Annotated in this window: 53 protein-coding genes and 1 tRNA gene (2 of these 54 only partly in view); 7 read left to right on the forward strand and 47 right to left on the reverse strand. The window is 60.4% G+C overall.

Annotation, left to right across the window (positions count from 1 at the left end; genetic code table 11):
• The 8 genes from lepA to BN1936_RS09760 form a co-directional block, all read right to left on the reverse strand.
• On the reverse strand, positions 1-1355 hold the 5' portion of the coding sequence (gene lepA / locus BN1936_RS09725) for a translation elongation factor 4 (protein WP_049687273.1). 448 nt of this gene lie to the left of the window's left edge; the window shows 1355 of its 1803 coding nt (coding positions 1-1355); its start codon is at positions 1353-1355; its stop codon lies off the left edge, out of view.
• Positions 1356-1597: 242 nt separating this feature from the next.
• Positions 1598-2827 (reverse strand): beta-ketoacyl-ACP synthase II, encoded by a 1230-nt coding sequence (gene fabF / locus BN1936_RS09730; protein WP_049687274.1) that lies wholly within the window; start codon positions 2825-2827, stop codon positions 1598-1600.
• Between the two features lie 144 nt (positions 2828-2971).
• A complete protein-coding gene (gene acpP, locus BN1936_RS09735; RefSeq protein ID WP_022444184.1) occupies positions 2972-3214 on the reverse strand; it encodes an acyl carrier protein in 243 nt (80 codons plus the stop codon).
• 152 nt (positions 3215-3366) lie between these two features.
• Positions 3367-4131, reverse strand: a complete 765-nt coding sequence (fabG, locus tag BN1936_RS09740; protein ID WP_049687275.1) for a 3-oxoacyl-ACP reductase FabG — start codon at positions 4129-4131, stop codon at positions 3367-3369.
• 30 nt (positions 4132-4161) lie between these two features.
• Positions 4162-5100, reverse strand: a complete 939-nt coding sequence (fabD, locus tag BN1936_RS09745) for an ACP S-malonyltransferase (protein ID WP_049687276.1) — start codon at positions 5098-5100, stop codon at positions 4162-4164.
• An 80-nt stretch (positions 5101-5180) separates the two neighbouring features.
• On the reverse strand, positions 5181-6164 hold the full coding sequence (locus BN1936_RS09750; protein WP_049687277.1) for a beta-ketoacyl-ACP synthase III: 984 nt from the start codon (positions 6162-6164) through the stop codon (positions 5181-5183).
• Between the two features lie 322 nt (positions 6165-6486).
• Complete coding sequence (gene rpmF / locus BN1936_RS09755) at positions 6487-6672, reverse strand: 50S ribosomal protein L32 (protein ID WP_022444179.1); 186 nt, start codon at positions 6670-6672, stop codon at positions 6487-6489.
• A 72-nt stretch (positions 6673-6744) separates the two neighbouring features.
• On the reverse strand, positions 6745-7254 hold the full coding sequence (locus BN1936_RS09760) for a YceD family protein (RefSeq protein ID WP_022444178.1): 510 nt from the start codon (positions 7252-7254) through the stop codon (positions 6745-6747).
• A gap of 43 nt (positions 7255-7297) precedes the next feature.
• Here BN1936_RS09760 and BN1936_RS09765 point away from each other — a divergent pair, with 43 nt between their 5' ends.
• Positions 7298-7900 (forward strand): Maf family protein, encoded by a 603-nt coding sequence (locus BN1936_RS09765; protein ID WP_049687278.1) that lies wholly within the window; start codon positions 7298-7300, stop codon positions 7898-7900.
• 94 nt (positions 7901-7994) lie between these two features.
• On the opposite strand, the gene BN1936_RS09770 is transcribed toward BN1936_RS09765, so the two are convergent.
• Positions 7995-8666, reverse strand: a complete 672-nt coding sequence (locus BN1936_RS09770; protein WP_049687279.1) for an HAD-IA family hydrolase — start codon at positions 8664-8666, stop codon at positions 7995-7997.
• On the reverse strand, positions 8647-9666 hold the full coding sequence (locus tag BN1936_RS09775) for an RluA family pseudouridine synthase (RefSeq protein WP_053101855.1): 1020 nt from the start codon (positions 9664-9666) through the stop codon (positions 8647-8649). Before BN1936_RS09775 ends, BN1936_RS09770 begins: the two co-directional genes overlap by 20 nt.
• Before the next feature lie 797 nt (positions 9667-10463).
• On the opposite strand from BN1936_RS09775, the gene BN1936_RS11395 reads away from it, so the two are divergent.
• From BN1936_RS11395 to putP, 4 genes are all read left to right on the forward strand, one after another.
• On the forward strand, positions 10464-12431 hold the full coding sequence (locus tag BN1936_RS11395) for an Rne/Rng family ribonuclease (protein ID WP_082164566.1): 1968 nt from the start codon (positions 10464-10466) through the stop codon (positions 12429-12431).
• A complete protein-coding gene (locus tag BN1936_RS11400) occupies positions 12418-13557 on the forward strand; it encodes a hypothetical protein (RefSeq protein WP_049687281.1) in 1140 nt (379 codons plus the stop codon). Before BN1936_RS11395 ends, BN1936_RS11400 begins: the two co-directional genes overlap by 14 nt.
• A gap of 109 nt (positions 13558-13666) precedes the next feature.
• Entirely contained in the window at positions 13667-14794 is a 1128-nt protein-coding gene (moaA, locus tag BN1936_RS09795) for a GTP 3',8-cyclase MoaA (RefSeq protein ID WP_053101857.1), read from the forward strand.
• Between the two features lie 102 nt (positions 14795-14896).
• Entirely contained in the window at positions 14897-16381 is a 1485-nt protein-coding gene (gene putP / locus BN1936_RS09800) for a sodium/proline symporter PutP (RefSeq protein WP_022444151.1), read from the forward strand.
• Positions 16382-16498: 117 nt separating this feature from the next.
• Here the strand turns inward: putP and clpB are convergent, their stop codons facing one another.
• The 7 genes from clpB to BN1936_RS09835 all read right to left on the reverse strand — a co-directional run bounded on the left by clpB (position 16499) and on the right by BN1936_RS09835 (position 24642).
• Entirely contained in the window at positions 16499-19111 is a 2613-nt protein-coding gene (gene clpB, locus BN1936_RS09805; RefSeq protein ID WP_049687282.1) for an ATP-dependent chaperone ClpB, read from the reverse strand.
• A 212-nt stretch (positions 19112-19323) separates the two neighbouring features.
• The gene (gene moaE / locus BN1936_RS09810) at positions 19324-19782 is read right to left on the reverse strand and encodes a molybdopterin synthase catalytic subunit MoaE (RefSeq protein WP_022444148.1); all 459 of its coding nucleotides are present in this window, start codon (positions 19780-19782) and stop codon (positions 19324-19326) included.
• A 4-nt stretch (positions 19783-19786) separates the two neighbouring features.
• Entirely contained in the window at positions 19787-20044 is a 258-nt protein-coding gene (gene moaD / locus BN1936_RS09815) for a molybdopterin converting factor subunit 1 (RefSeq protein ID WP_022444147.1), read from the reverse strand.
• A gap of 91 nt (positions 20045-20135) precedes the next feature.
• A complete protein-coding gene (locus tag BN1936_RS09820) occupies positions 20136-21341 on the reverse strand; it encodes a molybdopterin molybdotransferase MoeA (protein ID WP_049687283.1) in 1206 nt (401 codons plus the stop codon).
• Between the two features lie 7 nt (positions 21342-21348).
• On the reverse strand, positions 21349-21876 hold the full coding sequence (mobB, locus tag BN1936_RS09825) for a molybdopterin-guanine dinucleotide biosynthesis protein B (protein ID WP_022444145.1): 528 nt from the start codon (positions 21874-21876) through the stop codon (positions 21349-21351).
• Between the two features lie 6 nt (positions 21877-21882).
• Positions 21883-23310 (reverse strand): threonine synthase, encoded by a 1428-nt coding sequence (gene thrC / locus BN1936_RS09830; RefSeq protein ID WP_049687491.1) that lies wholly within the window; start codon positions 23308-23310, stop codon positions 21883-21885.
• Positions 23311-23334: 24 nt separating this feature from the next.
• Entirely contained in the window at positions 23335-24642 is a 1308-nt protein-coding gene (locus tag BN1936_RS09835) for a homoserine dehydrogenase (RefSeq protein ID WP_049687284.1), read from the reverse strand.
• A 263-nt stretch (positions 24643-24905) separates the two neighbouring features.
• Here BN1936_RS09835 and BN1936_RS09840 point away from each other — a divergent pair, with 263 nt between their 5' ends.
• Positions 24906-26663 carry a PhoH family protein gene (locus BN1936_RS09840; RefSeq protein ID WP_049687285.1) on the forward strand — a complete coding sequence of 586 codons (1758 nt, stop codon included), beginning with the start codon at positions 24906-24908 and terminating at the stop codon, positions 26661-26663.
• Positions 26664-26832: 169 nt separating this feature from the next.
• On the opposite strand, the gene BN1936_RS11795 is transcribed toward BN1936_RS09840, so the two are convergent.
• The 8 genes from BN1936_RS11795 to BN1936_RS09880 form a co-directional block, all read right to left on the reverse strand.
• Complete coding sequence (locus tag BN1936_RS11795) at positions 26833-27597, reverse strand: DUF456 domain-containing protein (RefSeq protein ID WP_082164567.1); 765 nt, start codon at positions 27595-27597, stop codon at positions 26833-26835.
• 12 nt (positions 27598-27609) lie between these two features.
• Positions 27610-29034, reverse strand: coding sequence for a replicative DNA helicase (gene dnaB, locus BN1936_RS09850; protein ID WP_049687286.1), 1425 nt, complete (start codon positions 29032-29034; stop codon positions 27610-27612).
• Positions 29035-29242: 208 nt separating this feature from the next.
• Positions 29243-29692, reverse strand: coding sequence for a 50S ribosomal protein L9 (rplI, locus tag BN1936_RS09855; protein WP_022443134.1), 450 nt, complete (start codon positions 29690-29692; stop codon positions 29243-29245).
• Between the two features lie 18 nt (positions 29693-29710).
• Positions 29711-29983 carry a 30S ribosomal protein S18 gene (rpsR, locus tag BN1936_RS09860; RefSeq protein WP_049687287.1) on the reverse strand — a complete coding sequence of 91 codons (273 nt, stop codon included), beginning with the start codon at positions 29981-29983 and terminating at the stop codon, positions 29711-29713.
• Positions 29984-29992: 9 nt separating this feature from the next.
• Positions 29993-30277, reverse strand: a complete 285-nt coding sequence (locus BN1936_RS09865; RefSeq protein WP_022443133.1) for a hypothetical protein — start codon at positions 30275-30277, stop codon at positions 29993-29995.
• A gap of 35 nt (positions 30278-30312) precedes the next feature.
• Positions 30313-30753, reverse strand: a complete 441-nt coding sequence (rpsF, locus tag BN1936_RS09870; RefSeq protein WP_022443132.1) for a 30S ribosomal protein S6 — start codon at positions 30751-30753, stop codon at positions 30313-30315.
• A gap of 84 nt (positions 30754-30837) precedes the next feature.
• Positions 30838-31626: a 23S rRNA (guanosine(2251)-2'-O)-methyltransferase RlmB gene (gene rlmB / locus BN1936_RS09875; RefSeq protein WP_022443131.1), complete on the reverse strand. Its 789-nt coding sequence runs from the start codon at positions 31624-31626 to the stop codon at positions 30838-30840.
• 44 nt (positions 31627-31670) lie between these two features.
• Positions 31671-34037 (reverse strand): ribonuclease R family protein, encoded by a 2367-nt coding sequence (locus BN1936_RS09880; RefSeq protein ID WP_053101859.1) that lies wholly within the window; start codon positions 34035-34037, stop codon positions 31671-31673.
• A 45-nt stretch (positions 34038-34082) separates the two neighbouring features.
• Here BN1936_RS09880 and BN1936_RS09885 point away from each other — a divergent pair.
• A tRNA-Leu gene (locus BN1936_RS09885) sits at positions 34083-34169 on the forward strand.
• A gap of 255 nt (positions 34170-34424) precedes the next feature.
• On the opposite strand, the gene BN1936_RS09890 is transcribed toward BN1936_RS09885, so the two are convergent.
• The 22 genes from BN1936_RS09890 to surE form a co-directional block, all read right to left on the reverse strand.
• Positions 34425-35594 carry a porin gene (locus BN1936_RS09890; RefSeq protein WP_049687288.1) on the reverse strand — a complete coding sequence of 390 codons (1170 nt, stop codon included), beginning with the start codon at positions 35592-35594 and terminating at the stop codon, positions 34425-34427.
• A 524-nt stretch (positions 35595-36118) separates the two neighbouring features.
• Positions 36119-37246, reverse strand: a complete 1128-nt coding sequence (locus BN1936_RS09895) for a porin (protein ID WP_049687289.1) — start codon at positions 37244-37246, stop codon at positions 36119-36121.
• A 395-nt stretch (positions 37247-37641) separates the two neighbouring features.
• Complete coding sequence (locus BN1936_RS09900) at positions 37642-38157, reverse strand: phosphoribosyltransferase (protein ID WP_049687290.1); 516 nt, start codon at positions 38155-38157, stop codon at positions 37642-37644.
• Between the two features lie 129 nt (positions 38158-38286).
• Entirely contained in the window at positions 38287-39582 is a 1296-nt protein-coding gene (locus tag BN1936_RS09905) for an adenylosuccinate synthase (RefSeq protein ID WP_049687291.1), read from the reverse strand.
• A 9-nt stretch (positions 39583-39591) separates the two neighbouring features.
• Positions 39592-40764, reverse strand: a complete 1173-nt coding sequence (locus tag BN1936_RS09910; RefSeq protein ID WP_049687292.1) for an ATP phosphoribosyltransferase regulatory subunit — start codon at positions 40762-40764, stop codon at positions 39592-39594.
• Between the two features lie 15 nt (positions 40765-40779).
• Complete coding sequence (locus tag BN1936_RS09915) at positions 40780-40989, reverse strand: DUF2065 domain-containing protein (RefSeq protein ID WP_022444156.1); 210 nt, start codon at positions 40987-40989, stop codon at positions 40780-40782.
• Positions 40986-41840 carry an SPFH domain-containing protein gene (locus tag BN1936_RS09920; RefSeq protein WP_157274791.1) on the reverse strand — a complete coding sequence of 285 codons (855 nt, stop codon included), beginning with the start codon at positions 41838-41840 and terminating at the stop codon, positions 40986-40988. The genes BN1936_RS09915 and BN1936_RS09920 overlap by 4 nt, the downstream gene beginning before the upstream one ends.
• Positions 41841-41852: 12 nt before the next feature.
• Positions 41853-43454 (reverse strand): SPFH domain-containing protein, encoded by a 1602-nt coding sequence (locus BN1936_RS09925; protein WP_049687294.1) that lies wholly within the window; start codon positions 43452-43454, stop codon positions 41853-41855.
• A 160-nt stretch (positions 43455-43614) separates the two neighbouring features.
• The gene (hflX, locus tag BN1936_RS09930) at positions 43615-44820 is read right to left on the reverse strand and encodes a GTPase HflX (protein WP_049687295.1); all 1206 of its coding nucleotides are present in this window, start codon (positions 44818-44820) and stop codon (positions 43615-43617) included.
• Position 44821: 1 nt separating this feature from the next.
• The gene (hfq, locus tag BN1936_RS09935) at positions 44822-45061 is read right to left on the reverse strand and encodes an RNA chaperone Hfq (RefSeq protein WP_022444160.1); all 240 of its coding nucleotides are present in this window, start codon (positions 45059-45061) and stop codon (positions 44822-44824) included.
• Positions 45062-45173: 112 nt separating this feature from the next.
• A complete protein-coding gene (locus tag BN1936_RS09940; RefSeq protein WP_049687296.1) occupies positions 45174-45884 on the reverse strand; it encodes a hypothetical protein in 711 nt (236 codons plus the stop codon).
• A 15-nt stretch (positions 45885-45899) separates the two neighbouring features.
• The gene (gene der, locus BN1936_RS09945; protein WP_049687297.1) at positions 45900-47264 is read right to left on the reverse strand and encodes a ribosome biogenesis GTPase Der; all 1365 of its coding nucleotides are present in this window, start codon (positions 47262-47264) and stop codon (positions 45900-45902) included.
• Between the two features lie 40 nt (positions 47265-47304).
• Positions 47305-48441 carry an outer membrane protein assembly factor BamB gene (bamB, locus tag BN1936_RS09950; protein WP_022444163.1) on the reverse strand — a complete coding sequence of 379 codons (1137 nt, stop codon included), beginning with the start codon at positions 48439-48441 and terminating at the stop codon, positions 47305-47307.
• 30 nt (positions 48442-48471) lie between these two features.
• Positions 48472-49188: a YfgM family protein gene (locus BN1936_RS09955; RefSeq protein ID WP_022444164.1), complete on the reverse strand. Its 717-nt coding sequence runs from the start codon at positions 49186-49188 to the stop codon at positions 48472-48474.
• Position 49189: 1 nt separating this feature from the next.
• Positions 49190-50503, reverse strand: a complete 1314-nt coding sequence (hisS, locus tag BN1936_RS09960) for a histidine--tRNA ligase (RefSeq protein WP_049687298.1) — start codon at positions 50501-50503, stop codon at positions 49190-49192.
• A 36-nt stretch (positions 50504-50539) separates the two neighbouring features.
• Positions 50540-51796, reverse strand: coding sequence for a flavodoxin-dependent (E)-4-hydroxy-3-methylbut-2-enyl-diphosphate synthase (ispG, locus tag BN1936_RS09965; protein WP_022444167.1), 1257 nt, complete (start codon positions 51794-51796; stop codon positions 50540-50542).
• Positions 51797-51807: 11 nt separating this feature from the next.
• Positions 51808-52761: a helix-turn-helix domain-containing protein gene (locus BN1936_RS09970; protein WP_082164569.1), complete on the reverse strand. Its 954-nt coding sequence runs from the start codon at positions 52759-52761 to the stop codon at positions 51808-51810.
• Entirely contained in the window at positions 52758-53897 is a 1140-nt protein-coding gene (gene rlmN, locus BN1936_RS09975) for a 23S rRNA (adenine(2503)-C(2))-methyltransferase RlmN (RefSeq protein ID WP_049687300.1), read from the reverse strand. The genes BN1936_RS09970 and rlmN overlap by 4 nt, the downstream gene beginning before the upstream one ends.
• Positions 53898-54023: 126 nt before the next feature.
• The gene (gene ndk / locus BN1936_RS09980; protein WP_022444170.1) at positions 54024-54449 is read right to left on the reverse strand and encodes a nucleoside-diphosphate kinase; all 426 of its coding nucleotides are present in this window, start codon (positions 54447-54449) and stop codon (positions 54024-54026) included.
• A 159-nt stretch (positions 54450-54608) separates the two neighbouring features.
• A complete protein-coding gene (gene rlmD / locus BN1936_RS09985; RefSeq protein WP_049687301.1) occupies positions 54609-56051 on the reverse strand; it encodes a 23S rRNA (uracil(1939)-C(5))-methyltransferase RlmD in 1443 nt (480 codons plus the stop codon).
• A gap of 116 nt (positions 56052-56167) precedes the next feature.
• Entirely contained in the window at positions 56168-57094 is a 927-nt protein-coding gene (locus BN1936_RS09990; protein WP_049687302.1) for a M23 family metallopeptidase, read from the reverse strand.
• A 21-nt stretch (positions 57095-57115) separates the two neighbouring features.
• Positions 57116-57671: the 3' portion of a 5'/3'-nucleotidase SurE gene (gene surE / locus BN1936_RS09995; RefSeq protein WP_022442715.1), read on the reverse strand. The gene runs 215 nt beyond the window's last position; only the last 556 of its 771 coding nucleotides appear in the window; its start codon lies off the right edge, out of view; the stop codon is at positions 57116-57118.

Raw genomic sequence — 57671 nt, forward strand, 5'->3', positions numbered from 1 at the left:
AGCACGATTTCGGCGAGCGGCAGCTCGTACGTCAGTACCACCTGACGGCCGTGATAGGCGAGGTTCTTCTGGATACCGCGCTTCTCCTGGCAGAGCTTGATCACCGTGCCGACGAATTCAGGCGGCACAAAGATCGTCACCGTGTCGATCGGCTCACGGATTTCCTCAATGCGGTCAACCGGCGGAAGCTTCGACGGGTTCTCAATCTGAACGACGGAGCCATCCGTGAGCTTCACCTCATACACCACGGACGGCGCCGTCGTGATGAGGTCCTGGTTGTACTCACGCTCCAGACGCTCCTGCACGATCTCCATGTGAAGGAGACCGAGGAACCCGGCTCGGAAACCGAAGCCAAGCGCCTGGGAGACTTCAGGCTCAAAGTGCAGTGACGCGTCATTCAGCTGGAGCTTCTCCAGCGCGTCGCGGAGTGAATCGTATTCCGAGGCCTCGACCGGGTAGAGACCAGCGAACACCTGAGGCTTCACCTGCTTGAAACCGGGAAGCGGATCGGTCGCCGGGTTCTGGGCGAGCGTCACCGTGTCACCGACACGGGCGTCACGGATTTCCTTGATACCCGCGATGATGAAGCCCACTTCGCCCGCCTGCAGCATCTCGCGCGGGGTGGATCGCGGTGAAAAGACACCAAGCTGCTCAACCAAATGCGTCGCGCCGGTCGCCATCAGCTGGATCTTATCCTTCACGTGAAGCGTTCCTTCCTTCACGCGGACCAGCATCACAACGCCCACATAGCTGTCGTACCAGGAGTCGATCACGAGGGCTTTCAGCTTCCCCGCGCGGTCACCCGTGGGAGGCGGAATCCGCTTCACGACGGCTTCCAGAATGTCATCCACGCCCATGCCGGTCTTCGCGGAGCAGAGAATCGCGTCATCGGCCTCAATACCGATCACGTCCTCGATTTCCTCACGCGCGGCATCCGGCTGCGCGGACGGCAGGTCCATCTTATTGAGCACCGGCACCACGGTGACCCCGAGGTCAATCGCGGTGTAGCAGTTCGCGACGGTCTGCGCCTCAACGCCCTGCGTCGCGTCAACGACAAGCAGCGCGCCTTCGCAGGCGGAAAGCGAACGCGAAACTTCGTAGGAAAAGTCGACGTGCCCGGGAGTATCGATCAGGTTCAGTTCATAGACCTGTCCATCCTGCGCCTTGTAGCGCAGCGACGCCGTCTGGGCTTTGATCGTGATGCCGCGCTCACGCTCGAGATCCATCGAGTCGAGCACCTGGCTCTCCATCTCACGGTTCGAGAGGCCGCCGCAGCGTTCGATCAGACGGTCGGCCAGCGTCGATTTGCCGTGGTCGATGTGGGCAATAATGGAAAAATTACGGATATTCTGCATGTGTGTATCGTAAACCGCCCTCAAGGGTCGGGAAGCCGCTTCCGGCTTCATCCGGCCGCGCGGCAGCGGACCCGAATCCGGGTCTCAGAGGCCGCCCTGCCGCTCGTGTAGGGTGAATGCGTGATTCTAACATGAGGGGCGCAAGGCCCTGAAAAATAAAGGCGCCGCGAGAGGCGCCTTTATTGCGTCGGAAAGAGCCCCTCCTGGAAAACACCGCGGGCGCCCTTACGTCGTTACGCGAATCAGTCCACGAGACCGTAGATGATCGTGGAATTCGTGCCGCCGAAGCCGAACGAATTCTTCATCGCGTTCTTCACCGGCATCTTGCGCGCGGTGTTCGCGCAGCAGTCGACCGGGCAGGCCGGATCCTGGTTCTCGACGTTGATCGTCGGGGGAACAATCTGATCGCGGAGCGCGAGGATCGTGAAGACGGACTCGATGCCGCCGGCGCCGCCAAGCAGATGACCCGTCATCGACTTCGTGGAGCTCATGACGAGGTTCTTCACGTCGTCACCGAACACCTGCATCACGGCCTTGCTTTCGTTCGCGTCGCCGATCGAGGTCGACGTGCCGTGGGCGTTCAGGTACTGAATGTCAGAGGGCTTGAGACCAGCGTGGTCGAGCGCCATCTGCATGCAGCGGGTCGGGCCGTCAACAGACGGGGTCGTGATGTTGTAGGCGTCGCCGGAAAGGCCGTAACCCTTCACTTCGCAGTAGATGTGGGCGCCGCGGGCCTTCGCGTGCTCGTACTCTTCGAGGACGAGGATGCCGCTGCCTTCACCCATCACAAAGCCGTTGCGGTCCTTGTCGAACGGACGGGAAGCCTTCTCAGGCTCATCGTTCCGGCGGGAAAGGGCGTGCATGTTATCGAAACCGGAAATACAGACCGGGCAGATCGGGGCTTCAGCGCCGCCCGCCACCATCGCGTCCGCGTCACCGCGGGCAATGATGCAGGCCGCCTCGCCGATCGCGTGAAGGCCGGTGGAGCAGGCCGTGGCATAAGCGACGTTCGGACCCTTCAGGCCCTTCAGGATCGAGAATTCGCCGGACGCCATATTGATGATGCAGCCCGGGATCAGGAACGGAGAGACGCGGCGCGGTCCCTTTTCCTTCAGGATGTTCGCGTTTTCGCAGATCGTCACGAGGCCGCCGATGCCGGAGCCGATCGCGACACCGATGCGGTGAGCGTTTTCTTCCGTCACGACGAGACCGCTGTCCTCGAGCGCCTGGGAGCCGGCCACAGCGCCGTACAGCACAAACTTATCGAAGCGGCGGGCTTCCTTCGCGGAAACATAGGCGCTCGCATCAAAATCACGGATTTCACCCGCGATCTGGCAGGAGTATTCAGAAGCGTCAAAGCTCTGAATCTTCCGGACACCGGACTTACCGGCAAGCGCATTCTTCCAGGCTTCTTCAACGCTGTTACCAAGGGGGCACACAATGCCAAGCCCCGTCACGACCACACGACGCATAACGACAAACTCCAAAAATTCAACGCAAAAAAAAGGGAAACCAGGCTCGTTCCCGGCTTCCCATTCCTCAGGCCAGCCGCTTCTCCGGATAGTCTTTCAGCCGGGGTTCCCGACAGAAAGCGAAAAGCGAAAAGCCAGCGGACATCAGGCCTTCTGATGTTTCTTGATGTAATCGATCGCCTGCTGGACGGTGCGCAGCTTTTCCTGTTCGCTGTCCGGGATCTCAATGCCGAAGGCATCTTCAAGGGCCATCACGAGTTCAACGGTGTCAAGGCTGTCAGCGCCCAGATCTTCGATGAAGGCGGACTCATTCTTGATGTCGGCTTCATTGATGCTCAGCTGTTCAGCAACAACCTTCTTGACACGGGCTTCGATATTTTCTTCCATTTAAATCTCCGGGATCAAATAAAAAACTTCTGCGACGTGGAACGGTTCGGAACATTTCTTATCGATACCCGGTTCCATGCAGGATCAATAATTTTGATTATCGCAGAATTATATAAGACCTCTGGAAAAAATTTCCAGAGGGGATGAGGCGGCTATCCCATGTACATGCCACCGTTCACCGGCAGCACAGCGCCCGTAACGTAAGCGGCGGCGGGACTTGCGAGGAAGCAGGCGGCATTCGCGACATCATCCGTTTGACCCAGTCGGCCAAGCGGAATCTGGGCGATCATGGCGGCGAGATGCTCCTCAGGGAGGTTCTTCGTCATATCGGTATCGATGAACCCCGGGGTGATGCAGTTCGCCGTCACACCGCGGCTGCCAAGCTCGCGGGCGATGGAGCGCGTGAAGCCGATCAGACCGGCCTTCGCGGCGGAATAGTTCGTCTGGCCGCCGTTGCCGCTCGAAGCCACAACAGAGGACAGATTGATGATGCGGCCGTAGCGCGCCTTCAGCATCGGGCGGCAAGCCGCGCGGCAGAGGTGGAAAACCGAGGTGAGGTCAGTCGCGATCACGTCATCCCAGTCGGCGTCCTTCATGCGCATGAGGAGACCGTCGCGGGTGATGCCGGCGTTATTCACGAGGATGTCGAGCTTACCGAATTCCTTCACGATCGAAGAGACGAGCTCTTCGGCTTCGGAGTAGTTCGTGACATTCAGCACAACGCCACGGCCCTTTCCGGCAGCAGCAAGGCGCTCCGTGATCCCGGCAGCGCCCGACTCACTCGTCGCAGTGCCGATCACAAAAGCGCCCATGCGCGCGAACGACTGCGCGATCGCGTCACCGATACCGCGGCTCGCGCCCGTCACGAGGGCAATGCGGCCTTCGAGCGCGTTTGAAGCAAAAACCTGATTTTCCATCTTTCCTTCCTTTATCACTTTTACCGATGATCAGCCCGCGGCACTGAGGTTCTGAAGCGCGGCTTCAAGCGTCTCAGCGCTGTGCACGGGGTAGCACGGAATCGAGGGCACGCAGCGGCGGGCGAGACCCGTGAGGACCTTGCCGGGACCGCACTCAATCATGTGCGTGACACCGAGTTTCTCCATCTCATGCATTGTCTTCACCCACTGCACGGGGCTGCAGGCCTGGCGGGCGAGCGCGTCGCGGATCGAGTCAGCGGATCCGTGCTGCGCGGCGTCCACATTCGCGATCACGGGGACACGGGGCTCCGAGATCGCCACTTCGGCAAGACGCGCCGCGAGCCGGTCACGGGCCGGCGCGAGAAGCGAGCTGTGGAACGGAGCGGAAACGGCGAGCGGCAGCGCGCGTTTCGCGCCAGCCGCGCGGGCAAGCTCACAGGCCCGCTCCACCGCGGCTTTCACGCCCGCGATCACGACCTGACCGGGACTATTGAAATTCACGGGTTCGACGACACCGGCCTCTGACGCCTCACGGCACACGGCTTCGACCGCGTCATCCGCGAGACCGATGATCGCAGCCATGCCGCCGAGACCCACCGGCACCGCTTCCTGCATTGCCTGGGCGCGGAACCGCACGAGCGGCACCGCGTCCTCAAGCCTGAAAGCACCGGCCGCGGTGAGGGCCGAGTATTCGCCAAGGCTGTGCCCCGCCATCACGGCGGGTTCCGGGATACCGGCCTCGAGCGCCGCTTCATAGAAAGCGACCGAGCAGGCAAGCATCACGGGCTGGGTGTTCACGGTCAGTCCAAGCTTCTCCGCGGGACCTTCAGAAATCAGCTTCTCGAGGTCCTCACCAAGGGCCTCGCTCGAACGAGCCATCACCCGGGCGACGGCGTCGTTGCCGGCAAAGCCTGAAAGCATGCCGACGCTCTGCGAACCCTGTCCCGGGAACAAAATTGCCAAACGCATGGAAAAAATCCTGTTAAGCCCGGTTATCGGGCAGTGACGAAATAATAACAGCGTAGCGCCGCGGATTGAACCGGGCGCCCTTACAGGATGAGAAGCACGGAGCCGCAGGTCATCCCGGCTCCGACCCCCTGGAGGAGCACCGTGTCACCCCGGCGGGTCATCCCGTTTTTTACAGCATAATCGAGGGCTAAGGGAACGGAGGCGGCGCACGTGTTCCCGTGCTGGAAGACGGTCTTCACGACAGAGGCCGGATTAACGCCAATACGTGAAGCCACGGCATCCATAATGCGGACGTTTGCCTGGTGCGGCACGTAGAGATCGATGTCTGTGGCCGCGACTCCGGCTTCCCGAAGCACCGCTTCCGCCTGAGCTGAGAGCGACTCCACCGCCTCACGGAACACCGCGCGCCCATCCATCTTGAGGAACGGCGACCCGAGCGCCTTGCCGCCATCAAGCCTTCCCGGCACCGCGAGATAGTCCCCCTTTCCGCCGTCCGCCGTGAGGCGCGTCATGAGGATTCCCGGCTTATCGGACGCCTCAAGCACCGCGGCACCCGCCCCGTCCCCGAAGAGAACGCAGGTCGTGCGGTCATGCCAGTCAAGAAGGCGGGAAAAGGATTCGGCTCCGACCACCAGAGCCCGGTGCGCAGCGCCCGAGCGGATCATGGAGTCCGCGACCGACACCGCATACGCGAATCCGGAGCAGACTGCCTGAATATCAAACGCCGCGCAGGGCGGAATCGAAAGCGCGCTCTGAAGACGGCAGGCAACGGCCGGGAAGACCTCATCCGGCGTCGTGGTCGCGACGATCACGAGGTCGATCGTCGCGGGGTCAATCGCGCCGCTCTCAAGCGCCGCACGCGAGGCGTTCACAGCGAGAGAGAGCGTCCCCTCCTCTCCGCTCACAAGGTACCGGGTCTCGATCCCGGTGCGGGACCGGATCCATTCATCAGAAGTCTCCACTCCGAGCGACGCGAGCTCGAGCGCAAGCTCCGAATTCGTGACGCGGCGCACGGGCAGCGCGCTTCCAGTGGATATCAGGCGTGAAAATTGGGAAAGCGGCATGCTGATGCATCCTCCTCAAGTTTGGCGTATGACGGGGACTTCTGGCGAGGGGATCCCCTGTGCGGTTATACAAAAAGAAAAAAGGAAAAGACCGGAAAGTAATTTCCGATTTTCTCCTTTTCGTGATGCCTCTGAGGGAAGCGCTTTTCTGCCGGACGTACACCCGGACCCTGTGGCAGCCCTTCCCGCTTGGAGAAGGCTGATGCTTTGCAGACTAAGCCACGGGCTTATTGCTCCGCATTGGCCGTGGGGCCCATGCAGTTAACGCTGCGTCAGGCCGCAAGTCCATACCGGCGGAACCGGCTTCCCCGAAGAATATGAATTACTCTTCGTCCTTCTTGGTCTCGATCACTTTCTTGCCGCGGTAGAAACCGTTCGGGCTGATGTGGTGACGGCGAGTCACTTCACCAGTCGTCGGTTCGACGGCGAGTGCCGGATTGGAAAGGAAATCATGAGCGCGACGATTGCCACGGCGGGCAGTCGATTTTTTATTTTGCTGGACAGCCATTTTTAGACCCCACGTTGAAAACAGCGAATTATAACCGTTTATCCCCCGGTTTGTAAAATCCTGAGGAAAAACCTAGTGTTTCTTTAATGATGACAGGACTGCGAAGGGATTGGGCCGGGCATCTTCCAGCTCTTCCTCCTCGTCCGTCGGGAGCTCGGGAGCCTTGCAGACATCATGCGCCGGATAAAGCGGCAGCTTGAGCAGCAATTCTTCCTGGACCCAGTTCGCCACATCAAAGTGGCTAGATCCTACAACAACTTCATCCTCGCCGTCTTCCGAAATGGGCATTGAATCGGCTTCAGCCTCGGTTTTCGTAAAAAGAAACGACGTTTTCAGATGAACATCAACAGTGAGCGGATCACCGCACCGGCAGCAGGAGCCGATCAGTTTCCCATCGATGCGGAGAATGGCACCGGCGAGATGCTTGCGGCCCTCAGTTCCGGTCGCGCTCCACTCAACCTGCCCCTCGGTGAACTGGCCGTCATGGCCCGCGAGGAGCGGCAGCTCGGCCGCTGTGAATTTTCCGGACGCAGTCCCGCGCTCTTTCGAGAGGCGGAAGACATCGATCTGGACAGCAGACATGCGGAGAACTCCCTTAACTGGTTTCAGTACAATAAGGCCCACTATGATAAAGAAGAATCCTGAACTTGTTCTGGCCTCAAGCTCGCGCTATCGCCGCGAACTGCTTGAGCGGCTCGGCATTTCGTTTATCGCGGAAGCATCTGATATTGATGAAACGTCGCGCGAAGGCGAGACGCCGGTGGAAGCCTGCCAGCGGCTCGCGGTGGAAAAGGCGAAGTGGGTTGCCGCGAAGCACCCCGGGGCCTGCGTGATCGGTTCAGACCAGGTCGCGGACCTCGATGGCGTCCGTCTCGGGAAACCCCATACGCGTGAGCGCTCAATCGAGCAGCTTCTTGCGATGCAGGGTCACACGATTGTCTTCTCCACGGCGCTCGCCGTGATCGCTCCGGACGGCACTGTGCGGGAAAAACTCTCGCAGACCCGCGTGAAGATGCGCCCGCTCACCCGCGAGACGATCGAAGCCTACGTGGACCGTGAGGAGCCTTACGACTGCGCGGGATCCGCGAAGATCGAGAAACTCGGCATCGCCCTCATGGAAACGGTGGAGTCGGATGACCCGACCTCCCTCATCGGTCTTCCCCTCATGGCGCTCACGACGCTTCTCACGCAGTCAGGCGTCACGGTGCTTCCGGGGCTTAAAGCCTGATCGCTGCCGTTCTCCTCTTTTATATACAGAAGCCGCACCGGGAATCCTTTCCGGGTGCGGCTTTTTTTCTGGGCTCCGGATCAGAAACCCGGTGTTATTTCATAAGATCCTCAACGCCGATCGCGCGCGCGAGTTCAGGCACTGTGTCCACCACGGCGATCGGGTGAAGCTTTTCCAGCGCCTCGCGCCGCCCCGCGCCCCAGGTGACACCGACCGCGGCGGCGCCTGCGTTATTCGCCATTTCGAGATCATGCACCGCGTCCCCGATCATCACGATTTTCGAGATCGGGACGCAGCATTCATCCGACAGCTGCCGCAGCATATCGGGAGAAGGCTTTGACTGCGCCTCATCCATTGTGCGGCTCGCGCAGAAGTAGCTTTCAGAGCTGGTTTTAGAAAGCACCCTCGCGAGCCCCGCGCGGCTCTTCCCCGTCGCGATCGCGCTCCAGAGGCCGGCCATCTTCATTGCGGCAAGCATCTCCCGCATCCCAGGGTGCAGTCCCGTGATCCGGTCTTCCTCTTTTATATAAGCCTTCCAGTACTCGGCTTTGTAAGCCGGGTAGATCGCGTCCGTGCAGTCCGGCACCGCGCGGCTCATCATGTCTTTGTGACCGAGCCCGATCACGCTTTCCGCGGTTTCGTAACTCGGAACTCCGAGCCCCAGAACCCGGGCAGCCTCCTGGATCGCGCACGCGATGGCGTGCGTCGTATCCATGCAGGTTCCGTCCCAGTCGAAAACAAACAGTTCAAACGGTCTTTCTTTCATTCAGCACCCGAATCAGTTCTTCGCAGGCTTCAGGCAGCGGCGACTCAATCTTCATTTTCTCATGAGTCACCGGGTGCTCAAAGGCGAGGCTGTAGGAGTGAAGGAACATCCGCCGGAAAGGAATCCCGAGGAGCCCTTTCGAGACTTCGCGGTTGAAGTCAAAGTCACCGTACTTGTCGTCCCCGACCAGCGGGTGACCGCTTTCCGCCGCGTGCACGCGGATCTGATGCGTGCGGCCGGTGAGGAGTTCCACGTCGAGGAAACTCACGTCGCCGTAGCGGCGGATGAGCGTAAAGATTGAGTGCGAGGGGACGCCCTTCTCCGGATCCACCCGGACGCGGCGCTCACCCTCCTTCGTCACGTACTTGAAAAGCGGGAGCTTCACATGCTGCCGGTCATTCACCCAGTCGCCCTTCACGAGTGTCCGGTAGTGCTTCTCGATCCCGCCTTCCCGCATCGACTTCTGAAGCCGCACGAGCGCCTTGCGGGACTTGCAGACGATGATCGCGCCCGAGGTGTCGCGGTCCAGCCGGTGCGCGAGCTCAAGGAACGGCTGATTCGGGCGGCTCGCGCGGAGCCGCTCGATGAGCCCAAACGCGATCCCGCTGCCGCCGTGGCAGGCAAGACCCGCCGGCTTATCGACGATCAGGAGATGCTCGTCCTCGAAGAGAATCGGGAGCGTGTCGTCTGAAATCGGCGCCGCACGCGGCACGAGATCCCGCTTCTGCGGCACACGGATAGGCGGTACGCGGACGATGTCATCCAGCGCAAGCCTCGTCTCCGCCTTCACGCGCTTCTTATTCACCCTCACTTCGCCGCTCCGGAGAAGCCGGTAAATATGGCTCTTCGGCACGCCTTTTGCCACGCGGAGGAAGAAATTATCCACGCGCTGCCCGTCCGAATCTTCCCCGATCCGGATCCACGTCACGCGGTCCGGCGAAAGCTCCGTCACCCGGGAGGATGAAATGATGAATTTTTCTGCAGAATTTATCTCTGACATTGTCCCTATCCACTATACTTACGGACATCGATTCAGGCGCGGACCCCCGGAAGCCATCCGCTTCCAAGCAACCCTTGAGAGTTTTCCCTGCATCCTGCTAGGGATGCGAGGTTGATCGACCTGCCGTTGCGGTCCCCTGTCGATTTGTCGGGGATGGAGGCATTGTAGCCGTCCCGGGCGGGATTCTCATCCTTCGCTTCAAGTCTCGGCCTTGCGTCTGATGCAGCCTGAGCGCGGAAACGCGAGTGAAGAAAGAGTACGCCCCGACATCAGCAATTTTCTAAAAATGGGATTGCCCGCAGCTCGCGCGGAGCGGACCCGGCCGGAGTGCCGGATGACTGCCGTGCTTGAGGAGAACGGGAATCCCGAACACAGTCCGCGGCGAGCACCTCGGACTGTGTCTGCGAAGAATGCATGGGTGCCGCATGCCGCCGCGTCTGACACTGTCAGAGCGCTGGCTGTGCTGCGTGTGCCTGGGTTGTACGGCGGTTATTTTTTCAGTTTTTTGATGATTAACCTGTGACTAGAGAAGAAAGACAACTGGATTGCCAAATACGGGCTGCCGAGGCGGGGATGCTGCAAGCGTTTCCTGCCGCCGTCCTATCGCGCATGCGGCTTCAGATGCCTTCAGCGGGCGGCGGAGCCGTCCGCGTTCTGCGCCTAGACCAGCCATAACCCGGCCTTCCTCCGGGCCGGTCACCTTATTCAGTTAGGGGGGCACGGGTCCGGAACGGGGTCCACCGCATTCATTCCGCACGCTTACTGCGCCCGCGACAGAGGCGCTTAGGAGTGCTCCAGTGAAGCGCATGCTATTTAACGCGACGCAGGCGGAAGAAACCCGCGTTGCGATCGTAGACGGACAGAAGCTCGTCGATATTGATATCGAGACCGCAGGTCACGAGCAGCATAAGTCCAACATCTATAAGGGCATCATCACCCGCATCGAGCCGTCGCTTGAAGCGTGCTTCGTCGACTACGGCGAAGAGCGCCACGGCTTCCTCCCCTTCAAGGAAGTTTCCCGCAGCTACTTCAATAAGGACGTGGACGTTCATACGTGCACGATCCGCGAGGCGCTGCGCGAAGGCCAGGAAATTCTCGTCCAGGTGGAGAAGGAAGAACGCGGCAACAAGGGCGCCGCCCTCACGACCTTTATTTCGCTCGCCGGACGCTACCTCGTCCTGATGCCGAATAACCCCCGCGGAGGCGGAGTTTCCCGCCGTATCGAAGGGGAAGAGCGCCAGGAACTGCGTCACCTGATCGAAGAGCTGAAGCTCCCGCAGGGAATGTCGGTTATCGCCCGCACGGCCGGTATCGGCCGCACGATCGAGGAGCTGCAGTGGGATCTCGACTACCTCCTGAAGCTCTGGAACGCGATCTGCGACGCGGCGACGCCTGAATACGAACTCGTCCGCGACGAAAACGGCCACCGCACGGTGTCCTATGTGACGGACCCCGTGGTGAACGGTCAGAAGCTCCGCCGCGTGAACCCGGCCCCCTTCCTCATCGTTGAGGAAAGCGCCCTCGTGATCCGTGCGATCCGCGACTACTTCCAGCCCGAGGTCGGTGAGATTCTCGTCGACACGGATGAAATCTATGACCAGGCCCGTCAGTTCATGCTGAACGTGATGCCGGACATGGTGGGCCGCGTGAAGCGTTACCGCGAGGAGACCCCGCTCTTCTCCCGATTCCAGATCGAGCACCAGATTGAGACCGCGTACTCCCGCACCGTGACGCTGCCGTCCGGCGGCGCGATCGTGATCGACCACACCGAGGCGCTCGTCGCGATCGACGTGAACTCGGCCCGCGCGACCCGCGGCGCTGATATTGAGGAAACCGCCTTCCGCACGAACTGCGAAGCGGCGGACGAAATCGCCCGCCAGATGCGTCTGCGCGACCTGGGCGGTCTCGTCGTGATCGACTTCATCGATATGGAAGACGCCCGCAACCAGCGCGCGATCGAGCTCCGCATGAAGGACGCCCTGAAGGACGACCGCGCCCGTGTGCAGATGGCGAAGATCAGCCGCTTCGGCCTGATGGAGCTCTCCCGCCAGAGACTCCGCCCGGCGCTTTCCGAAGGCCACCACATCACCTGCCCGCGCTGCAACGGCCTTGGCGTCATCCGTGACACCGAGAGCTCCGCGCTCCAGGTTCTCCGCATCATCCAGGAAGAAGCCACGAAGGACGGTACCGGCGCGATTCACGCTCAGGTTCCGGTCGATGTCGCGACGTACCTCCTGAACGAGAAGCGCACCGAAATCGCGAAGATCGAACAGCGTAACCGCATCCCGGTCATCCTGATCCCGAACACCGTGCTCGAGACCCCGCACTACCACATCGAACGCATCCGCGCGAATGACGAACGGATGGAGGACGATGTCGCGAGCTACAAGCGCGCTGAGGATATCCAGCCGGTGTCGACTGACCCGTACGCTCTGAAGTCTGACGAAAACAAGCCCGCCCGCCCGAAGCAGGTCCCCGTGATCAAGAACATCACGCGTGACACGCCGGCGCCGGCTCATGTTGACCGTAAGAAGGAAGAGGAGAAGAAGGAAGCGCCGGCCGCTAAGGCTGAGGCTGCCGCTCCGAAGGCCGCTCCCGCGCAGACTCAGGCTCCGAAGAAGGGATTCTTCGCGCGCCTGATGGATATCCTCCTTGGCTCGAACGAACCGAAGGCTGAGACCGCCGCGCTGAAGGCGGAAGCCGCCGCAGCTGCCGCTCCCGCGGCCGCCGCGAAGCCCGAAGCGAAGAAGGATGGAAGCCGGTGACCACGAGTCCGCACCGGCCGCCGAGCGCCGCGCGAAGGCCGCTGCCGCTGAAACGACGGAGAACCGCCGCAGACGGAGCCGCCGCCGTCATTCGGAAGAGTCCGAAGGACAGGTGAACGCTCAGGCTCAGCAGCAGGCATCTGAAGAAAAGAAACAGCAGCAGACCGCTGCCCCGGCTCAGACCGCCCAGACCCCGGCTCCTGCCGCTCAGGACGCCCAGTCTCAGCAGCCCGCTCAGGAGCAGCAGAACGAAGGCCGTCGCCGCCGCCGTCATCACTCCCACCGCACGCGCGAGGAGGATCAGCAGACGCAGCAGGCCGCCGTTCAGAACGCGGCTCCGGCTGAGGATGTGACGGAACGCGAGGTGCGCGAGTTTGAGACCCGCGCGGCGAAGCTTGCCGTTGCCCCGGCGACATCCGGCGAAAGCGTTTCCGACGTGAAGCCGATCGTCGCCGCTGTCGCTCAGGCGGTCGACGCCACTCCCGCTCACGAGGCTCCGAAGGACGAGAAGGAAGGCGGAACCCGTTCCCGCCGCAGCCGTAACCGCCGCCGCGGCGGAAAGTCGGGCGCTGAGCGCGCCGCGGACACCGTGAAGACGGAAACGACGGCCGCAGCTGAAGCCGCGGCCCCCGCCATTGCCGCCATCGCTCCTGCCGTAGCTGAAGCCGTTACCGCGGCTCCGGCCCCGGAAGTGAAGGCAGAACCCGCCGCTCCGGTCGCTGAGGCTCCCGCCGCTCCCACCGCGGAACCTGAAAAAAAGTCTCCGGCCGAAGCCGAAACTGCGGTACAGTCTGAACCCGTAGAAAGCGCTCCGGAAGCTGTGCCGGCCGCATCCGAAATGGTGGAAACCGTGACGGCTGCCCCGGCTGAAGCCGAAACCGCCGCTCCCGCTCCTGCTCCCGAGAAGCCTGAGGCTTCCGTCACCGGAGCCCGGATCGCGGACGGCGCCACCGGTATCGAGGCTGAACTCGCGTCTCACGGTCTGCAGGTCGTTCACACCCGTCCCGAACTCGTGGGCGAAGTGAGCTACACGCAGCCGAAGGCGCCGGGACGTCCCCGTCCGGTGCTTCCTCCGGTTGAAGCGGTCGAAATGATCCAGGTCGAGACGAAGAAAGACGCGTCTTAATCCGATCAGCCCCGGGATCGGGGCACCGCAATAAAAAGGGCGCTGGGGTTTTTAGAAATTCCAGCGCCTTTCCTTTTTCTTTCGCTTTCCTTTTTCTCAGGTGAGATACATGGCGTCTGAAAACCTAACCGATAACTCCCGCGTGATTCCGATCGTGAGTGAGTCGCTCGAAGCCCTGCCGATTCCGCTGAATGGCGGTATCCGGGAGAAAGACGGCTGCTGGGTCGACATGCTCGGGCGGCCTCTGACCGATATCCGTATTTCGGTCACCGATCACTGCAACTTCCGCTGCCGCTACTGTAAGCCGAAGGAGATCTGGGATAAGTTTGACGCCTATCTGCCGCATGAGGAACTGCTGAACTTTGAGGAGCTCTACCGGATCTCCCGGATCGCGGTGGAGCATGGTGTCCGGAAAATCCGCCTCACGGGCGGCGAGCCGCTCCTCAGAAAGCATATTGAGGATCTGATCGCGAAACTCGCGACTCTCAGAACCCCGGACGGGAAAAAGGTCGATATCGCGATGACGACCAACGGCTCGATCCTCGCGAAGAAAGCGAAGGGACTGAAAGAGGCGGGGCTTGACCGCCTCACGGTGTCGCTTGACGCGCTCGACGAAAAAATCTTCCAGGAGTTTAACGACGTCGGGTTCCCGGCCGCGAAGGTCCTCGAAGGGATTCACGCGGCGCGCGAGGCCGGTTTCAAGCACGTGAAGGTGAACACCGTTGTAAAGCGCGGCATCAACGAGAATCAGATCGTTCCGCTTCTTGAGCACTTCGCCGGCACCGGGGTCATCGTCCGCTTTATTGAATATATGGATGCCGGCACGTCTAACGGCTGGCGGATGAACGAAGTCGTTCCGACAAGCGAAGTGATCCGGATCGTGAGTGAGCGGTTCAAGGTCACTCCCCTCACGCCGAATTACCTGAGCGAAACCGCGCAGCGCTGGCGTTACGGTGAGGGCGACGATGAGTTTGGCTGCATTTCGTCTGTCACGCGCCCCTTCTGCCGCAACTGCTCGCGCGCCCGTCTCTCGATTGAAGGCGCGGTGTACCTCTGCCTCTTCGCGGACCGGGGTTTTGATATCCGAACGATGCTCCGCGGCGGCGCGAGCGACGAGGAAATCGCCGAGGCGCTCGGCCGCATCTGGACGAACCGCAGCAACCATTATTCGGAACTCCGAATGAACGGAATGCCTCTTCCGGTCAAAAAGGTCGAAATGAGTTATATCGGCGGCTGACGCTCTGTCGTTAGAATAAAGGTTTTGCCACTTGCAGCTCTCTCTCGGAAAATACCGGAAAAAATACTCTGCCCCCTTCCGTCTGAGACAGAAAGAAAAAAAATGCACTTCAATCCCACAGCGATAACCTTCATCGGCTATCTCGTGCTGATGGTGATGATCGGCTTCTATGCCTGGCATCACACGAGAAGCTTTGGTGACTACATTCTCGGCGGCCGAAAGCTCGGCGGCCTCGTAACCGCGCTCTCAGTCGGCGCGTCCGACATGAGCGGCTGGCTCCTGATGGGCGTCCCGGGCGCGGCCTACGTCGCCGGTATCAGCGAGTCCTGGATCGCGATCGGTCTCACGATCGGCGCGTGGCTGAACTGGAAACTCGTTGCCGCGCGTCTTCGCCTCTACACCGAGGTGTCGCATAACGCGCTCACGCTCCCGGATTACTTCCGGCAGCGTTTCGAAGACAAGTCACACTGGCTCGCCGTGAGCGCCGCGGCCGTGATTCTCGTTTTCTTCACGATCTACTGCGCCTCCGGCATGGTGGCCGGCGCCCGGCTTTTCGAGAACACGTTCCATCTCCCCTACTCCACCGCGCTCTGGCTCGGCGCTATCGCGACGATCGCCTACGTCTTTATCGGTGGGTTCCTCGCGGTGTCCTGGACCGATACGATTCAGGCGTCCCTCATGTGCATCGCGCTTGTGGTGACGCCGATCGCCGTCATGATCGATCTCGGAGGCGCGTCCGCCGCCACGAACCAGGTCGCCGCGATCAACCCGGATATGCTGAGCATGATGAACGGTCAGACCACGATCGGCATCATTTCGCTTCTCGCCTGGGGTCTTGGCTACTGCGGTCAGCCGCACATTCTCGTCCGCTTTATGGCGACGCGTTCGATCCGCGTGATCCCGAATGCCCGCCGCATTTCGATCACCTGGATGATCTTCTGCCTCGCCGGGTCGGTGGCTGCCGGGTTCTTCGGCGCCGCGTTCTTCGCGGGTCACCCGGATCTCGCCGGTGCCGTGACGGAGAACCACGAACGGGTCTTTATTGAACTCGCGAAGGCGCTCTTCAATCCGTGGATCGCCGGTATCCTGATGTCCGCCATTCTCGCGGCCGTGATGTCGACGCTTTCCTGCCAGCTCCTCGTCTGCTCCTCAACGCTCACGGAGGACTTCTACCGCCGTCTGATTCACCCGAAGGCAAGCAACCGCGAACTGATGATTTTCAGCCGCGGCATGGTGCTTCTCGTTTCCATCATCGCGATCATCATCGCCCGTGACCCGAACAGCCTCGTGCTGTCGCTCGTCTCCTACGCCTGGGCCGGGTTCGGTGCCTCGTTCGGCCCCGTGATCCTGATCTCCCTCTGGTGGAAGCGCATGACCCGTAACGGCGCTCTCGCCGGCATGCTGGTAGGCGCGATCACGGTGCTCGTCTGGCACTACTTCGCGTGGTTCGATCTCTATGAGATCCTCCCGGGCTTCGCCCTTGGGTCTCTCGCGATCATCGTGGTGAGCCTCCTCGATAAGGCTCCGGAAAAGGAAGTGACGGACGCGTTCAATACCGTGGAACGCCGCCTCGTCGAAGAGTCCTAAAAGTTTCTTCGCATCAAAGGCAAAAAAATCCGGTCATGCAGCGAAAACTGCATGACCGGTATTTTTTAGCCTGAAGAACGGTGCCGGCTGTTTCAACCGACACCCTCCATTTCCCCGTCAGGTGTTCGGGGCTTCCTCTGCCTTTGTGACCGAGAAGGCGAGTTCCTTCCCGTTCAGGCCCACGTTCACCGTGTCGCCTTCCGCAGCCTTTCCTTCGAGGAGGAACTGAGCGAGCGGCGTTTCGAGCGCGTCCTGCACTTCGCGGCGGAGGGGCCGTGCGCCGAACACCGGATCGAACCCGGCCTTCGCGATTTCCGCGAGCGCCGCGTCGGTCACCTTCAGCGTGATACCCTGCTCAGCCACGCGGTCAGCGAGCTTCTGCACCTGGATACCGGCAATCTTCTGAATCGCCTTTTCTCCGAGCGAATTGAAGACCACGATCTCGTCGATACGGTTGATGAATTCCGGACGGAAGTGCTGCTTCACTTCTTCCATCACGGCGTCCTTCACTTCGTCATGCGGGCGGCCGGCCATCTGCATGATTTCCTGCGAACCGAGGTTCGAGGTCATCACGATCACGGTGTTCTTGAAGTCCACCGTGCGGCCCTGGCCATCCGTCATGCGGCCATCGTCGAGCACCTGGAGCAGGACGTTGAAGACGTCCGGATGAGCCTTTTCGACTTCGTCAAAGAGGATCACGCTGTAGGGGCGGCGCCGGACAGCTTCCGTGAGGTAGCCGCCCTGGTCGTAGCCGACATATCCCGGAGGTGCGCCGATCAGACGGGCGACGCTGTGCTTCTCCATGTATTCCGACATATCGATGCGGATCATGGCCTTTTCACTATCGAAGAGGAACGCGGCGAGCGCCTTCGTGAGCTCGGTCTTGCCGACACCGGTGGGTCCGAGGAAGAGGAACGAGCCGTACGGACGGTTCGGGTCCGATAGTCCGGCGCGGCTTCTCTGAATCGTTTCCGCGACCTTTCTCACGGCCTCATCCTGACCGATCACGCGCTTTGAGAGTTCCTCACGCATGTGAAGGAGCTTCTCACGCTCGCCCCGCATCATTTTCGACACCGGAATACCGGTCGCACGGGACACCACTTCAGCGATTTCCTCAGCGCCGACGCTTGTGCGGAGCAGATGCGGCTTATCGGGCGACTCATCCTTCTTCACCTGGCTCGCTTCCTTATTCAGCTTCTTCTCAAGCTCCGGGAGTACCGAGTACTGGAGCTCCGCGAGGCGCTCGTACTGAGCGTTCCGACGGCACTCATCCATCTCGCGGTGGACCTGATCGATCTTGTCGCGGGTTTCCTTTTCGCCGATCGCGTCCGCCTTCTCGCGCTTCCAGATTTCTTCAAGATCGGAATACTTGCGGGAGAGCGTCTCAATCTCTTCCTCAATCGTCGCGAGGCGCTTCTTCGAGGCGTCATCCGTCTCTTTCTTCATCGCTTCGCGTTCGATCTTCAGCTGAATCAGGCGGCGGTCGATCTTATCGAGCGCCTCGGGCTTCGAGTCGATCTCCATCTTCACGCGGGCAGCCGCCTCATCGATAAGGTCAATCGCCTTATCCGGGAGATAGCGGTCCGTGATGTAACGGTTCGAGAGCTCAGCCGCGGCCACAATCGCCGGGTCCGTGATCTGGACGCCGTGATGGGCTTCGTACTTCTCCTGCAGGCCGCGGAGAATGGCGATCGTGTCCTCAACCGACGGCTCCCCGATCATCACCTTCTGGAAACGGCGTTCCAGCGCCGCGTCCTTCTCGATGTACTGGCGGTATTCGTTGAGAGTCGTCGCGCCGATCACATGGAGTTCGCCGCGTGCGAGCGCAGGCTTCAGCATGTTGCCGGCATCCATCGAGCCTTCAGTCTTTCCGGCTCCGACCACCGTGTGCAGCTCATCGATGAAGAGAATGATGCGGCCGTTCTGCGCGGTCACTTCCTTCAGAAGCCCCTTCAGGCGTTCCTCGAATTCACCGCGGTACTTGGCGCCGGCAATCAGCCCCGCCATGTCGAGCGACAGAATCACTTTGTTCTTCAGCGTGTCCGGCACTTCGCCGTTCACGATACGCTGCGCGAGACCTTCAACGACGGCGGTCTTGCCTACGCCCGGTTCGCCGATCAGGACCGGATTGTTCTTCGTGCGGCGCTGCAGGATCTGCATCGTGCGGCGGATTTCATCGTCGCGGCCGATCACAGGATCGAGCTTCCCCTCACGGGCCTTCGCGGTGAGGTCAATCGTGTACTTCTTCAGCGCGCCGCGGGACTGCTCAGCGTCCGCGTTATCGGCCGCCTGGCCGCCGCGCACTTCCGTGATCGCGGCATCCAGCGCGCGCCGGGTAAGACCGTTCTCGCGGGCAATACGGCCGGCATCGCTCTTCTCGTCCGCGAGGGCAAGAAGGAACATCTCGGTCGCGATGAATTCATCGCCCCGCTTCATCGCCTCTTTCTCGGTGAGGTTAAGGGCGTTAGCTAGATCACGGCTCACCTGGATGTCGCCCGCGGTGCCGGAAACCTTCGGAAGGTTTTCGATCGCCTGGTCGGCCGCCCGGGTGAGACCGGGGACGTTGACGCCCGCGCGCTCGAGCAGGCTCACCGCGGAGCCATCCTTATCGTGAAGGATCGCGGCGAGCAGATGCACGGGCTCGAGAAACTGGTTGTCGTGCGCGAGAGCTAGGCTCTGGGCATCGCCCAGAGCTTCCTGGAACTTCGTGGTGAGTTTGTCTTGACGCATAGGTTTATATCTTTCCTTTAGGAATCGCCGGAATTAGGCTTCCGTCGTTCGTAGTTCCTATATGGGGACACAGAAACCGTTTTTCAAGGGGGATTCGTTATCAAAAGTAAATTTTTAATCCCTGCGTAATAGGCTGAACCGGAAAAAGAAAAACCGCAAGGGAGCGAATCCCTTGCGGTTTCGGAACTTCTTTTTGTATCGCGGAAAAAATCCTACTGCCAGCGAGCCTTCGCCTTTTCGTCGCTCTCACGCGCGTCCACCCAGCGGCTGCCGGACGGGGTCTCTTCCTTCTTCCAGAAGGGGGCCTCGGTCTTCAGCCAGTCCATGATGTATTCGCACGCCTCGAACGCTTCGCCTCGGTGCGCGGAGGTGACAAGGCAGAGCACAATCTGATCGCCCACCTCAAGCCGCCCCACGCGGTGGATCACGACGATGTCATCAAGCTCCCAGCGGGCGCGGGCCTTGTCCGCGATCGCCGTGATCGCGGATTCCGTCATTCCGGGGTAGTGCTCGAGCGTCAGCGCAAAGATATCGTCGCCCTGATTCCGGTTACGGACAACGCCCGTAAACGCCACCATGGCGCCGGCTGAGCCGGAGCCCTTCCGCAGCTCCTCCATTTCGCGCGACACGTCGAAATCCTCGTGCCGCACGATCACCTTCGTGATCCCCATAGGACTAGCCTCCGGTGACAGGCGGGAAGAAGGCGACTTCGTCGCCGTCCTTGATCGCCGCGGTTTCATCCGCCATCACCTGGTTCACGGAGAAGCGGATGCGCTTCACGCTTTCAAAGCCGCTCTTCCAGGGATCGCCCTGCCCCACGAGGTAATCGCGGAGCGCGCCGACCGTTTCAACTCCGGCGGGCACTTCAACCGTTTCAGAGGGACGGCCGACCGCGTCGCGGAGATAAGCGAAGTAAAGCACCTTGACTTTCATTTGAGGATCCTCTTTTTTGTTGTATTAAAGGAGGGAAGAGTTCCGGAACGCTCTGAGGAACTGCTGGGCCGGGAGCCTGAAACGCTCCGCCTCAGGCGAGGAACTCTGCCAGTGGATAGTAGTCCACGAAATCACCCTGCCGGATGTCCTTCCCGACAGGGACGTCCACGATGCCGTCCGCCTTGGCGCAGGAGGAGAGCACCTGGGAATTCTGGTTCGGGAGGATGCAGAGACCTCCCTTGTCGTTACGGTAGACGCGGATAAATTCCTCACGGTCACCGGCCTTCCAGTCGAAGTCCGCGCGGACCGCGATCGGACGGTGGAGATCAGCGCGGCCGCCCTGACGGACGCGAAGGAACGGACGCACCATCATGAGGGTTTCGACAAACACGGCAACCGGATTTCCCGGGAGACCGAGGAACGGAACGCCGGACACTTCACCGAACGCGAAAGGCTTTCCGGGCTTCACCGCGAGACGCCACATATCAATGTGGCCAAGACGCTCCACCGCGGGCTTGATGTAATCCTCTTCGCCGACACTCATGCCGCCGGTCGTCACAATGACATCCGTGGAGCGCGCAGCCTTCTGGAACGCTTCGACCGTATCCTCGATCGAATCGCGGACCGAACCCACGTCGTTCACTTCGCAGCCAAGCGCGTGAAGAAGAGCCCGCAGCTGATAGCGGTTCGAGTTATAGATCGCGCCTTCGCGGAGCGGTTCCCCGGGGCGCGCGAGTTCGCTTCCGGAGCAGAAAATCGAGACGCGGAGGCGGCCGTAGACGCGGAGGTACGCGCGGCCGGTTGACGCCGCGACGCCGAGGTTCGCGGGGGTGAGCTTATCGCCCGCGTGCAGAATCGTTTCACCCGCCGGAAAGTCGCTTCCCGCGAGGTGGACGTTCGTTCCCGTCTTCACCGGGGCCTTGAAGACCACCGTGCCGTCTTCGTTCTTTTCAACGAGCTCCTGCTGCACGACGGAATCCGCTCCGGGCGGCACCTGAGCGCCCGTGAAAATACGGGCCGCGGTGCCGGCTTCAAGCTGCGTACCGACGGAACCCGCGGGGATCCGCTGCGACACGGGGAGCGTCACCGGATGCTCCGGGGAGGCAGCTGCGAGGTCCGAAGCGCGGACCGCATAGCCATCCATCTGGGAGTTATCCGCCGGCGGCACGTTCACCGGTGAAATGATGTCTTCCGCAAGCACCCGGCCCTCGGCGTAAAGCGTCGGAATGGTTTCAGTCCTTCCGATCGGGGTGACTTTGGAGAGCAGGTTCTGCAGCGCTTCACGGTAGGAAATCATTTCCCGGTTACTCCTTAACGTTATCTTTCTCTTTCATCCAGCTGTCCCGCAGGCTCACGATGAAGTCCGCCACCTGCCGGGGTTCGTTGAGGTTCAGCCACGACATTCCGGGCGGAATTCCTTCCGGAGTGTCAGAGGCCACCGCAACAATATCACCTCTCTTCGTCCAGAGCGGGGCTTCTTTATGAGGCCCCCTCGAGACTTCGATACGGGGAAAGTCGCCGTCATCCTTGAATCCTTCGAGCAGCACGAAATCCACCGGCTTCATCGCGCGGAGAATCTCGCTCAAGGGCTTTCGTCCCTCAGGCGTCTCCTCCATCAGCGCCCAGCGGTCAGGCGTCCTGAGGATCACCTGCTCGGCGCCCGACACCCGGTACCGGTACGTATCCTTCCCGGGGGTATCGAGATCCACCTGATGATGCGCGTCTTTCACGCAGGAGACACTGTAGCCGAGTGCCCGGAGACACTCAACCACCTTTTCGTTGAGGGTGGTCTTCCCGCTTCCGGAGTATCCCGTGATGCCGAAGAGAAACAATTTTGATTACTCCTTTGTATGACGGTCGATGAACTGCTTCACGTCCTCCGTTTCAGGATCCATCACTTCACAGCGCTGCGGAAGGCTGAGAAGATCGGCGCAGGAGGCGGAGATCGCAGGCACCGTGCCCGTCGCTTCGATAATCGTCTTCGAGAACTTCGCGGCCTGAGCCGTCTCGAGACACAGGCACTTTACCCCCGGAAGACGCTTCTCGCGAGCCACCTTGAGACCGTCCGCGGTATGCGGGTCGATCATGACGCCGAGCCGCTCCCAGGTGTCGCGGATCGTGGCAAGACGGTCCGCGTGGGTGCTCTTGCCCGCGGTGAAGCCTGAGGCAAGCACACGCTCCCAGAGTTCCCCGGTGAGGCGGAATTCGCCTTCCGTCGCCATCACGTGCCAGAGGCGCTTCAGCACCTCGGGGTCACGGCCAACGATATCGAAGATGAAGCGTTCAAAGTTCGACGCGCGGCTGATATCCATCGAGGGCGAGGAGGTGACATACGTATGCGCCGCGTCTCTCGGGTGATAAACACCGGTTTCAAAGAACTCAGTAAGGACATCATTTTCGTTTGTCGCGACGATGAGGCTCGCGATCGGGAGCCCCATCTGCTTCGCGATCCATCCGGCGAGAACGTCGCCGAAGTTGCCGGACGGAACGGCAAACGAAATCGCCTCGCCCTTCTCGGCAGCCGCAAGCCACCCCTTGAAGTAATAGACCACCTGAGCGGCAACACGCGCCCAGTTGATGGAATTCACAGTGCCGATCGAATGCGCGGACTTGAACGCATGGTCGTTAGAGACCGCCTTCACGATGTCCTGCGCCTGATCGAACGTTCCGCGGACCGCGATATTGAAGATATTGGGGTCTTCAAGCGAATACATCTGGGCGCGCTGGAAGTCACTCATGCGGCCATAGGGGGAGAGCATAAAGACGCGAATCCCCTTCCGGCCCCGCATCGCGTATTCGGCAGCGGACCCGGTGTCGCCGGACGTAGCGCCGAGAATATTGAGAGTCTTCCCTTCACGCGCGAGGAGATGCTCGAAAAGCGCCCCGAGGTACTGCATCGCCATGTCTTTGAAGGCGAGCGTCGGGCCGTTCGAAAGCTCCAGAAGCCCGATCCCATCCTCAAGCCAGCGCACCGGCGTGATGTCCTTCGGGTCATCGCCCTCACGCGCGTTGCAGTAGGTCTTCTCGGTATAGGTCGAGCGGCAGATTTCCTTCAGCGCCGCCTCATCGATCCCGCTCGCGAAAAGCCGCAGCACCTCAAAGGCGAGGTCCGCGTACGGGAGCTTCCGCCAGGATTCGAGCGCCTCGGCTGTCACCTGCGGGTAGCTTTCCGGCATGAAGAGGCCGCCGTCAGACGCAAGCCCCCGAAGCACGATTTCATCATAGGACGCCCCGGTCGATTCACCGCGGGTGGAGAGATAGCGGATATTGCTTGCCATGTTGTCCTCTTATTAATTCAGTTCTTCTTTGCGAAGGAGAACGATCTTGCCGGTCACGCAGTCAAGCGCCTCGATCCGGCGAATCGCTTCCTGAACGGCCGCTTCCCAGGCGGTGTGCGTCATCAGGACGATTGAGGTCGACCCCTGGCCCGCGACCGCTTCCTTCTGAATGAGGGACTCGATACTGATCCCCATATCCGCGAAGACGCGGCTCACGTCGGCGAGCGTGCCGGGGCTGTCCGTCACGCCGATACGGAGGTAGTAGGAGCAGACCGTCTCACCCATCGGGAGCACATCGACATTCTCGATCTTTCGCTTGTAGCCGAGCACCGGGACCTGGTGGTTGGAGGACACGCCGATCATGCGGACCACGTCCACGATATCCGCGATCATCGCGGAGGCGGTGGGTTCTGATCCCGCGCCCGGGCCGTAGTAGAGGGTGGAGCCCACGGCGTCGCCCTTCACTTCAACGGCGTTTGTCACGCCGCCCACGTGGGCGAGAAGACGCCGCTCAGGTACGAGCGTCGGATGGACACGGAGCTCAATCCCTGTCCCGCGCCGCTTCGTGATGCCGAGCAGCTTCACGCGGTAGCCAAGCTGATCCGCGAACTCGATATCCACGTTCTGCAGATCGCGGATCCCTTCGATATAGGCCTTATCAAACGAAATCGGGCCGCCGAACGCGATCGAGGAAAGGATCGAGATCTTGTGGGCCGCGTCGATGCCGTCAATATCAAACGAAGGATCGGCCTCCGCGTAGCCAAGCTTCTGCGCCTTGGAGAGCGCCTCAGCGAACGAAATCTTCTCCTTCCGCATGCTCGTGAGAATGAAGTTTGAGGTGCCGTTGATGATGCCGACCACCGACTGAATGCGGTTCGCGACGAGCGACTCACGCATTGCCTTGATGATCGGGATGCCGCCAGCGACCGAGGCCTCAAAGGCGACGATCACGCCCTTCTTCGCCGCGGCGTCAAAGATTTCGTCCCCGTGCTGCGCGAGGAGCGCCTTGTTCGCGGTGACGACGTGCTTCCCCGCCTCAATCGCGGCGAGGATATAGGAGCGCGCGGGTTCGATTCCGCCCATCGCCTCAACCGCGATCGCGATCTCGGGATCCTCCACGATTTCATGCCAGTCAATGCCGAGCGACCCCACGAGCGGGACGAGGTCAGAACGGTTCTCGGGGTGACGGCACGTCACATACTTCACTTCGATCCTTGCGCCGGCTCGCGCGCTGATCTGCTCCTGATTGCGGTTAAGCACCCGGCAGACACCGCCGCCGACGGTTCCTGCGCCGGCCAGACCGATTTTCACTGAATCCATGAGTTAAAGCTCCCTGCTTATTTTGAGAGTAACGCCATCCGCCCGTTATTCACCGCGATCCGATAGGATGACCGCGCCCGAGCGCTGCTTATTTTTTTCTGCAGCGGCAATTTGAAAATCGTACCAAATATCAAGACCTATAGAAAACCAGAGGGCGGGCTTCGGATCCCGGATATGCGATTTTTTTTTCGGGAGTTCACACAGCTGTCAATTCACGGCGTTATATTGGTCAGTGATACAGACACGCAAATATGAGGAAAACTATGCCTCTGCCGGCTTCCCCGAAAGTTCCGGGCGACATGCTCGCCGACTATCAGAGTGAAAATGACCTGCCGCTGAAGACTCCGCCGAAGGCGGAAACCCCGGCCGCAGAAAAGCAGCCGAAGAGGCGCCGCCGCGAGAAGGCACCCGCCGAGGCGCTCGAAATGGCAGCGCCCGCCGCCGCGGTCACTGAAAAGAAATCTGCCGCGTCCCGCCGTAAGAAGGCGGCCGGGAAAGCAGCCGCCCAGGCCGCCCGCAAGGCTGAAACCGCCGCGGCTCCGAAGGTTCAGCCGCCGATCACGCTGGGCACTCCTTCTGAAACGAAGCTCCCGTCGCTTCGCCGCGGCCGCGCGCTTCCGGATCCGAAGATGCCCCGCATGTTCGCGCTCGACACGAATGTGCTCCTCCACGATCCGACCTGCCTCTTCCGGTTTGAGGAGCATGACGTCTTCATTCCGCTCACCGCGCTTGAGGAACTTGACCGCCATAAGACCGGCATGAGCGACATCGCGCGTAACGCGCGCCAGGTTTCCCGCACAATCGATCAGCTGATGGAAGCGACCGGGAACCCCGATCTCTCAGAAGGCCTTCCGCTTTCCGCCCTAGGAAACCGCGAGGCGAAGGGAAAGCTCTACTTCCAGACTGGACGCCTGAATGTCGAACTCCCGCTCCCCTCGGATCTGAAGACCGGGTCCGGCGACAACGCGATTCTCTCTTCGGTTCTTGGCATCACCTCGGTCCTCAAGGACCACGTCGTGATCCTTGTGTCGAAAGACATTAATATGAGGATCAAGGCCGCGACGATCGGTCTCCCCGCAGAAGACTATTTCAACGACAAGACGATCGACGACTCGGACCTCCTCTATAGCGGTAAGCTCTCGCTCCCCGGGAACTTCTGGGAAACGCACGCGAAGGGGATGAAATCCTGGCAGAAGGACGGCTTCACCTGGTACCGGGTGAAGGGGCCGCTTGTTCCCCAGATGCTCGTGAACGAATTCGTCTATTCGGAAAGCGCTCAAGGGGGCTTTGAAGGCATTGTGAGCTCGGTCGACCGCGATGAAGCGGTGTTCCGGTCACTCAAGAACTACACGACCCCGAAGAATAACGTCTGGGGCATCACCGCGAGGAACAGCGAACAGAACTTCGCGCTGAACCTCCTCATGAACCCCGAGATTGACTTCGTATCGCTCCTCGGTCAGGCCGGCACCGGCAAAACGCTCCTCACGCTTGCCGCGGCTCTCACGCAGACGCTTGATGAACGCCGGTACTCGGAAATCATCTTCACCCGCGCGACGGTCTCGGTAGGCGAAGAGATCGGTTTCCTCCCCGGCACGGAAGAAGAGAAGATGGTGCCCTGGATGGGGGCGCTGGAAGATAACCTCGAAGTGCTGAACCACACGGATGCCTCCTCCGGCACCTGGGGTCACGACACGGCGCAGGACATCATCCGCTCCCGGATCCGCGTGAAGTCGATGAGCTTCATGCGCGGCCGCACGTTCCTCAACCGCTTCCTCATTATCGATGAGGCGCAGAACCTGTCTCCGAAGCAGATGAAGACTCTTATCACGCGAGCCGGCCCCGGCACGAAGATCGTCTGCATGGGGAACATCGCGCAGATCGATACGCCGTACCTCACAGAGGGGAGCTCAGGCCTCACCTACGTTGTCGATAAATTCAAGGGCTGGGCGCACGCGGGCCACATCACGCTGCAGCGCGGCGAACGGAGCCGCCTCGCGGACTTCGCGTCCTCGGTCCTCTGATCAGACTCTTCACCCATAAAAAATCCCGGATCCAGAAAGATCCGGGATTTTTTATCCTCACTGCCGTTTCGTTACGGCTGCGGCGCCGCGGGCTGTGTGGCAGGCGCCGCGGGAGCTGGAGCGGGCTTAGGTGTCGAGGCTGCGTCCGGGTTCTTCATCTGCGACGCAGTCACCTGCGGGAAGTCATTAGACGGCGCGGGAGCCGCAGGCGCGGGAGCCGCAGGCGCGGGAGCCCCGCAGGCGCGGCGTCCGACGGAGCGGCATCCACAGCGGGAGACGAAGCGTCGTCAGAACTCTTCGACCTCTGACCCTGCGGCACTTCCACGATCCGGCCTCGCTCAGAAGGCTGTCCCGGATGGCCTTCAAGGGGCGCTGCCCCATTCGGCGCCTGCGGGACCACGGCGGCAGAGGAGGCAGCCGCGCTTGAGCCCCCGAAGAAACTCGTGATGCCGGAGTTCGTCACGATCGAGAAAAGGACAATACCCACCATGATGAACGCGAGCGCGATCTTCACACCGATACCGACCGCCATCCCGATCCAGGTGGCGAGACCCACGGTTCCCGCCTTCAGCATGTCGCGGCCCGCCATGATTTCACCGATCACCGCGCCGATCAGCGGGAAGAAGACAATGCCCCAGATCCCGGTAACCAGCCCCACCACGGTGCCGATCACAGCGCCCCAGAGGCCGGCGCGGCTCGCGCCCGCCCGCTTCGCGCCGAGAATCTGCGCGAGGATATCGATGCCGATACCGACCGCGGCAAGCAGCGCGAGAATCACAACCGCCGTCACCGAGATCAGCTCATAGCCGCTCGCCCAGCCGATCAGCCAGCTGCCGGCAAAAATGATCGGCAGTCCCGGAATCGCGGGGATCACGGTTCCGGCGAGACCCACAGCGATAAGGGCGAGAGCCCCGAGATACAGTAGGTATTCCATGTCTTCCTATCCTTAGGCAGGTTCCTGCATGTCGTCCGGCACATAGCCTTCGGGCACCTCTGCCCGGTTTTCGAACGACGTGTACTTCCCGTTGAACGTAAGCTTCACGGTCCCCACAGGGCCGTTACGCTGCTTGCCGATGATCACTTCGGCGAGCATCGGATCGGATTCCTTGTTGTAAACCCAATCGCGATAAATAAACATGATGACGTCAGCGTCCTGTTCGATAGCGCCCGACTCGCGAAGGTCGGACATCACAGGGCGCTTGTCGGGGCGGCCGTCAACCGAGCGGTTTAGCTGGGAAAGCGCAATCACGGGAACGCGGAGTTCCTTTGCGAGGCTCTTCAGGCCGCGGGAAATTTCAGAAATCTCGGTCGCGCGGTTTTCTTCGCGGCGGCTGGAGCTGCCGCCCATCAGCTGCAGGTAGTCGACCACGATGAGGCCGAGCTGCCCGGTCTGCGCCATGAGGCGCCGGGCGCGGCTTCGGAGCGAGGTGACGCTGAGCGCCGGCGTGTCATCGATATAAAGCGGCGCCTTTTCCATATCGGCGACCGCGGTCGTGAACCGATCCCAGTCGCCACCCTCATCAAGACGGCCCTTGCGGACCTTCTGCGCGTCAAGGCGCCCGTGCGAGCAGATGAGTCGCATCGCGAGCTGCTCGCCGCTCATTTCCATGGAGAACACGGCAACCGGCCAGCTGTTATCGCCCGCCATCGCGACATGCTCCGCGATATTCAGCGCGAGCGCGGTCTTACCCATCGAGGGGCGGCCGGCGATGATGATGAGGTCGCCAGGCTGCATGCCGGACGTCTGCTGATCGAGGTACCGGTACCCGGTCGAGACACCGGTGACATCGTTCGCTGACTTCGTTCGGTAGCGCTCCGCGACGATATCGGAGACGTTCGCCGCGAGTTTATTGAGTCTCACGAAGCCTTTGTTCCCGCGGTCCGCGCTTTCATTGATCTGGAGAACCAGTTTCTCCGCGTCATCAATGATGTCCTTCGTCTCGCGGCCTTCAGGAGCGAGAGCAGACGCGGCGATCGTGTCTGCGGCGGACACGAGCTGCCGCAGCATCGAGCAGTCGCGCACAATTTCCGCGTAAGTCCGGATGTTCCCGGCGCCAAGCGAATTGCTTGTCAGCGCGTTGAGGTACGGGCGGCCGCCCGCGGCATCCGACCGCCCCGAGCGCTCGAGCTCGTTATAGACCGTGATCACGTCCGCAGGCTCACCCCGGAGGTGCAGCGCCGCGATAGCGTCAAAAATCACGCGGTGGTCGGCCCGGTAGAAATCCTCAGCCGTAATAATGTCGGAGATCTGGTCAAACGCCTGGGTGTTCAGCATCAGACCGCCGAGAATCGTCTGTTCACTCTCGACAGAATGCGGCGGAACACGGACAGAATTCGCAGGAAGATCAGAACTGGAAAAAGGATCAGGCATCAGATTGCGCTCCATAGAGGCCGGAAAGGAGCAAGCGGGCCCCATGATGCAAAACGCCCTCTGAAACACTTTTCAGAAAGACGAAAGCGGGTTAAATAATAACAGTAAAGCAAGAAGGGAAAAAAATAGGCCTCCTTTCGGAAGCCTATTTTTTTCTCCGACAGAATCCCCTTGCGGAGGCTCTGTCAGGAGTCGGACGTTCCGGAGATTACTCTTCGGCGACGACCTGAACCGTGATGTCAGCGGTGATGTCGGAGAGCAGAGCGATCGTGATCGGGTACTCGCCAACAGCCTTGATCATGCCGAGCGGCGTGCGGACCTGGCTCTTCTTGATCGTGAAGCCAAGCTTATCCACGGCTTCAGCGATGTCGGAGTTGGTCACGGAACCGAACAGACGGCCGTCAACACCAGCCTTGGAGGCGATGGTAACGGTGGCACCATTCAGCTTTTCCTGGAGAGCCTGGGCATTGGCCAGACGCTCAGCCTGAGCCTTCTCGAGGTCAGCGCGACGGGTTTCGAACTCGGCGATAGCGGCCTTGGTGGCGCGCTTGGCGTGACCCTGGGGGATCAGGAAGTTGCGGCCGTAGCCGTCCTTGACCTTGACCACATCGCCCAGATTGCCGAGGTGATGAATGTTTTCAAGCAGAATAACTTGCATGTCGATATCTCCCCGGGATTACTGATTGTCGGTGTAGGGAAGGAGGGCGAGGAAGCGGGCACGCTTGATCGCGGTATCGAGCTGGCGCTGGTAGATCGCCTTCGTGCCGGTCAGACGGGCGGGCATGATCTTGCCATTTTCCTGGATGAAATCGCGCAGCGTGTCGATATCCTTGTAATCAATCTGCTCAACGTGAGCAGCGGTAAAGCGGCAGAACTTCTTCCGCTTGAAGAGGGCATTGCCCTGGGAGGGACGGCGGTTGCCGGTACGACCCTTGGAACCAAAAGCCATTTTGAACTCCTAACTGAATTCCGTTATGTAAACAATGAGGCGCTGTGTGCGGCTCGAGCGAGGGGTGATGTACCCTTTGAGGGTTATCCTAGCGGGAAGCGGAAGCTGATAGAGCTTTGCCGCTACCTCTCCGTATGCGACCACCAGGGTTTCGAAATTGAGGCGGCGCGTGCCGCCTGCTTCCCGGACTTCGCCCGAGTGGTGAAGAATGCCTTCAAAAACCTGCAGTCCGGACGGTGTGAATCTCGGCTCTTCGGAGCGGATGATTTCGCCGTCAAGGACCAGCTCATTCATGTCTGGCAGTCCTCTTTAAAGCGCCTCTAGCCGAATTACTCGGCGTCCTGAACGTCGGATTCCTCGTCTGCAGCTTCGTCGGAAGCGTCATCAGACTTGTGGGAAGCCTTGCTGTTCGTGCGAGCGGCCACGGCAGCCTTCTTGGCCTCTTCCTTCTCGACAACCTTCATCATCGGGGAGGGAGCGGTTTCGGCGTGCTTCGTCTTCACCACGAGTTGGCGCAGAATGGCGTCGTTGAAACGGAAATTGTTTTCGATGTCGGCGAGCGTGGCGTCAGAGCACTCCACGTTCAGGAGAACATAATGAGCCTTGACCAGCTTCTGGATCGGGTAGGCGAGCTGACGACGGCCCCAATCCTCGATACGTTCAATCTTTCCACCCTGTTCGAGAACAAGGTTCTTGTAGCGTTCGATCATCGCCGGAACCTGTTCAGACTGATCAGGATGCACGATGATGCAGATTTCGTAATGACGCATTGATCCTCCTTGCGGAAAAAACCGCCCAGGGCGTCTCCCGGTGCGGCAAGGACTAACGAGAAAACGGTCATTTTACTCTAAAAATTAAAATTTTGCACGCGAGGGATTATCCACCCGGGTGGCCTTTTCACCGACCCGCTGCCGGACAGACTCAAAGAGGCAGACGCCGGCGGCAACTGACACGTTGAGAGACTCCACCGACCCCATCATCGGAATCGCGGCGAGCGCGTCGCAGCGTTTGCGCGTGAGCTGACGGAGACCTTCACCCTCAGCACCGAGCACCCAGGCAAAGGCACGCTTCTGATCGAAGTCATAGATCGAACGGTCAGTTTCACCCGCCGTTCCAACCACCATGACACCCGCGTCACGCAGCTCCGCGATGGCGGAAGCGAGATTCACGACATAGACCACCGGAACCGATTCCTCGGCACCCGCAGCGGCTTTCGCCGCGGCCGGCGTCACGTGGGACGAGCGGTTAAGCGGCGCGATCACGGCCTGCACTCCGGCGGCATCCGCCACACGGAGACAGGCGCCGAAGTTCCGGGGATCCGTCACGCCGTCCAGAATGAGGAGCAGCGTCTTATCGGTGATGGAATCGAGAAGCTCATCAAAGGAGAGCGTCTTCTCGAGCACGCTGCCCACCGCGACGATCCCCTGATGCTGCACGCCGTGCCCCGCGATACGGTCCAGACGCTCCGCGTCCGCGCCCACCGGGCGGATGCCGGCGGCCTTCAGCTTTTCGCACATTTCGTGCATGCGGCGGTCATGCCGGCTGCGGTCCACATAGACTTCGTCAATCGACTCCGGGTTCAGTCTGAGCCGCGCCGTCACGGCGTGAAAACTCGCGAGGACCGCTTTTTTATTACCAGCCATTCAATCTTTTCCTTTAGATATCAATTCTTTTTCATGCAATCCGTTCAGAATCTCGGTTCGCCTTTCCAGCGCCTCGGCCCTTTCCGTCTCTGCACATCGCGGCGCTCAAAATCAATCCGCCGCAGATCAACGTCGACGCCTGCCACCTGCGCTTCAAGCGGCGTTCCGAGACGGATCACTTCGCCTGAGGCACTGCCCTCAAGGAGGCAGTCGTCGCTGTTATAGAAGTAGTAGTCCCAGCCGAGGTTCGAGACCCGGATGAAGCCTTCAACAAAGAGATCATCAAGCGTCACATAGACGCCGTTCGGCGTGACGCCGGTGACCTTACCGGAGAATCCGCGGCCGATGAAGTCCTTCATGTACATGCACTTCAGCCACGCGGTGACGTCGTAGCTTGCTTCGTCAGCGCGGCGCTCTGCGGCAGAGCACATCTTGCCTAGCGTTTCCCAAGCGGCATGCTGAGCCGTAGGACGCGCGTACGGTGTCGCTTCAGGCTTCGGCGCTTCTTTCTTCTTCCCCTTCTGCTTCAGAGAGAATTCGGAGTTGAGAAGGTCGGAAGGCGACACCGCGACTTCGGGCTTATAGCGGCGGCGGGAGAGAATACCACGGATCGTCCGGTGCACGAGCAGATCGGGGTAGCGTCTGATGGGGGAGGTGAAATGGGTGTACGCCGGATACGCGAGGCCGAAGTGGCCGTGAAGTTCCGGTGAATACACGGCGCGCTGCATGCTTCGGAGCAGCGCGGTCTGGACCGCCTCTTCGTTCGGCGTCCCGCGTACTTTCGCCATCACGGCTTCGTAGTCCGCGGGTTTCGGGGAGGACCCGCCGCCCATCTTGAGACCGAAGCCGGAGAGCGTCGTGCGGAGCAGCTCAAGGCGCTCCTCGGACGGGCCTTCGTGGATTCGGAAGAGACACTCCGTCTTCTTCCGGACAATAAAGTCCGCGGCGCAGGTATTCGCGACCAGCATCGCCTCTTCAATCAGGCGGTGCGCGTCATTATGTTCACGAGGCAGAATCGCGGTGATGCGTCCGGTTTCGTCTGTCTGAATATAGGTTTCGCGGGTTTCAAAATTAATGGCGCCGCGCTTCTTTCTCGCTTCAGCGAGCACCTTATAGAGTGAATAGAGATTTTCGACGTCCGGGTAGACCTCATGAATCTCGTCTCTCGCACCTTCCTTATCCTGGAGCGCGTTCCACACCTGGGTATAGGTCAGGCGGGCGTGCGAATTAATGAGACCGGGATAGAACTGATAGGCCGTCACTTCGCCCTTCGCGTCAATCAGCGCGTCGCACACCATTGTGCAGCGGTCGACCTTCGGGTTCAGCGAGCAGAGTCCGTTTGAGAGCTCCTCAGGGAGCATCGGAATCACGCGGCGCGGGAAGTAGACCGAAGTCAGCCGTTCCTGCGCGCTGCGGTCGAGGGCTGTGCCAGGCTTCACGTACCAGGACACATCCGCGATGGCGACGAGCAGCCGGTAACCGCCAGACGCAAGCGGCGCGCACCAGACCGCGTCATCGAAGTCCCTCGCGTCCTCGCCGTCAATCGTGACAAAGGCAATATCGCGGAGGTCGACACGCTTTCCGGCGTCCTTCTTCAGCACATGATCCGGGAGCGCCCGGGCTTCTGTCAGCACATCAGGCACGAAGACGGAAGGAAGCCCAAAGCGGCGGGCCGCCATTTCAATCTCAACCGACGCGTCGCTCGCGGATCCGAGAATTTCCTCGACCTGAGCGCGGGCCGGTTCTTCAAGCGTCGGCTGCGTCGTGATCGCGGCGACTACGCCCTGCCCCGCGAGCGCTGAGGCACCTGAAAGTCTGATCTGCACATGAACCCGCGGGTCCGATGGATCGAGCCAGAAATCCATCCCCTGCTTCCGGACCACGCCGACCACCTTCCAGGTGTTGTGTTCCGTCACTTCTTTGAGAGAGACAAGGTTCCGTCCCTTGCTGTCAAACCCGAGTCGCGCGACTCTCACCCGGTCGCCGGGGAACACCGCGTCCCCCTGCCCCTGGGAGAAGACGTAGGAAACCCCTTCATCTCCGGTTCCCATATCCGGATCAAAAAACACCATGCCGGAACGGGTGCCGGATACCGTGCCTTCAAGCCACGCGGAGCCGTGGGAAAGCGAAATCTTTCCTTCGTCATCCGCCACCGCCGTGCCGTCATCAATCAGGCGCTCCAGCGCCGACAGCACCTCATTCTTCGTCCGGCTGCGGGACCGGTCGCGCACCAGCGCGTAAAGCTCATCAAAGGCGAGCGGCGTTCCCGCCCGGCCCAGAACCGACTCGAACTCAGAGGCGGCGGTTCCCGTCAGAAATGCGGTCAGACCGCCGTCATCAACCCTTGTCCTGGGCCTTCTGGACGAGGATCCTGTATTTTTCCGGATTTTTTTTCTTCTATCTATTGACAAAATTATTCTCTTCAGCGATAATTATATCCTCGTTTGTGAGGATGTGCCCGGGTGGCGAAATTGGTAGACGCACTAGCTTCAGGTGCTAGCGCCTTCACCGGCGTGCTGGTTCGAGTCCAGTCCCGGGCACCAATCATACTGGAAAACATGTGATTGTGCGGTGAACATCAGAAACGAAAGCCATTAAAGCCTTTTCGCGATTGCGGAGAGGCTTTTTTGTTGCCCGCGGAAAACACTTGCGCGATCAGCCAGTTCCCGCTTTCATAATACGCCGGAGATATGTTCTCTCCGCCGCACAGTCAAAAGCCGCATCTCCGATAAGGAAATGCGGCTTTTTCTCTAATTTCTCAGCAGAATGGCGAACTTCTGCTGTTCTCTTTTAAGAGATTAGAACTTGTGCACGAGGCCGAAACCAGCCTGGGCACCGGAGCCCTTATACGTGGCGGAAGCACCATCAGCGGAGCCCGTGGCCTTTTCCTGAGCATAGCCGGCAGCCGCGTAAACGCTCGTACGCTTGCTGAAAGCATAGGAGTAGCCGACGGCAGCGTTCCAGCGCTTCAGCTTGACATTGCTGTTATCCACGTCTTTGGCATCACGATAGCCAACAGTGGCGAGAACCGTGCCGCCAAAAGCCGGCACAGCCGTCGACAGTTCCGCGCCCCAGCCCTTGAAAGCGCGGGCAAGATTCACATTCTCCGCCACAGAAGCGCGGATATTCTTGATAATGCTGAAAGAATCCTTGATGCTAGCCTGGTCATCGAAGTACGTAGCCTTAGCAAAAACCTTAGCGACGCCAAAGTCGTAGTTGCCGCCAAGGATCACGCTGTAGCCATTATCCAGATCGCCATAGGTATCGTTGCTGTACAGGGTGTAGTCACCGGCGAGGACGACAGCAGCCTTGCCAGCCTTGTAGCGCAGAGCAGCGGCAGCGTAGCGGTCGGCGTCAGCCTTGTTTTCCGTACCAACCTTGGACTTACCGTCAGCCTTGAAAGAGTACATCGCGGCAGCCTGCAGACCGGAATAAACCGGGGTCTGATAGGCGAGCGTATTGTCGTAACGGCCATAGGCGGAACCAGTGGAACCGGCCTGCGTGCCAACGAAGCCAAAGGCATTCGGGAAGGCGGACACATTACCGAGATAGCCAATAGAGCCGCCGTCGGACACGATGGAGGCGATACGGCCGGCGTACAGAGTACCGTAGGCGCCGGAGACGTTCACCTGAGCCTCACGGCCGAAGAGACGGCCGCCCTGACCGGAAGCACCGTCATCAGAGTTGAAGCCCGATTCGAGCACGAAACCAACCTTGGCATTGCCGATATCTTCCGTGCCCTTCAGGCCCCAGCGGTTGCCCGTGGAGAAGCCGGACTCCATCGAAAGAGTGTCAGTGGAGTTAGATCCCGATACCGATACCTCTCCAGCAGTTGCAGAGAGAGAGGTACGCTGATGCGTGTAGGCAAGGCTCGTATCGATACGGCCATACAGCGTAACGGACGGAGCCGCAAAAGCGGAAGCGGCGAAGGTGCCGAGCAGAGCAGCGGCAATGAGAGACTTCTTCATGAAATTTTCTCCAGTAGTTTGAATGTGTGTATTGCTAACTACAGTTTTAAGGGCTTTTGGAGTCACCCCAAGTGCATGATGCAAAAATATTTCCCGGACGCTCATACGGGTAAACCCTTTATGATTTATGTCTGACAGAAATTTTTTATTTATTTTCAATCACCAAGACAACGTTACAACTATTTTTCGTATTTCTTTAATTCATCGTTTTCTGTTGCTTTTATGCAACAAACTGGCAAAAAACAGCTTCAGAAGAGCTTCCCTGAAAATAAAAAACGATATCCGATAGTGAGTTACAAAGTGAAACAGTACAGGGTATTGACTTGTCCGAAAATCTGGGAGCAAGTTTTTAGTAGTTTACTTTTGTGATCCATATTTCAGAAATTCACACCTCCGCCCTCTTATCTCCGTTATGTCGAAGGCGCCGGCTTTTCAGAAGCGCAAAAAAAAACCGCATCCCTCACGGAATGCGGTTTTTCAGTTCTCAGCAGAATGGCGAACTTCTGCCGGTCTCTTTTAAGAGATCAGAACTTGTGAACGAGGCCGAAACCAACCTGGGCGCCGCTCGCCTTGCGGTCGATAGCGTTCTCCTTTTCCTGGGCGTAGCCAGCGAGACCGTAGACGTTCGTGCGCTTGCTGAAGGCATAGGTGTAGCCGACAGCCGCGTTCCAGCGCTTGAACTTGTAGGAGCCGTCATCGATGTCCTTGGCATCACGATAGCCGACAGCAGCAAGGAAGTTGCCGCCGAAGGCCGGAACGTTCGTGCCGAGTTCAGCACCCCAGCCCTTCAGAGCCTCAGCCTTCTTCAGATCGCGGGAATCGCTGATCAGATCGAAGGAGTCGAGAACGTTCACCTGGTTATCAAAGTAGGTGACCTTCGCGAAAGCCTTCGCAACGCCGAAATCGTAGTTGCCGCCGAGGATGAAGCTGTAGCCGTTATCGACATTGCCATAGTTGGCAGCGTCATTGCCGTACATCGTCATGTCACCGGTGAGGACAACAGCGGCCTTGCCAGCCTTGTAGCGGAGGCCAGCGGCGAGGTAGCGGTCAGCATCGCCGGAATTCTCGCGGGCATTGGCAACGTTCGAATCAGAGGCCTTGGTGTCGCCCTTGAAGGAATACATGATGGCACCCTGCAGGCCGCCGAACGTCGGGGTCTCATAGGCGAGGGTGTTGTCATAGCGGCCATAAACCGTGCCGGTGGAGCCCTGCTGGTTGCCGACGAAACCGTAGGCAGACGGGAAGGCGGACACATCGCCGAGGTAGCCGATCGAGCCGGAATCAGACGCGATGGAGGCGAGGCGGCCGGCGTACAGGGTACCGTAGGCACCGGAGATGTTCACCTGAGCTTCACGGCAGAAGAGGCGGTTATTCTGGCCGGACGTGCCGTCATCAGAATTGAAGCCGGATTCGAGAACGAAGCCAACCTTCGCGTTGCCGATGTCTTCAGACCCCTTCAGACCCCATCGGGAGCCGGTGGTCACACCGGAATCCATGGAGAACGTGTCGGTGGAACCGGCGGTGTTATCCAGATTCTTGTGGGTGTAGACAAGACCCGTATCAATGCGGCCGAACAGCGTGACGGACGGTTCAGCAAAAGCAGAAGCCGTGAAAGCGCCGAGAAGGGCGAGAGCAAGTAGAGATTTCTTCATTATGTGTGACTCCAAAAAATATATCTGAAGGGAAATGCATCTGAGTGAATCTCCCCTCTGACTTCATGATGCGGCCGGAAAAAAAGGAGTCTTATGGTACAAACCCTGATTGTAAAACACTACGAAAAATAACTTTTTGAAGGAATTCAGATTGCTGGCTAAGTGTATGTAACTAGGTAATACATTTGTGTAAATTGTAGCTGTTGCCAAAAAGCAACAGATTTCCATAAGATACACATTTAATTACAGTCACCGGCCTTTCCCTTACAGGGTGAGAGGCCTGAAAAAAAGAAATCCCCGCCTCATTTCTGAAGCAGGGATTCTGTACAGAAGCCATCGGCCGCCGCCTCAGGAAAGAAGCAGCGGAAGATGAATTTCCGCAGTGTCAGGCGGGATTACTTGCCGGCGATCGCGCGCTTCTCACGGAGCCGCTCGATACCGAGATCGTCATAAGCCTCGAACGGCTGGTGGATCCAGGGGTTCCCTTCGAGGTAAGAGACGAAATAATCCGGCTGGAAGATAGAGCGTTCCTTCCACCAGAGCACAGCGATACGGATCTCGGTGATTTCCGGGAAGTCGCTCTTCAGGTGCTTCACCACCTTCTCAAGCGTGATGCCGGAGTCCACCATGTCATCGACCAGAAGGACCTTCCCCTTCAGAGCATCGGTGCCGGTGATGCAGCTGCTGATATTCAGCTCGCCCTGCACCGTGCCGGACATCGCGCGGTAAGAGCTCGTCGACAGCACGGAGAGCGGCTTCGAGTAGACACGCGAGAAAATATCCCCGGGGCGCATGCCGCCGCGGGCGAGACAAAGGAGAGAATCAAACTTCCAGCCACTGTCCGCAACCTTGAGGACGAGCTGTTCATTCAGGTCGATGTAATCCTGCCAAGATACAAAGAGATCCGCCATGGCTTTTCAAATCCAACAAAAAAGGAAGGCAGCGCTGCGTTTTTTACTGCAGTGCCGCCTGTGTAATGCTTATAGGCTGTCGGTCTGATCCGCTTGCCCGCGGATCAGACTTTCCCCTGTTTATGGGGCTCAGGCTTCAAACGGGTCGCTGAGCAGAATGGTCTGTTCACGATCCGGACCAGTGGACACTGCCGCGATCGGGCAGCCAGCCACTTCAGAAAGGCGCTTCAGATAGCTGCGCGCCGCAGCGGGGAGTTTATCCCATTCTTTGATGCCATAGGTACTGGTCTTCCAGCCGGGGAAGTCTTCATAGATCACTTCGCAGCCCGCGACCTCTTCCGCGCCGTAAGGCATCACTTCGAGTTCAACGCCGTCCTTCTTGTAGCCGACGCCCAGACGCACAACATCGCACTCGTCGAGCACGTCGAGCTTCATCACGGCAAGACCGGTCAGGCCGTTGATCTCAACCGCACGGCGGAGCGCCGCGCCGTCGAACCAGCCGCAGCGGCGCGGACGGCCCGTCACGGCACCGAATTCACCGCCGCGCTGACGGATGCGTTCACCCTCTTCATCGAGGAGCTCGGTCGGGAAGGGACCCGCACCGACACGCGTGCAGTACGCCTTCGTGATGCCGAGGACGTAGTTGAGGCGATGGGGGCCGACACCCGCACCAGCCGTGGCGTAACCCGCGACGGTGTTGGAGGACGTGACAAATGGATAGGTGCCGTGGTCGATATCGAGCATCGAACCCTGGGCGCCTTCGAAGAGGAACTGCTTGCCTTCGGCCATCAGCTTATTCAGCGTATGGGAGACGTCCATCACGCGCGGCTTCAGACGATCCGCGAAGCCGAGCACCTCGTCGATCACCTTCTGCGGGTCGAGGGCCTCAGCGTGGAGAAAATGCGTCAATTCGAAGTTGTGGTACTCGAGAGCCGTGCGGACGCGCTCTTCGAAGAACGGGACGTTATAGAGGTCAGCGACGCGCACCGTACGGCGGGCCACCTTGTCTTCGTAGGCCGGACCGATGCCGCGGCCGGTCGTGCCGATCTTCTTCTTGCCGAGGTTATTTTCACGGGCATGGTCAAGCGCCACGTGGTACGGCATCAGAAGCGCGCAGTTGCCGGACACGTGGAGGCGGGACTCCGCGTCCATTCCGTGTTCCTTCAGCTGATCGAGCTCGGAGAAAAAGGCGGACGGCGAAAAGACAACACCGTTGCCGAGGTAGCACTGCATCGTCGGATGCATGACGCCGGACGGAATGAGGCGAAGCACGGTCTTGTTGCCGTTCACGACGATCGTATGGCCGGCGTTGTTGCCCCCGTTGAAGCGCACGACGCCGTCGACCTTGGAGGTGAGCCAGTCGACGATCTTGCCCTTGCCTTCGTCACCCCACTGGGCGCCGACGACCACTACATTTTTTGCCATCTTTTTCTCCTAAATGGACTTGGCGGAGACAGGAACCACCTGCCACTCACCCCTTTCGAAAACAATACGCTCCGTCACCTGGAAGCTCTCAGCGAGCCCGGCAGGGTCTTCTCCCGGCAGCAGCTGCACGACGATTCTGCCGGCATGACGGAGTTTGCGCACGAGACTCTCCAGCTTCGGATCTTCTGACGCCGGGGGCGCAATGACCGCGAAGGGAAGTTCGGGCGTTCTGAGCACAGCAAGCTCACGTAGATAGAGTGTAAATCCAACTGCCGGTCTAAAGCGTCCGAACGCTAATCCAATTCCGTCATAGCGGCCGCCCCGGAGGAGCGGTTCGGGCAGATCTTCAACAAGACCGGCAAAGGAAATACCCGTGTAGTAATCAAATCCTGTCACCGAGGCGCCGTCAATCGTGACGTCATCGGCTCCGCAACGCTCCGCGATCCACCGAAGCTCATCCACGGCCTTCTCGGCGTCCGGGTTCCCCTTGCAGAGCGCGAGAACGCGGTCCAGCGCGTCGTCACCGCCATAAATGAGGCAGAGTCCGGAGAGCGCTTCAACGGTCTTCGCGGAGAGGGGCTCTGCGGCAACAGCGAGCCCCGCCGGATCCTTATCGGAAAGCGCCGCGACAACGGCGTCCTGGATCGCGGGAGTAAGCGCCGGGTCCGATTTCAGGAAGGAACGCACAATTCCGGTGTGACCGATCGCGAGATGCACGCGCCGGATACCGACTTCGCACTGCATATCCACGGCGAGCCGCACCATTTCAAGATCGGCCTCCCGCCCCGTCGCGCCGAACATTTCGGCGCCGGCCACATACGGCTGACGAGTCGCGAGCGGGTGACGCGGCCGAGCGTGAAGCACCGACCCCGCGTAGCAGAGCCGTGTGATCCCGGTGCGGTTCAGAATGTGGGCATCGATACGCGCCACCTGGGGCGTGATATCGGCGCGGAACCCGGCCTGACGGCCGCTCGCCTCATCGACAAACTTGATCGTCGTGCGATCGAGCCGGTTGCCGGTACCGGTGAGAAGAGAATCCAGGAACTCGAACATGGGCGGACGGATAGCTTCAAATCCGTGAGACCTCATCACTTCGAGGGTGCGCGTACGCAGGGTTTCAAGTTCCCGCGTCTGCCGGGGCAGCATGTCGGCAATATGATCCGGTAATACCCAGTTCGTCATTTGGAAAAAATCCTATCAAAGCGAAGCAATATCGGTTTGCAGCAGCCAGATAACCGCGAGGCCGCAAAGCACGCCGACGATCCCAAGCTTCTGGATCGCGGAGTCAGGCACCTGCTGCAGAAGCGACAGTGCCCGCTTCCAGCGGCGGGGCGAGATCATCGGCATCAGGCTTTCGAAAATCATCATGAACCCAAAGGCGACCAGAAGCTCCTTCAGTCCCATCATGGCTTCGTGCCTCCAGGAAGTCCCCGGAAGTCGGGCATCGGGGCGAGCTTTTCACCAGGCTTCTCTTCAGAACGGGCCTTTTCAAGCGCCGAGGAGAAATCCCGGATTCCAGTCACACGGTCTATTTTCTGATAATTCGCGTTCGCCGCGGCATCGGCTTCAGACTTCATCTGAGCGGCACGGCTGAGCGCCGCGGAAAGCGTCTGACGGGCCTTCGCGTCGGCCGCGGCGCGGATCTCTGACGCGCTCTCCTCGACGAGGCGGCCCGAGGCCTGCACCTGGCCATTCAGAATCTTCGCGGTGGCGTCCAGGGCCGAAGCCTGGCTCTTCGCGTTGAGGCGCACCTCAGCGACGCGCACGGATTCAATCCGCACGCCGCGCTTCAGGAATTCAGGCGCCACTTTCGCCATCACCTGGGACGAGATCCAGACGCCGCCCCGCGTGATGAGAGACGCGTCATTCAGCCCGGCGGTTTCGCCGGCTGACGCGGTCTGCACGGCCTGCGTGATTTCGCGCGCCGTCTGGTCGCCACTTCCCTTGAATTCCTTCCACCAGAGCTCCGGCTTCACGACACGCCACACCACGTCGTAGCCGAGCGTCGGAATACTGCCTTCGCCCTTCGGCTCAAGCGCCGACACCTGAAGCGACTGCCCGCGGCAGTCAATCATCGCGGTCCGCTCAATGGGGTCCGGGAGTTTCACATGAAGCCCGGGCTCTGTCACCTCAGCGGACACGGATTTGTTCCATCCAAGCACGAGCGCCGCCCTTCCCTCTTCAACCGTGAAGAAGGAAAGTCTCGCGGCGAGAATCGCTGCCAGGGCGATCACAAAGGCTGCTATCAATTTCTTCATGATCATCGTCTCCTAGTGTCCGCGGTTACGGAGGTAATCGCGGCGGTCCGTGGTGCTTTCACGCTCATTCGCAGGATCCTCGCCCGGAGTTGTCACGTTCGAAGCCGCGGCCTCTGCGGCTGCCTCAGCAGCGGGTGACGACGCAGGGGCGGAAGACGCGGCGGCAGGCGATGCCTTCTTCTCCGCATCAAGCTTCTTCTGGGCAATGATCTGGGCTTCCGTCACCACCGGAACCGCGGATTCCTCACCCGGTTTCCCTTCAGGAGCCTTCGGTTTCGCGGCACGGATCACGGCCATCAGGTCATCAAGCTTCGCGTTCGCGATCGATCCCTTGTTCGGCAGAGCTGCCGCGAGCCCGGCATTCCAGGCCTGCTCAATCGCGTCGCGCTTCGCGGCGTCAGAAGCCTTTTCGCCATAGAGGTAGCTGATATAGCGGCTGTCCATTTCGGAAACCCGCACAACGCGCTCCCGATAGGATTCAGCGTTTTCTAAGATGGCGCGCGACGTGTTGACTGACATCGCGCCCGCGAGTTCTGCCCACCGCTGGGCATTCCCGAACGCGTTTTCACCCGCGTTCTGCGCCTCAAGCGCCACGCGTGACGCCTCACGGACCTCTGTCGGGATGCCAGCATTCGTGACCGACACGGATTCGATATGGACACCGAGACCGAGGCTATCGGCCTCCTTCTGGACCCGCTTCGCAAGATCGTCCTTCAGGAGCACCGCCCGGCCGCTCAGCACGTCATGCACCGTCATATCGGTGAACTCCTGACGGAGCGCGCGGCGAAGCGCCGCGTCGATCACTTCCGAGGGATTCACCATGTGTTCGAGATAATTCCGGACGCCGTCAAACGCGACCTGCCACTTCACGGTGGCGGTGGCGGAGACAAAGCTGCCGTCAGCGGTAAGGAGATAGCCTTCGCCCGCCTTCCCCGAGAAACTCACGTCCTGGCTGTGCACGAGACGCGTATCCACCGTGCGGACTTTCTCAAAGGGCCATGGGAAGTGCCAGTGCGTGCCAGGGCCGACCAGTTCCTTGAACTGACCTGTCGCGTAAAGCGCGGCGGTTTCGCCGGACAGCACGGAGTAGAAGCCGGCGCCGAGGTACGCGCCGACCGAGAAAATGGCGACGATCGCGACCAGCGCTGCGATACGGCTCGAACGCCTGCTGCGATCAATCTGGGGAATATCGTCTTCGCGCGGGGACTCCGGGGTTCCAGTCTTCTTTCCGGGCTGCTGGGGGCCGGACGCCTGGGGGCCGTTCTTTCCGCCGTTTGCCCAGATGGACTGCAGGAGGTCATTGAACGCCTTCCACTCAGCGTCAAGGTCCTTTCCGCTCTTCTTCGCGGAGGATTCCTCAGTGTCTTCGGGGCGGCCGGAGTGAGAGTCACCGTTCGGGGTTCCCGGATTGCGGATTTCGGGCTTCTCGGGCTGCGGCTGCGCGCGACGGGGCTCCTCAGGCTTCTGAGGAGGCTCCGGCGTTCCGGCAGGTTCCGAACCGGTTCCGCTCACTTTCGGCGTTTCCGGCTCATTTTTACCTGAAGAAGATTCCTTCTCCGGATCTTTCTTTTCCGGTTCCGGGTGTCTTCCCCAGCGGTAATCATCAATAGACATAAAGAAAAAATCCTGAGGGGGATGTCCCCGAAATTCCCGCGCGCAAGCGCACCCCTGCCGTGCCCCGAAGGGTACAGCCTGCAAGTTTTTCAGTCTAACACCTGATCCGCCCCGGGCACCCCCTTCAGGGATCCCGCCGGGACGGGAAAAGGCGCACGAATCAAGCCGTCGGTTTTCCCGCGCGGCGGGCTTCGGCTTCGAGCTTCGCCTGTTCCCAGGGCTCAAGCTCACGGGCCTTCACCGGGTGATCCTTATGCCAGTGCTCGGCAAACTCCAGAATGGCGGCCCGGAGCTCATCAAGCCCCTCGCCCGTCACGGCGCTCACGCCTACGGAACGGACACGTCCCTTCTCATCCCGCACAACACCGGCCGCGGCCAGAGCCCGGTCGATCTTGTTATAGACAAGGATCGTCGGGATCGTGTCGGCATCAATCTGGGAAAGCACCTGATTCACGGAGTCAATCTGATCCTCGCGGACTTCGCTTGAAGCGTCGACCACGTGAAGGAGCAGATCCGCGTGCACGGTTTCCTCAAGCGTTGACTTGAAGGCCTCGACGAGCTGCGTCGGAAGGTCACGGATAAAGCCCACGGTGTCAGAAAGCACCACCATCTCGCTCCCGCCCACCCAGCAGCGTCTCGCTGTCGTGTCAAGTGTCGCGAAAAGCTGATTCGCGACGTAGGCGTCAGACCGCGTCAGGCGGTTGAAGAGCGTGCTTTTCCCCGCGTTCGTATAGCCGACGAGCGACACCGTCATCTGATCGCCGCGCGTTCTCGAGCGGCGCTGCGTGTCACGCTGCCGCTCCAGCTTCTTCAGCTGGACCTTCAGCTGCTTCACGCGCTCATTCAGCATTCGGCGGTCGAGCTCGATCTGCTTTTCGCCCGGACCGCCGGTCTTCGACAGACCGCCGCGCTGACGCTCAAGGTGGGTCCATCCGCGGACAAGACGAGTCGACAGGTGCTCGAGCTTCGCAAGCTCCACCTGCAGACGGCCTTCACGGCTCTTTGCACGCTTCTGGAAAATTTCGAGAATTAGCTCGGTGCGGTCGAGAACAGCGATATGAGCCGCTTTCTCGATATTGCGCTCCTGGGCTGCCGAGAGCGGCGTGTCGAATATCAGCACGTCTGCTCCAGCCTCCCGGGCCGCGGTCGCGATTTCTTCAATCTTTCCGCTGCCGAGATATGTAGCAGGATCGGGCTTGTCGCGGTGAGCCTCCGTGAGGCCCACCGGGATCAAGGCATCCGAGGTGACGAGAAGCGAAAGCTCCTCGCTTGCATCCGGCCGGAAATCCCGGCCGAGGCTTACGCAGACAAGCCAAGCCTTTCCGGGGCGGTCATCCCGCTCCCGGTCTACCTGAAATACTGTCAGATCAAGACTCCGGAGTGTTCGTGATGGTGACGGAGCGGGTCGGCACGACCGTGCTGATCGCGTGCTTGTAGACCATCTGAGTCACGGTGTTGCGAAGCAGCACGACGTACTGGTCGAAAGATTCCACCTGACCCTGCAGCTTGATGCCGTTGATCAGATAGATATTGACCGGGATATGTTCTTTGCGAAGTGCGTTAAGGAAAGGATCCTGAAGAAGCTGTCCCTTGTTATTGTTGGCCATAATGTTTTTCCCAGCGCTTCTGCGCTTGTTCTTTGTTTGCTACACCCGCCAATAAAAAAGCGGGTGACGAAGTGTGTGTGCTGACAAATAAAGACCTGTCTGCACCCAATTATCATACGTCTTTATGAGGAGCCTTGCCGGGCCCGAGAATTTCAATCCGGCGGCGGAGACCGTCACGGATCGCGTCAAGCGACGCCGTCGCCTTCCCGAGTTCCCCCTCAGAGACGAACCCCTGCAGCTCGCGGACATTGCGGGTGATCTCCTCATCGAGCTCCGCGGTCTTCTGCGAGGTCGCGTCAGTCACCTTGGGCTGACTCGCGCAGAGCGCCTGGACTTCGGAGAGACGCTCCTGAAAGGGTTCAGTTACCTCTTTTCCGGCAACCTCAGCGAGACCGACCTTCCAGATCGTGCAGACACTCGGGCGGTTCTTGATCGGAGCGCCCCAGTAGAGACGCGTGAGGAACCGCGTGAGCAGCGTCCGGAAAACGATCTCCACGGCGGCAACCCCGGCGAGCCACGCCGCCACCATCGGATGACGGAGCCCCACGAAAGCCGCAGCAAGACCCGCGATCGCGAGCGTCACCACAGCGACCGTGAATGAAACGGACGGCGCGCCGAGCCCCGTCTGATCCCCGATTCGGCTCTGCGGATAGGCGATGGCGTTCACGAACATCGCGAACGCCGCAGCCAGCACCACCTCAACCGCAAGCAGCACATTCGCGTCGGGGTTCCCGAGCGGCACGCCGACCCAGTAAATCACCCCGAGCGAAATGAGGAAGACGACCACAGTCAGCAGCCAGGCTGACAGCTTGGTTCTTTTCATAGTGCTGCCTTCTTTTTACTTTTTCTTGCCGTTTGCGGGCTTCGGATCCGCGTACGGGTTACGGCCGGTACGGAATTCAATCTTGAGCGGCGTGCCCGCGAGATTGAACTTATCACGGAACCAGCTCTCGAGATAACGGCGATAGCTGTCGCCGATCTGCTGGAGCGAGTTGCCGTGGATCACGATCACCGGCGGATTCGTGCCGCCCTGGTGGGCGTAACGCATCTTCGGACGGACCTTGCCGGCGCGCGGCGGCTGCTGACGCTCAACGGCCTCAATCAGGGCTCGCGTGAGCTTCGGCGTCGGCAGCTTCGCGATAGCGGCCTGATAGGCTTCCTGAACCGCCTTCATGAGGTGGTTGAGGCCGTTATGCTTCAGGGCGGAGATATGCACGAACTTCGCCCAATGCAGGAACCGGAGCTTCATATCGAGCTGCTGGTCAAGCTGCGAGCGGTCATAAGCGCTCATGCCATCCCACTTATTCACGGCAACGACGAGCGCGCGGCCCGAGTCGAGCGCGTATTCGGCGATGTGGGCATCGTGTTCAGCGACGCCGCTCCGGGCATCAATCACGAGCACCACGACGTTCGAGTCCGCGATCGCCTGCAGGGTCTTCACGATCGAGAACTTCTCGATCGCCTCGAAAACGCGGCCCTTCTTGCGGAGACCCGCCGTATCCACGAGCGTGAACGGATGGCCGTCATACTCGAAATCGATATTGATCGCGTCGCGGGTCGTGCCCGGCATATCGAACGCGATGACACGCTCTTCACCGAGCAGCGCGTTCACGAGCGTCGACTTGCCGACATTCGGGCGTCCGGCGATCGCGACACGGATCCGGTGTTCGCCCTCTTCCTCCTCGGCGGGCTTCTCTTCCTCCTCATCCTCAGGGAAGGGAGAAAGCACGGTTTCCATCAGGCTCGCGATACCCTGACCGTGAGCGGCCGAGACCATAAAGGGCTCGACACCGAGACCAAGTTCATAGAATTCAGAGCCCGCGATCGCGCTGAGGCCTTCAGCCTTATTGACGGCGAGATAGATCTTGCGGCCCGATTCGCGCAGCGTCTGCGCGATACAGTGATCCTGAGGCGTAACGCCTGTTCTCGCGTCGACAATAAAGATAACGGCATCCGCTTCTTCAATCGCCAGCTCGGCCTGAGACGCCATGTGGCTCACCACGCCCTCGGGCCTCTGGGGCTCAAAACCGCCCGTGTCGACCACGATGTAAGGGCGCGGGCCCACCTTGCCGTCGCCGTAGTGGCGATCACGCGTCAGGCCGGCAAAGTCCGCGACAATGGCATCCCGAGTCTTGGTGAGCCGGTTGTAGAGTGTGGATTTCCCGACATTCGGACGACCGACAAGCGCAATAACCGGAAGCATGAGAGAAATTTCCTAAAAAATAAAATCCGCTGTGCTGTCTTTAGCGGCTGGTTGACCGGATGAACGCCAGTTCCCCGTCAACCGTTTGAAAAATGGCTCCGTCGCCATAAGCGATCGGAGTGGTGTAAATCGCGCCCGAAAGGCGGCCGCGGCCCATCTCACGCCCGGTGATCGGGTCAAGGAGATGCACGTAGCCGTCATAGTCACCGCTCGCCACATAGGAGCCGACGGCAACCGGCGCGGAGTTCTGACGGTACTTCATGGTGTCGTTCTTCCAGAGTTCGCCGCCCGTCGCAAGCGAATAGGCGTGAATCGTGCTCTTCTCGTCCACCACGTAGACGGTCTTCAGGTCAGCGGTCGGACCGGTGACAGCGTCAACCTTTTCGGTCCAGCGGACAGAACCGTTCTGGGCGCTCATGCAGGTGACACGGCCCTGGTAAGAGGCCGCGCAGAGAACGCCGGACGTGACGAGCGGCGCGCCCACGACGTCATTCAGACGCTCAACCTCAGTGATGCCGGAAGGCATCGAGATCGACGCTTCAAATGCCACCTTGCCGGTGAGCGAAATGCCGATCAGCTTGCCGTTCGCCTGGCCGACAAGAATGCCGTCAGCGAAGAAAATCATCTGGCGCGGCGCGCGCACCGAGAGGATCGGCACCTGACCCTGGTAGTACCAGGCCTGCTGACCCGTGCGGGCGTTGAACGCCGTCACGCGGGTATCCGATGTGTGCACGATCACGAGATCGTGACCGACAAGCGGCGGCATATCCACTTCAGACGGCATCTTGCGGCGCCAGAGTTCCTTGCCTTCAGCGGAGAGCGCCACGACGTTCCCCTGATCCGTGCCGACCGCGACAAAGTAGCCGTCGGAGCCGACGCCCGCCACCACCTTCTCCTTCAGAGAGGCGGTCCAGACCTTGGCGCCGTTCGACGGATCAATACGGAAGACCTCGTTCGAGCCCGCCGCATAGAGTCCGTTGCCGGCAAGAGCCGGCGTAAGGAAGGAGTGCTCAGAACTGCCGAGCTTCGTCGACCAGACCGTATTCACGGACGCGGACTGCTGAATCTCGGTGAGTTTCACCGGGGCCCGGGGGCTATCGGATGAGAAGAGGGAACAGCCGCCCAGCGCGAGCGCAAGGCCTGCGGCAATTGCGGTGCGAAGTAATTTCTGACTCATGTGCTCTCACACTCCAAAAATGTTGATTGATCAGCCGGCAGCGGAAGACTTGGCAGCCGGAGCAGAAGAAGCCGGAGCGGAGGCAGCGGCGGGTGCCGGGGCAGCCGTGCCGTCCTCAGGAAGCGAGTCCAGCTTCAGACGGATCAGATTCTGCAGCGGGTCGCCATCGCGGGCCGCGGCAATACCATCCTGCCAGGCCTTGCGGGCTTCGGCGTTCTTCCCCATCGCCTGATACACGTCGCCCAGGCGGTCATCGATCACGAGACGCTCCGTGTCAGTCGAAGGCGTAAAGCCCGTGAGAATCGAAAGCGCCTTATCGTAGGACTTTTCGTCCATCAGGAGACCGGCGAGACGGACACGCGCGATCGCTTCGAACTCCTTGCGGTCACCATGATCCACCACCCACTGAAGCTTCTGCTTCGCGGTAGCGATATCGCCATTATCGGCCGCATAGCGGGCGGCAACGAAAGCCGCCATCGGACCGTAGACCGTGGAGCCGTACTGATCGATCAGGCCGTCGGAAATCGACTTGATGTTCTTGCCGTCCTGATTGTTCACGGCCGTTTCAAGCGCCACATAGGCAACAGAAGCCTTGGCGGTCTGGCGGTGGTTCCACCACTTCCAGCCGTTATAGCCGGCGACGCCGACGCAGGCGAGCGTGATGACGACCAGAACGGGCGTGCCCCACTTTTCCCACCAGCCCTTCAGGTTGTCGATCGACTCCTGTTCCTCGAGGTTGTATGCCATGTCAAAGGTCCTTCGTTTCGAGTGCTAAAAGTTCGCTAAAAATCGTATCGCAGGCGTCGTCCGCCGGGAGCGTTTCCTGACGCGCAAACCGGGCATCCTCGCCGCGGTCGCGGAGACGCTTCACGGACACCGTGCCGTTCGCGGCTTCAGTATCGCCGATAATCACGGTAAATTCAGCTCCGGAGGCATCCGCCTTCTTCATCTGGCTCTTCATGCTCGCCTCGCCGCCGTGAACAATCGTGCTCACGTCGAAGTCGCGGAGCGACTCGGCCACGGTGACTGCGGGGTCAAGCGTGCCTTCACCCGCGTGGATCACGTACACCGAGCAGTCGGGGGTTTCCGGCTTCACGCCGAATTCCTTCATGAGCTCAAGAACGCGCTCCGCCCCCATCGCGAAACCGACGCAGGGCGCGGGCTTTCCGCCGAGGATCTCCATGAGACCGTCGTAGCGGCCGCCGCCGCAGATCGTCGCCTGAGAGCCGAGACGGTCCGTTGTCCACTCGAACACCGTGTGGCTGTAGTAGTCGAGGCCGCGGACGAGACGCGGGTTCACCGTGTACTCGATTCCGGCGCGTTCCAGCTGATGCTCGATCCCGGCGAGGAACGCGCGGGACTTTTCCCCAAGGTAATCGATCAGGCGGGGAGCGTTATTCGCGAGCTCCTGCATATCCGGATCCTTCGTATCGAGAATACGGAGCGGATTGAGGTAAAGGCGGTGCTTCGCCGTCTCGTTCAGCTGATCCTGATGCGCCTCAAAGTACTTGAGGAGCGCCTCGCGGTGGGCGGCGCGTTCCGCGGGCTCGCCGAGCGAATTGATTTCAAGCTTCACATCCTGGATGCCCAGCGCCTTCCAGAGGCGGGAGGTCATGAGGATCATTTCCGCGTCGACGTCAGGACCCGCGAAGCCGAGCGCTTCGCACCCGAACTGATAGAACTGACGATAGCGGCCGCGCTGCGGACGCTCGTGGCGGAACATCGGGCCGAAGTACCAGACACGGCGCGGGGCGTCGTAAAGCATGTTGTGCTCAATCGCCGCGCGGACGATGCCCGCGGTGTTCTCAGGACGCAGCGACAGCCGTTCACCATTCAGGGAGTCTTCGAAGGAATACATTTCCTTCTCCACGACGTCAGTCGCCTCGCCGATACCGTGCGTGAAGAGGTCCGTCGACTCAAGCACCGGGGTCCGCATCGGGCGGTAGCCGTACTCGGTCGCGATGTCGCGGGCCGTATCTTCGAAGAATTCCCAAATGGCGCTGTCCATCGGCAGCATGTCATTCATGCCGGTCACAGCCCTGATTTTTGCTTTTGAAGCCATCCCAAGTAATCCTTTCTTGCTTCAGTAAATGGTCCGCTACTCGCCCTTCGGGCCGTAAGTCCGGCGGACATAGTCGGTGAGGAGCTTTTTGAACTCCGTATCAATATCCTGCCCTTTAAGGGTGCCCCAGCGCTTCCCGTCCATGTAGACAGGCGCCACGGGGTTTTCGCCGCTTCCAGGGAGCGAAATGCCGATATCAGCGTGAGCGGATTCGCCGGGGCCGTTCACCACGCAGCCCATCACGGCAACCTTCATCCGCTCGACACCCGGAAATTCGCTCTTCCAGACGGGCATCTGCTCTCGGATAAATTCCTCAATACTCTTCGCGAGACGCTGGAAGAGGTCGCTCGAAGTCCGGCCGCAGCCCGGGCACGCCGTCACTTCAGGCGTAAAGCTGCGGAGTTCAAGCGACTGCAGAATCTGCTGCGCGACACGCACTTCCTCGGCGCGCGATTCGCCGGGTTTCGGCGTAAGCGACACACGGATCGTGTCACCGATCCCCTCGTTCAGCAGAATGGAGAGCGCCGCGGCGCTCGACACCATGCCTTTCATGCCCATGCCGGCCTCGGTAAGTCCGAGATGCAGGCAGCAGCGGCTGCGGCGCGCGAGTTCTTCATACACGTGCACGAGATCGGGGACGCCGGAGACCTTCGCAGAAAGCACGATCTTTTCAGCGGGAAGACCCACATCCATCGCGCGCTTCGCGCTCGCTACCGCGCTTTCCACCAGAGCCTCGCGCAGCACGTCAGAGGGCGGCAGCGGCACGGGCCGCTTCGCGTTCTCATCCATCATGCGGGCGAAGAGCTCCTGATCGAGCGATCCCCAGTTCACGCCGATGCGGACAGGCTTATCCTCGCGGATCGCCACTTCCACCATCTGACAGAAATGTTCGTCCTTCGCGTCACCCTTGCCGACGTTTCCCGGGTTGATCCGGTATTTAGAGAGCGCGCGGGCGCACTCCGGCACATCCCGCAGGAGCTTATGCCCGTTGTAGTGGAAGTCGCCGATAAGAGGCACGCTGCAGCCCGCCTGATCGAGCCTGTCGCGGATCACCGCGACAGCCTTCGCCGCTTCCGGCGTATTTACCGTCAGGCGCACCAGCTCGGACCCCGCGCGGGCGAGTTCCAGCACCTGAGCCACCGTCTGCTCGACATCCGCGGTCAGCGTATTCGCCATCGACTGAACCACGATCGGGTGGCCCGAGCCCATAGCGATATCCGTGTTCCCCCACTTCACATGGACGGTCGGCGTCACACGCCGGCCGGGGAGCGAAATCGTCGCAATCTGTGCCATCGTTCCGTTTCTCACTGAAGGATGAAGCGGGCGACCGATCCCTTCGTGTAGCCGGAGAGATCAAAGGGCGTGCCGTTGAGAGACACGGCGCACTGGGTCGAGTTGCCGACCGTCGCGCGGATCGGGAGCTTGCCGGTAAAGGACTTCTCATCCCCTGCCTTGATGTTCCCCTGGAAAATGGTCTTGCCATCCGCGTCGATCAGCTTCACCCAGGAGCTGCCGATCGTGCGGATCGTCACGTTCCCGGTACCGGCGGGAGCGGCTGCCGTGTCAGTGGTCTTTGCGGACGCCGCAGCGGTCTGAGCCGCAGCAGCCGGGCTCGAAGCCGCGGGAGAAGAGGCAGCCGTGTCAGGAACTGACGCCGTGCCATCCGGATTTGCCGTAAGAGGCGCGTTCGCCGGCATCGCGTTCGAGGGAGAACGCGGGCGCTGAAGAGCCGCGGTCCTGCCTGACGCTTCCTGCATCTGAACCTGAGCGGCCTCGGTATTGTCTCCGCCAAGCTTCGCGAGAATGCCTTCACGCCATCCGCCCCAGACCGCGCCGATCAGAACGATCACCACGGCGAAGGCGAGGAACACGCGGAACCCCTTCTTTCTCGGGCTCGCGTGGAACTCCACCTCTTTCTCCATCTTGCGGGCAGGCACAGCGTCTGCTTCCGGCGCCTGAGCGGCCGGCGTTTCGGGTGCGAATTCGCGCGCGAAAGCGTCCGTCACCGGCTTCGGATCCGTGCCCATCACGCGGCAGATGTCGCGGATAAAGGCCCGGACGTAGACAGGTTCAGGGAGAAGCCGCATCTCTTCGCGTTCCATCGCTTCAAGCTGGCCGCGGCTGATCTTCGTGCGGTTGGCGACATCGTCAAGCGACAGCCCTGCCTTTTCACGCAGGCTGCGCAGCAGCTTGCCGAATCCGGGCTGAGCGCCGGCCGCCGGTTCCTTCGCCGTCTGTTCTTTCTGTTCTTCCATCATTTCTCCTCGGCTTTATTGAAAATCGAAGCCGCCTCTTCCTTCTGGCGGACCAGCCGTATCGCACGATGGGTGCGGTCCTTCACCTGGCCTGCGAGCTGACCGCAGGCCGCGTCAATATCATCCCCCCGGGTCTTGCGGATCGTGGTCACGATACCCGCGTCATTCATCCGGCGCTCGAAGGCAAGCACCGTATCACGGTCCGACTTGAAGAGACCGGACCCCGGGAACGGGTTGAACGGAATGAGATTCACCTTGCAGGGGACGTTCCGCACGAGGCGGATCAGCTTATCCGCCATCTCGAGCGAATCATTCACGCCGTCCAGCATCAGGTATTCAAAAGTAATGTAATCGCGGGGCGCGTACCGGAGGTAGCGGCGGCAGGCCGCCATCAGGTCCTCAAGCGAATGCTTGCGGTTCACCGGCATGATCTTGTCACGCAGCTCGTCCGTCGGCGCGTGAAGCGACACAGCGAGAGCCACCGGAGCAAGCTCCGCGAGCTTATCCATCTGGTTCGTGAGGCCGCTCGTCGACACCGTGACGCGGCGGCGCGAGATGCCATAGGCGTGATCGTCTAGGAACAGACGGATCGCGGGCACCACGGCTTCCAGATTCTGGAGGGGTTCGCCCATGCCCATCAGCACGACGTTCGTGATCACGCGCTCATTCGGATTATTGGTACCCGCTTCGCGCCTCAGCTCGCGTTCAGCCCAGAAGAGCTGACCCACGATTTCGGAGGTCTTCAGGTTGCGGGCAAAGCCCTGTTTGCCGGTCGAGCAGAAGAGGCAGCCCATCGCGCAGCCCGCCTGCGTCGAAATGCAGAGCGTACCGCGGTCCACTTCAGGGATATACACCGCCTCAACGGCGTTGCCGTTGCCGACATCAAAGGCCCACTTTCGGGTGCCGTCGGAGGAAATCTGTTCGCGCATCGGTTCCGGAGGACGGACTTCAGCCATCGCCTCCAGCTTCTCGCGGAAGGACTTCGCGAGATTCGTCATCTTGCTGAAGTCGCTTTCAAGGTTGCGGTGGATCCATCGTGTGAGCTGGACTGCCCGGAAAGGTTTTTCCCCAAGGCTGTCACACCACCTGGTGAGTTGCTCCCGATCAAAATCAAGGAGATTCACTCGCTCTGCCGCCATTAGACACCTGCCTCCACGGCCCGTCGGGCCCATGAATCAATGAAACTTCAAAAAACTGCAATCCCCTCCCTTCACCCGCGGGCGAAGGGAGGGGGTACTAGCTAACTGCGCCTGACTGCCGCCGGATTAGCGGGAGTGAATGGCGAGAGCCGGGAAGAAGTAAGCGATCTCGCGGGCAGCGGTCTCGGGAGCATCAGAGCCGTGCACAGCGTTGGCGTCGATCGACTCAGCGAAGTCGTGACGGATCGTGCCGGGAGCAGCCTTCTTCGGGTCGGTAGCGCCCATCAGTTCGCGGTTCTTCAGAATCGCATCTTCGCCTTCGAGCACCTGGATCATGACGGGGCCGGAGATCATGAAGGAAACGAGATCCTTGAAGAAGGGACGATCCTTGTGAACTTCGTAGAAGCCTTCGGCCTCAGCCTGGGAGAGCTGACGCATCTGGGCGGCCACGATCTTGAGGCCCGCGTCTTCAAAGCGGGTGTAGATCTTGCCGATCACATTCTTGGCGACGGCATCGGGCTTCACGATGGAAAGAGTACGCTGAACAGTCATTTTTAGTCCAATTGAAAAACAAAGAAACACCGCCGGGGCACCTGACAGGAGGCAGCCCGGAGGCAAAAAAGAATTCTTCCGCTGGGCAGCCCAGAGTGCGATCACTCGAAGGGGCTGCCGGATGAAAGATGCTTATTTTAGCATGCGTTAGAGGCACGCTCAGGCAGCTTCTGCGGGACGGGAATCCCCTGATTCTGCCTTGTCTTCCGCCTTTTCGGAGGGAAGCGGTTTCGGTCCCGGAACGAGCACCGCCATGCTTTCAACGTGCCCCGTATGCGGGAACATATTCATCACGCCTGCTTCAAGGAGCCGCCATCCGCCCTGATGCTGCAGAATCGCGCAGTCGCGGGCGAGCGTCGCCGGGTTGCAGGAAACATACACCACGCGTTCCGGGCGTTTATCGGTCGCGGCGAGCACCTGGCAGACCGCCTGGGCGCCTTCGCGCGGCGGGTCAAGGAGCAGCCGGTCGATTCCGCCCATCTTCTTCCAGATCGCGTCCCAGTCCTGTTCGGACCAGGTGAAGAGGTTGCGGGCGACGAAATCCGTTTTATCGGCCAGACCGTTTTCAGCGGCGCCGGCCTTCGCGCGGGACACGAGTCCCTCGCTGCCCTCAAGACCGATCACGCGGGCGCTTCGGCGGGCGAGCGGGAGCGTGAAGTTCCCTAGACCGCAGAAGAAGTCCACCACGCGGGATTCAGGAGTCAGCCTCAAGAGTCTCACCGCCCGGCTCACCATGGTTTCATTCAGCGCATGGTTCACCTGGGTAAAATCCGTGGGCTTGAAGGCGATACGGACATCGAATTCAGACAGATAAAGGCCGAGCGCGTTTTCAAGCTCCGGACGGATCGGGGCAGCCGAATCCGGTCCCTTCGGCTGGAGCCAGATATCCGCGCCGTACTGGTCACCGAACGCGAGGAGCTTCTCCTCATCCCCCTCACCGAGCGGCTCAAGGTTACGGAAAACCAGCGCCGTGCGGCCGTGGCCATCCACCGCCACATCAATCTGCGGCAGACGCTGACGGATCGTGAGCGTCGACACGAGTTCACGCAGCGGATCAATCATGTCGGAAACATGCTTCGGGAGGATCGCGCAGCTATGCATATCGGCAACGTAGGACGAGCTCCGCTCGTGGAAGCCGACCAGCACCCCGCCCTTCTTCGTCACGTCGCGCACCGTGAAGCGGGCGCGGTGACGGTAGCCCCAGAAAGGTCCGTAGATCGGGGGAAGGATGTTTTCAGGCTTTGTCTTTCCGATATGCCAGAGGGCGTCGAGCAGCACCCGCTGCTTGATCGCCACCTGTGCGAACGGATCAAGATGCTGCATCGCGCAGCCGCCGCAGCACCCGGGTTCAAGCCCGAAATGCGGGCAGCGGGGCTTCACGCGGAGCGGCCCCTCGTTATGCAGCTCCACCAGGCGCCCGATCTCAAACGACGTCTTATTGCGGATCCGCTCGTAAGTCACTACTTCGTGAGGCAGAGCCCCTTCGACGAAGACCGCTTTACCTTCGCGATGCGCTACGCCGCGGCCGTCCTGATCCAGGCTCTCAATCTCGACCGTAAAACGGTCGCGTGGTTTTTTGTTTTTATGAAAAGAACGCGCCATTATCGCTTTTCCTCAATCGTCATATATCCGGGGGTCTGCTTCCAGAAAATCAGAAGCCCGGAACTTCCTGATAAAAATGGAAGTACCGGGCGCGCCATATTAGCGGATTTCAGAAATTACCGCAGATAGGGAGCAGGATCGACAGGCTTGCCGCCAATACGGGCTTCGAAGTGAAGCACGGGCTTCGAGGCGTCAAATCCCCCCACCGTACCGATCTTCTGACCGGCCTTCACACGGTCTCCCTTCTTCACGTTGATCGTCTGCAGCTGACCATAGGTCGTCACAAACGTCCCGTCGCCGTGGCGGAGAATCACAAGGTTCCCGTACCCCTTGAAGGCGGTCGAGGTGAGGAGGACTTCGCCGTTCGCGGCCGCCTTCACGGTCGTGCCGCGGCGGCTCGAAATATCAATACCGCGGGTCGCGGGCGAGAAATGGCTGACAACGTCACCCGTCACAGGCCAGGAGAGCGTCTCCTGGGTGCCGGGAATCGGGGTCGGAGCGTGAGCCGTGGGAGCCGGGACTGCCGCGGGAGCCGCAGCCGACGCAGGCGCCTCGGGCTGCTTCACACCCACTGCCTGAGAGGCGGGAGCGGTGGTCGGCTGAGCCTGGTGAGCGGCGACCGGGGCTGTCGCCACGCGGACTGCCGGGCGGCCTGCGCCCGGAATCTGCAGCGTGCGGCCGACCGCGAGCTGACGCGGATCCGAGATGCCATTCACGCGCATCAGCTCATTCACGTTCACGCCGTGGTTCTTCGCGATACGGTAAAGCGTGTCGCCGGCCTTCACGGTGTAAGTGTTCCCGGACGCGGCAGGAGCGGCGGACGACATGGCAGAGCCACCGGAGAATCCGCTTCCGCCTGAAAGCGGCACCACCTGAGCGCCGGAAGAGGACGCGGCGGGCGCGGCCGGCACGGAAGCGGGGCCGGACTTGATCGTGCCCGAGGTGCTGTTATCCGACACCGGAGCAATCTGAGTCGACGTACAGGCCGTGGCGAAAACGGCGGCAAGCGCGCTGGCGATTAAAAGCTTACCTGCTGAAGACATGAAACTCTCCCCTAAAGTCTGTTACGGATGGCCTTTCCCCGGAAGCGCCTCATCAAACCAGGATGAGGTCGCCGACAGACGGCCGTAATGCGTTAAATCAATCTGCAGCGGCGACACGGAGACAAAGCCGTGCTGCGTTGCGTAGAAATCAGTTCCCGGTCCCTGGTCACGGGGCTTGCCGGCCCGTCCAAGCCAGTACACCTGCTCGCCCCTTGGGTCGAGCTCCGGTACGGCATGATCCGCGCTGTGGCGGCGGCCAAGCCTCGTCACGCTGATGCCGGAGAGCACGCTGTAAGGCATGTTCGGAATATTGACGTTGAGAAGCACGGGATCGGAGGACTGCTTCTTATTCAGAAACTGTTCTACCACAGTCTGAGCGACCTCCGCGGCAGACTCAAGTTCCATCCACCCGCGGTCGATCTGCGAAAACGCGATCGAGTCAACCCCGAACTGGTAGCCTTCGATCGCCGCGGCGACAGTGCCCGAATACATCGTGTCGTCACCCATGTTGGCGCCGGAGTTGATACCGGACACGACGAGGTCCGGACGGTCGTTCAGAATCCCGGTAAAGGCGAGG

This window comes from Dakarella massiliensis, from assembly GCF_001182045.1.
GTDB classification, from domain to species: Bacteria; Pseudomonadota; Gammaproteobacteria; order Burkholderiales; family Burkholderiaceae_F; genus Mesosutterella; species Mesosutterella massiliensis.

Bases quoted from the DNA above. Each gene is read 5' to 3' on its own strand.
- moaA (WP_053101857.1), top strand. From the start codon at position 13,667: ATGGCGTCTGAAAACCTAACCGATAACTCCCGCGTGATTCCGATCGTG.
- BN1936_RS09775 (WP_053101855.1), bottom strand. From the start codon at position 9,666: ATGTCAGAGATAAATTCTGCAGAAAAATTCATCATTTCATCCTCCCGG.
- hfq (WP_022444160.1), bottom strand. From the start codon at position 45,061: ATGGCCAACAATAACAAGGGACAGCTTCTTCAGGATCCTTTCCTTAAC.
- rpsR (WP_049687287.1), bottom strand. From the start codon at position 29,983: ATGGCTTTTGGTTCCAAGGGTCGTACCGGCAACCGCCGTCCCTCCCAG.
- BN1936_RS09990 (WP_049687302.1), bottom strand. From the start codon at position 57,094: ATGTCTTCAGCAGGTAAGCTTTTAATCGCCAGCGCGCTTGCCGCCGTT.
- BN1936_RS09920 (WP_157274791.1), bottom strand. From the start codon at position 41,840: ATGAAGAAATTGATAGCAGCCTTTGTGATCGCCCTGGCAGCGATTCTC.
- BN1936_RS09865 (WP_022443133.1), bottom strand. From the start codon at position 30,277: ATGAATGAGCTGGTCCTTGACGGCGAAATCATCCGCTCCGAAGAGCCG.
- moaD (WP_022444147.1), bottom strand. From the start codon at position 20,044: ATGAAAGTCAAGGTGCTTTACTTCGCTTATCTCCGCGACGCGGTCGGC.
- rlmD (WP_049687301.1), bottom strand. From the start codon at position 56,051: ATGGCGCGTTCTTTTCATAAAAACAAAAAACCACGCGACCGTTTTACG.
- BN1936_RS09835 (WP_049687284.1), bottom strand. From the start codon at position 24,642: ATGGATTCAGTGAAAATCGGTCTGGCCGGCGCAGGAACCGTCGGCGGC.
- BN1936_RS11795 (WP_082164567.1), bottom strand. From the start codon at position 27,597: ATGGAATACCTACTGTATCTCGGGGCTCTCGCCCTTATCGCTGTGGGT.
- BN1936_RS09890 (WP_049687288.1), bottom strand. From the start codon at position 35,594: ATGAAGAAGTCTCTCATTGCCGCTGCTCTGCTCGGCACCTTCGCCGCT.
- ispG (WP_022444167.1), bottom strand. From the start codon at position 51,796: ATGGCACAGATTGCGACGATTTCGCTCCCCGGCCGGCGTGTGACGCCG.
- rlmN (WP_049687300.1), bottom strand. From the start codon at position 53,897: ATGGCGGCAGAGCGAGTGAATCTCCTTGATTTTGATCGGGAGCAACTC.
- BN1936_RS09765 (WP_049687278.1), top strand. From the start codon at position 7,298: ATGATAAAGAAGAATCCTGAACTTGTTCTGGCCTCAAGCTCGCGCTAT.
- BN1936_RS09970 (WP_082164569.1), bottom strand. From the start codon at position 52,761: ATGATGGAAGAACAGAAAGAACAGACGGCGAAGGAACCGGCGGCCGGC.
- fabD (WP_049687276.1), bottom strand. From the start codon at position 5,100: ATGCGTTTGGCAATTTTGTTCCCGGGACAGGGTTCGCAGAGCGTCGGC.
- BN1936_RS09820 (WP_049687283.1), bottom strand. From the start codon at position 21,341: ATGATTTCCTACCGTGAAGCGCTGCAGAACCTGCTCTCCAAAGTCACC.
- BN1936_RS09900 (WP_049687290.1), bottom strand. From the start codon at position 38,157: ATGGCGGATCTCTTTGTATCTTGGCAGGATTACATCGACCTGAATGAA.
- putP (WP_022444151.1), top strand. From the start codon at position 14,897: ATGCACTTCAATCCCACAGCGATAACCTTCATCGGCTATCTCGTGCTG.
- BN1936_RS09895 (WP_049687289.1), bottom strand. From the start codon at position 37,246: ATGAAGAAATCTCTACTTGCTCTCGCCCTTCTCGGCGCTTTCACGGCT.
- BN1936_RS11400 (WP_049687281.1), top strand. From the start codon at position 12,418: ATGGAAGCCGGTGACCACGAGTCCGCACCGGCCGCCGAGCGCCGCGCG.
- BN1936_RS09910 (WP_049687292.1), bottom strand. From the start codon at position 40,764: ATGACGAACTGGGTATTACCGGATCATATTGCCGACATGCTGCCCCGG.
- rplI (WP_022443134.1), bottom strand. From the start codon at position 29,692: ATGCAAGTTATTCTGCTTGAAAACATTCATCACCTCGGCAATCTGGGC.
- BN1936_RS09925 (WP_049687294.1), bottom strand. From the start codon at position 43,454: ATGTCTATTGATGATTACCGCTGGGGAAGACACCCGGAACCGGAAAAG.
- BN1936_RS09955 (WP_022444164.1), bottom strand. From the start codon at position 49,188: ATGGCATACAACCTCGAGGAACAGGAGTCGATCGACAACCTGAAGGGC.
- BN1936_RS09915 (WP_022444156.1), bottom strand. From the start codon at position 40,989: ATGATGGGACTGAAGGAGCTTCTGGTCGCCTTTGGGTTCATGATGATT.
- BN1936_RS09750 (WP_049687277.1), bottom strand. From the start codon at position 6,164: ATGCCGCTTTCCCAATTTTCACGCCTGATATCCACTGGAAGCGCGCTG.
- ndk (WP_022444170.1), bottom strand. From the start codon at position 54,449: ATGACTGTTCAGCGTACTCTTTCCATCGTGAAGCCCGATGCCGTCGCC.
- BN1936_RS09840 (WP_049687285.1), top strand. From the start codon at position 24,906: ATGCCTCTGCCGGCTTCCCCGAAAGTTCCGGGCGACATGCTCGCCGAC.
- acpP (WP_022444184.1), bottom strand. From the start codon at position 3,214: ATGGAAGAAAATATCGAAGCCCGTGTCAAGAAGGTTGTTGCTGAACAG.
- hisS (WP_049687298.1), bottom strand. From the start codon at position 50,503: ATGGCTTCAAAAGCAAAAATCAGGGCTGTGACCGGCATGAATGACATG.
- BN1936_RS09940 (WP_049687296.1), bottom strand. From the start codon at position 45,884: ATGAAAAGAACCAAGCTGTCAGCCTGGCTGCTGACTGTGGTCGTCTTC.
- fabG (WP_049687275.1), bottom strand. From the start codon at position 4,131: ATGGAAAATCAGGTTTTTGCTTCAAACGCGCTCGAAGGCCGCATTGCC.
- BN1936_RS09760 (WP_022444178.1), bottom strand. From the start codon at position 7,254: ATGTCTGCTGTCCAGATCGATGTCTTCCGCCTCTCGAAAGAGCGCGGG.
- rpmF (WP_022444179.1), bottom strand. From the start codon at position 6,672: ATGGCTGTCCAGCAAAATAAAAAATCGACTGCCCGCCGTGGCAATCGT.
- rlmB (WP_022443131.1), bottom strand. From the start codon at position 31,626: ATGGCTGGTAATAAAAAAGCGGTCCTCGCGAGTTTTCACGCCGTGACG.
- rpsF (WP_022443132.1), bottom strand. From the start codon at position 30,753: ATGCGTCATTACGAAATCTGCATCATCGTGCATCCTGATCAGTCTGAA.
- BN1936_RS09770 (WP_049687279.1), bottom strand. From the start codon at position 8,666: ATGAAAGAAAGACCGTTTGAACTGTTTGTTTTCGACTGGGACGGAACC.
- der (WP_049687297.1), bottom strand. From the start codon at position 47,264: ATGCTTCCGGTTATTGCGCTTGTCGGTCGTCCGAATGTCGGGAAATCC.
- clpB (WP_049687282.1), bottom strand. From the start codon at position 19,111: ATGCGTCAAGACAAACTCACCACGAAGTTCCAGGAAGCTCTGGGCGAT.
- bamB (WP_022444163.1), bottom strand. From the start codon at position 48,441: ATGAGTCAGAAATTACTTCGCACCGCAATTGCCGCAGGCCTTGCGCTC.
- BN1936_RS09905 (WP_049687291.1), bottom strand. From the start codon at position 39,582: ATGGCAAAAAATGTAGTGGTCGTCGGCGCCCAGTGGGGTGACGAAGGC.
- fabF (WP_049687274.1), bottom strand. From the start codon at position 2,827: ATGCGTCGTGTGGTCGTGACGGGGCTTGGCATTGTGTGCCCCCTTGGT.
- moaE (WP_022444148.1), bottom strand. From the start codon at position 19,782: ATGGGGATCACGAAGGTGATCGTGCGGCACGAGGATTTCGACGTGTCG.
- dnaB (WP_049687286.1), bottom strand. From the start codon at position 29,034: ATGCCTGATCCTTTTTCCAGTTCTGATCTTCCTGCGAATTCTGTCCGT.